The 56325-nt window shown below is 69.4% G+C and carries 53 protein-coding genes; 19 read left to right on the top strand and 34 right to left on the bottom strand.

The window, feature by feature from the left end:
* Positions 1–31: 31 nt before the first annotated feature.
* Together ITP53_RS05405 and ITP53_RS05400 are read left to right on the top strand one after the other, a co-directional pair.
* Positions 32–838, top strand: a complete 807-nt coding sequence (locus ITP53_RS05405) for an alpha/beta fold hydrolase (RefSeq protein ID WP_195894169.1) — start codon at positions 32–34, stop codon at positions 836–838.
* An 86-nt stretch (positions 839–924) separates the two neighbouring features.
* A complete protein-coding gene (locus ITP53_RS05400; RefSeq protein ID WP_195894168.1) occupies positions 925–3918 on the top strand; it encodes an alpha-mannosidase in 2994 nt (997 codons plus the stop codon).
* Here the strand turns inward: ITP53_RS05400 and ITP53_RS05395 are convergent, their stop codons facing one another.
* From ITP53_RS05395 to ITP53_RS05385, 4 genes are read right to left on the bottom strand one after another with little or no spacing between them, the layout of a single operon-like run.
* Complete coding sequence (locus ITP53_RS05395) at positions 3919–4755, bottom strand: carbohydrate ABC transporter permease (RefSeq protein ID WP_195894167.1); 837 nt, start codon at positions 4753–4755, stop codon at positions 3919–3921.
* On the bottom strand, positions 4752–5333 hold the full coding sequence (locus tag ITP53_RS05390) for a carbohydrate ABC transporter permease (RefSeq protein ID WP_328814041.1): 582 nt from the start codon (positions 5331–5333) through the stop codon (positions 4752–4754). Before ITP53_RS05390 ends, ITP53_RS05395 begins: the two co-directional genes overlap by 4 nt.
* Complete coding sequence (locus ITP53_RS55820) at positions 5330–5626, bottom strand: sugar ABC transporter permease (protein WP_207755551.1); 297 nt, start codon at positions 5624–5626, stop codon at positions 5330–5332. The genes ITP53_RS05390 and ITP53_RS55820 overlap by 4 nt, the downstream gene beginning before the upstream one ends.
* Complete coding sequence (locus tag ITP53_RS05385) at positions 5623–6783, bottom strand: extracellular solute-binding protein (protein ID WP_195894166.1); 1161 nt, start codon at positions 6781–6783, stop codon at positions 5623–5625. The genes ITP53_RS55820 and ITP53_RS05385 overlap by 4 nt, the downstream gene beginning before the upstream one ends.
* A gap of 220 nt (positions 6784–7003) precedes the next feature.
* Here ITP53_RS05385 and ITP53_RS05380 point away from each other — a divergent pair, with 220 nt between their 5' ends.
* Positions 7004–7654, top strand: a complete 651-nt coding sequence (locus ITP53_RS05380; RefSeq protein ID WP_328814038.1) for a FadR/GntR family transcriptional regulator — start codon at positions 7004–7006, stop codon at positions 7652–7654.
* On the opposite strand, the gene ITP53_RS05375 is transcribed toward ITP53_RS05380, so the two are convergent.
* Positions 7651–8838: an ROK family transcriptional regulator gene (locus ITP53_RS05375; RefSeq protein WP_195894164.1), complete on the bottom strand. Its 1188-nt coding sequence runs from the start codon at positions 8836–8838 to the stop codon at positions 7651–7653. The two genes, ITP53_RS05380 and ITP53_RS05375, sit on opposite strands and share 4 nt — an antisense overlap.
* Before the next feature lie 86 nt (positions 8839–8924).
* Here ITP53_RS05375 and ITP53_RS05370 point away from each other — a divergent pair, with 86 nt between their 5' ends.
* The 3 genes from ITP53_RS05370 to ITP53_RS05360 are packed head-to-tail and all read left to right on the top strand — an operon-like array spanning position 8925 to position 12009.
* A complete protein-coding gene (locus tag ITP53_RS05370; RefSeq protein WP_195894163.1) occupies positions 8925–10280 on the top strand; it encodes an extracellular solute-binding protein in 1356 nt (451 codons plus the stop codon).
* The gene (locus tag ITP53_RS05365; protein ID WP_195894162.1) at positions 10277–11191 is read left to right on the top strand and encodes a carbohydrate ABC transporter permease; all 915 of its coding nucleotides are present in this window, start codon (positions 10277–10279) and stop codon (positions 11189–11191) included. Before ITP53_RS05370 ends, ITP53_RS05365 begins: the two co-directional genes overlap by 4 nt.
* The gene (locus ITP53_RS05360) at positions 11188–12009 is read left to right on the top strand and encodes a carbohydrate ABC transporter permease (RefSeq protein ID WP_195894161.1); all 822 of its coding nucleotides are present in this window, start codon (positions 11188–11190) and stop codon (positions 12007–12009) included. Before ITP53_RS05365 ends, ITP53_RS05360 begins: the two co-directional genes overlap by 4 nt.
* A 4-nt stretch (positions 12010–12013) precedes the next feature.
* Here the strand turns inward: ITP53_RS05360 and ITP53_RS05355 are convergent, their stop codons facing one another.
* Positions 12014–12595: an HD domain-containing protein gene (locus ITP53_RS05355; protein WP_195894160.1), complete on the bottom strand. Its 582-nt coding sequence runs from the start codon at positions 12593–12595 to the stop codon at positions 12014–12016.
* 173 nt (positions 12596–12768) lie between these two features.
* Here ITP53_RS05355 and ITP53_RS05350 point away from each other — a divergent pair, with 173 nt between their 5' ends.
* The gene (locus tag ITP53_RS05350; protein WP_195894159.1) at positions 12769–13374 is read left to right on the top strand and encodes a VOC family protein; all 606 of its coding nucleotides are present in this window, start codon (positions 12769–12771) and stop codon (positions 13372–13374) included.
* A 58-nt stretch (positions 13375–13432) separates the two neighbouring features.
* Here the strand turns inward: ITP53_RS05350 and ITP53_RS05345 are convergent, their stop codons facing one another.
* On the bottom strand, positions 13433–15097 hold the full coding sequence (locus ITP53_RS05345; protein ID WP_195894158.1) for an endo-1,4-beta-xylanase: 1665 nt from the start codon (positions 15095–15097) through the stop codon (positions 13433–13435).
* Positions 15098–15389: 292 nt separating this feature from the next.
* Here ITP53_RS05345 and ITP53_RS05340 point away from each other — a divergent pair, with 292 nt between their 5' ends.
* The 4 genes from ITP53_RS05340 (at position 15390) to ITP53_RS05325 (ending at position 19595) form a co-directional block, all read left to right on the top strand.
* Entirely contained in the window at positions 15390–17051 is a 1662-nt protein-coding gene (locus ITP53_RS05340; RefSeq protein WP_195894157.1) for a class I adenylate-forming enzyme family protein, read from the top strand.
* A 349-nt stretch (positions 17052–17400) separates the two neighbouring features.
* On the top strand, positions 17401–17808 hold the full coding sequence (locus ITP53_RS05335) for a hypothetical protein (RefSeq protein ID WP_195894156.1): 408 nt from the start codon (positions 17401–17403) through the stop codon (positions 17806–17808).
* 31 nt (positions 17809–17839) lie between these two features.
* On the top strand, positions 17840–18199 hold the full coding sequence (locus tag ITP53_RS05330) for a nuclear transport factor 2 family protein (protein ID WP_236050473.1): 360 nt from the start codon (positions 17840–17842) through the stop codon (positions 18197–18199).
* A gap of 91 nt (positions 18200–18290) precedes the next feature.
* A complete protein-coding gene (locus tag ITP53_RS05325) occupies positions 18291–19595 on the top strand; it encodes an MFS transporter (protein ID WP_328814033.1) in 1305 nt (434 codons plus the stop codon).
* A gap of 86 nt (positions 19596–19681) precedes the next feature.
* On the opposite strand, the gene ITP53_RS05320 is transcribed toward ITP53_RS05325, so the two are convergent.
* Together ITP53_RS05320 and ITP53_RS05315 are read right to left on the bottom strand one after the other, a co-directional pair.
* Positions 19682–20428, bottom strand: a complete 747-nt coding sequence (locus tag ITP53_RS05320; protein ID WP_195894154.1) for a metallophosphoesterase family protein — start codon at positions 20426–20428, stop codon at positions 19682–19684.
* A 60-nt stretch (positions 20429–20488) separates the two neighbouring features.
* Positions 20489–20722, bottom strand: coding sequence for a hypothetical protein (locus ITP53_RS05315; RefSeq protein ID WP_195894153.1), 234 nt, complete (start codon positions 20720–20722; stop codon positions 20489–20491).
* A 99-nt stretch (positions 20723–20821) separates the two neighbouring features.
* On the opposite strand from ITP53_RS05315, the gene ITP53_RS05310 reads away from it, so the two are divergent.
* Entirely contained in the window at positions 20822–21430 is a 609-nt protein-coding gene (locus ITP53_RS05310) for a Uma2 family endonuclease (protein ID WP_407941215.1), read from the top strand.
* A 94-nt stretch (positions 21431–21524) separates the two neighbouring features.
* A complete protein-coding gene (locus ITP53_RS05305) occupies positions 21525–22214 on the top strand; it encodes a Uma2 family endonuclease (protein ID WP_328814030.1) in 690 nt (229 codons plus the stop codon).
* Positions 22215–22257: 43 nt separating this feature from the next.
* Here the strand turns inward: ITP53_RS05305 and ITP53_RS05300 are convergent, their stop codons facing one another.
* From ITP53_RS05300 to infC, 7 genes are all read right to left on the bottom strand, one after another.
* Positions 22258–24813: a phenylalanine--tRNA ligase subunit beta gene (locus tag ITP53_RS05300; protein WP_195894152.1), complete on the bottom strand. Its 2556-nt coding sequence runs from the start codon at positions 24811–24813 to the stop codon at positions 22258–22260.
* On the bottom strand, positions 24813–25853 hold the full coding sequence (gene pheS / locus ITP53_RS05295) for a phenylalanine--tRNA ligase subunit alpha (RefSeq protein WP_236050478.1): 1041 nt from the start codon (positions 25851–25853) through the stop codon (positions 24813–24815). Before pheS ends, ITP53_RS05300 begins: the two co-directional genes overlap by 1 nt.
* A gap of 130 nt (positions 25854–25983) precedes the next feature.
* Positions 25984–27075, bottom strand: coding sequence for a sensor histidine kinase (locus tag ITP53_RS05290; protein WP_195894150.1), 1092 nt, complete (start codon positions 27073–27075; stop codon positions 25984–25986).
* A 50-nt stretch (positions 27076–27125) separates the two neighbouring features.
* Entirely contained in the window at positions 27126–27929 is an 804-nt protein-coding gene (locus ITP53_RS05285; protein WP_195894149.1) for a TrmH family RNA methyltransferase, read from the bottom strand.
* A 72-nt stretch (positions 27930–28001) separates the two neighbouring features.
* A complete protein-coding gene (gene rplT, locus ITP53_RS05280; protein WP_195894148.1) occupies positions 28002–28385 on the bottom strand; it encodes a 50S ribosomal protein L20 in 384 nt (127 codons plus the stop codon).
* A 24-nt stretch (positions 28386–28409) separates the two neighbouring features.
* The gene (gene rpmI, locus ITP53_RS05275; RefSeq protein WP_195894147.1) at positions 28410–28604 is read right to left on the bottom strand and encodes a 50S ribosomal protein L35; all 195 of its coding nucleotides are present in this window, start codon (positions 28602–28604) and stop codon (positions 28410–28412) included.
* A 118-nt stretch (positions 28605–28722) separates the two neighbouring features.
* Entirely contained in the window at positions 28723–29292 is a 570-nt protein-coding gene (infC, locus tag ITP53_RS05270; protein ID WP_328814054.1) for a translation initiation factor IF-3, read from the bottom strand.
* A 346-nt stretch (positions 29293–29638) separates the two neighbouring features.
* Between infC and ITP53_RS05265 the strand changes: the two genes are divergently transcribed.
* Entirely contained in the window at positions 29639–29920 is a 282-nt protein-coding gene (locus tag ITP53_RS05265) for a type II toxin-antitoxin system Phd/YefM family antitoxin (RefSeq protein WP_195894146.1), read from the top strand.
* Positions 29917–30336 carry a type II toxin-antitoxin system VapC family toxin gene (locus ITP53_RS05260; protein ID WP_195894145.1) on the top strand — a complete coding sequence of 140 codons (420 nt, stop codon included), beginning with the start codon at positions 29917–29919 and terminating at the stop codon, positions 30334–30336. Before ITP53_RS05265 ends, ITP53_RS05260 begins: the two co-directional genes overlap by 4 nt.
* Here the strand turns inward: ITP53_RS05260 and ITP53_RS05255 are convergent.
* The 9 genes from ITP53_RS05255 to ITP53_RS05215 form a co-directional block, all read right to left on the bottom strand.
* Positions 30308–31171, bottom strand: a complete 864-nt coding sequence (locus tag ITP53_RS05255; RefSeq protein ID WP_195894144.1) for a shikimate dehydrogenase — start codon at positions 31169–31171, stop codon at positions 30308–30310. The two genes, ITP53_RS05260 and ITP53_RS05255, sit on opposite strands and share 29 nt — an antisense overlap.
* A 376-nt stretch (positions 31172–31547) precedes the next feature.
* Complete coding sequence (gene mltG, locus ITP53_RS05250; RefSeq protein ID WP_195894143.1) at positions 31548–32705, bottom strand: endolytic transglycosylase MltG; 1158 nt, start codon at positions 32703–32705, stop codon at positions 31548–31550.
* A gap of 211 nt (positions 32706–32916) precedes the next feature.
* Positions 32917–34203, bottom strand: coding sequence for an endolytic transglycosylase MltG (mltG, locus tag ITP53_RS05245; protein ID WP_195894142.1), 1287 nt, complete (start codon positions 34201–34203; stop codon positions 32917–32919).
* A complete protein-coding gene (gene ruvX, locus ITP53_RS05240) occupies positions 34200–34679 on the bottom strand; it encodes a Holliday junction resolvase RuvX (protein WP_195894141.1) in 480 nt (159 codons plus the stop codon). Before ruvX ends, mltG (ITP53_RS05245) begins: the two co-directional genes overlap by 4 nt.
* A gap of 10 nt (positions 34680–34689) precedes the next feature.
* Entirely contained in the window at positions 34690–37365 is a 2676-nt protein-coding gene (gene alaS / locus ITP53_RS05235) for an alanine--tRNA ligase (RefSeq protein WP_195894140.1), read from the bottom strand.
* A gap of 21 nt (positions 37366–37386) precedes the next feature.
* On the bottom strand, positions 37387–37617 hold the full coding sequence (locus tag ITP53_RS05230) for a hypothetical protein (RefSeq protein WP_195894139.1): 231 nt from the start codon (positions 37615–37617) through the stop codon (positions 37387–37389).
* On the bottom strand, positions 37614–37988 hold the full coding sequence (locus tag ITP53_RS05225) for a DUF948 domain-containing protein (RefSeq protein WP_195894138.1): 375 nt from the start codon (positions 37986–37988) through the stop codon (positions 37614–37616). Before ITP53_RS05225 ends, ITP53_RS05230 begins: the two co-directional genes overlap by 4 nt.
* A gap of 246 nt (positions 37989–38234) precedes the next feature.
* Positions 38235–39536 (bottom strand): replication-associated recombination protein A, encoded by a 1302-nt coding sequence (locus ITP53_RS05220; RefSeq protein WP_195894137.1) that lies wholly within the window; start codon positions 39534–39536, stop codon positions 38235–38237.
* 207 nt (positions 39537–39743) lie between these two features.
* Positions 39744–40223: a DUF2231 domain-containing protein gene (locus ITP53_RS05215; protein ID WP_195894136.1), complete on the bottom strand. Its 480-nt coding sequence runs from the start codon at positions 40221–40223 to the stop codon at positions 39744–39746.
* Between the two features lie 168 nt (positions 40224–40391).
* On the opposite strand from ITP53_RS05215, the gene ITP53_RS05210 reads away from it, so the two are divergent.
* Positions 40392–41288, top strand: a complete 897-nt coding sequence (locus tag ITP53_RS05210; protein ID WP_195894135.1) for a peptidylprolyl isomerase — start codon at positions 40392–40394, stop codon at positions 41286–41288.
* A gap of 81 nt (positions 41289–41369) precedes the next feature.
* On the opposite strand, the gene aspS is transcribed toward ITP53_RS05210, so the two are convergent.
* From aspS to ITP53_RS05195, 3 genes are all read right to left on the bottom strand, one after another.
* Entirely contained in the window at positions 41370–43100 is a 1731-nt protein-coding gene (gene aspS, locus ITP53_RS05205; protein ID WP_195894134.1) for an aspartate--tRNA ligase, read from the bottom strand.
* A gap of 257 nt (positions 43101–43357) precedes the next feature.
* Complete coding sequence (gene hisS, locus ITP53_RS05200) at positions 43358–44617, bottom strand: histidine--tRNA ligase (RefSeq protein WP_195894133.1); 1260 nt, start codon at positions 44615–44617, stop codon at positions 43358–43360.
* Positions 44617–45297 (bottom strand): MBL fold metallo-hydrolase, encoded by a 681-nt coding sequence (locus ITP53_RS05195; protein ID WP_195894132.1) that lies wholly within the window; start codon positions 45295–45297, stop codon positions 44617–44619. The genes hisS and ITP53_RS05195 overlap by 1 nt, the downstream gene beginning before the upstream one ends.
* A 138-nt stretch (positions 45298–45435) precedes the next feature.
* Here ITP53_RS05195 and ITP53_RS05190 point away from each other — a divergent pair, with 138 nt between their 5' ends.
* From ITP53_RS05190 to ITP53_RS57040, 3 genes are all read left to right on the top strand, one after another.
* Positions 45436–46305, top strand: coding sequence for a peptidylprolyl isomerase (locus ITP53_RS05190; protein WP_328814021.1), 870 nt, complete (start codon positions 45436–45438; stop codon positions 46303–46305).
* Between the two features lie 62 nt (positions 46306–46367).
* The gene (locus tag ITP53_RS05185; protein ID WP_195894130.1) at positions 46368–47597 is read left to right on the top strand and encodes a DUF349 domain-containing protein; all 1230 of its coding nucleotides are present in this window, start codon (positions 46368–46370) and stop codon (positions 47595–47597) included.
* A gap of 71 nt (positions 47598–47668) precedes the next feature.
* Positions 47669–48757 (top strand): cupin domain-containing protein, encoded by a 1089-nt coding sequence (locus ITP53_RS57040; protein ID WP_236050471.1) that lies wholly within the window; start codon positions 47669–47671, stop codon positions 48755–48757.
* Between the two features lies 1 nt (position 48758).
* Here the strand turns inward: ITP53_RS57040 and ITP53_RS05175 are convergent, their stop codons facing one another.
* The 6 genes from ITP53_RS05175 to ruvB form a co-directional block, all read right to left on the bottom strand.
* A complete protein-coding gene (locus ITP53_RS05175; RefSeq protein ID WP_195894129.1) occupies positions 48759–50951 on the bottom strand; it encodes a RelA/SpoT family protein in 2193 nt (730 codons plus the stop codon).
* Positions 50952–51142: 191 nt separating this feature from the next.
* Entirely contained in the window at positions 51143–51661 is a 519-nt protein-coding gene (locus tag ITP53_RS05170; protein WP_195894128.1) for an adenine phosphoribosyltransferase, read from the bottom strand.
* Between the two features lie 160 nt (positions 51662–51821).
* Positions 51822–52808 (bottom strand): protein translocase subunit SecF, encoded by a 987-nt coding sequence (gene secF, locus ITP53_RS05165; RefSeq protein ID WP_195894127.1) that lies wholly within the window; start codon positions 52806–52808, stop codon positions 51822–51824.
* Between the two features lies 1 nt (position 52809).
* Positions 52810–54600 carry a protein translocase subunit SecD gene (gene secD / locus ITP53_RS05160; protein ID WP_328814016.1) on the bottom strand — a complete coding sequence of 597 codons (1791 nt, stop codon included), beginning with the start codon at positions 54598–54600 and terminating at the stop codon, positions 52810–52812.
* A gap of 43 nt (positions 54601–54643) precedes the next feature.
* On the bottom strand, positions 54644–55009 hold the full coding sequence (yajC, locus tag ITP53_RS05155; RefSeq protein WP_195894126.1) for a preprotein translocase subunit YajC: 366 nt from the start codon (positions 55007–55009) through the stop codon (positions 54644–54646).
* Between the two features lie 214 nt (positions 55010–55223).
* Positions 55224–56255 carry a Holliday junction branch migration DNA helicase RuvB gene (gene ruvB, locus ITP53_RS05150; RefSeq protein ID WP_195894125.1) on the bottom strand — a complete coding sequence of 344 codons (1032 nt, stop codon included), beginning with the start codon at positions 56253–56255 and terminating at the stop codon, positions 55224–55226.
* Positions 56256–56325: the final 70 nt, after the last annotated feature.

Below are 56325 nucleotides of genomic sequence, written 5' to 3'. Positions count from 1 at the left end.
CCGCCGCGCGCCGTCCTAGATTGAGCGCACCATGGACACCGGAACGCTCGACGTCCCAGGCGCGCGCCTCTCCTTCGAAGTGCGCGGCCGCGGACCAGCCCTGCTGACGATCCTCGGCGGCGGCGCCGACGCGGCGATGGCCGCCCCGCTGGCCGACGCCCTCGCCGGCCGCTACACGGTCATCACCTACGACCGCCGCGCCTCGGTCCGCAGCCCCCTCACCGGCCCGCTGGCGGAGCAGCGGATCGAGGAGCACGCCGACGACGCCCGCCGCCTGCTCGGCGAACTGGGCGCGGACCCCGCGTACGTGTTCGCCACCCACTCCGGCGCCCTGATCGCGCTGGACCTGCTGGCCCGCCACCCGGAGCGGGTGCGGCGGCTGGTCGCGCACGAGCCACCCGCGTTCGACCTGCTTCCAGACGCGGGCCGCTGGCGGCGGCTGGAGCAGGAGGTGGTGCGGATCCACCGGAGCGACGGGATCGGGCCCGCCCTGCACAGGCTCGGCGCCGAGACCGGCGTGACAGCGGCGCCTGAGCCCGACCCGAACCTGCCGCCGTGGCTGCGCGACATGCTGGCCAGGATGGCCGTCAACATGGAGACGAGCCTGCTCTACGAGCTGCGCTCCTTCTGCAGATACGTCCCCGACGCCGAGGCGCTGCGCGGTGCCCCGTTGGTCCTGGCCAGTGGCATGCTGACGAAAGGCGGGCCGATGCACCGCTGCACGGTGGCCGTCGCGGAGCACCTCGGCGTGACACCGGTGGAGCTGCCCGGCGACTACGTGGGCTACCTCAGGAGCCCGGCCGAGTTCGCGGCCGCCCTGCACGACCTGCTGACCTGACTGGGCCGGAGGTAGCAGATCGCGGCCGCGTTGCCTAACGTGCTAAAGGCTGATGTTCCGTCACCTTCGTTGCTTGGAGTTCCTTGATGCATGACGACCGCAACCTGGTCGAGGCCCGTCTCCGGCGCGTGCTGGACGAGCGCATCCGCCCGGCCGTCTACCCCGAGTCCGTGCCGCTGGAGGTGGCCGTCTGGCACGCGCCCGGCGAGCCCGTGCCGGTCGCCGAGGGGCTGGCCGCCACGCCGCGGCCCATCGCGGCGGGCGAGGCGTGGGGCGCGCCGTGGGGCACGAGCTGGTTCACGGTCACCGGGACGGTGCCGGGACGGTGGGCGGGCAGGACCGTCGAGGCCCTGCTCGACCTGGGCTTCAAGGAGGCGTCCCCGGGCTTCCAGTGCGAGGGGCTGGTCTACCGCCCCGACGGCTCCCCGGTGAAGGGGCTCAACCCGCGCAACCAGTGGGTACGCGTCGGCTCCCCCGCAGCGGGCGGCGAGCGGGTCCGCCTGCACATCGAGGCCGCCTCCAACCCCGTCATCCTGGGCCGCCCCGCCTTCCAGCCGACGCCCCTGGGCGACAAGGAGACGGCCGGCACCGACCCCTTGTACCGGCTGGCGCGCATGGACCTGGCCGTGTTCGACGAGACCGTGTGGCAGCTCGTGATGGACCTGGAGGTGCTCGGCGAGCTGATGCTTGAGCTGCCCGTGGAGGGCGCCCGCCGCTGGGAGCTGCTGCGGGCGCTGAGCCGGGCGCTGGACGCCGTGGACCTGCAGGACGTGAACGGCACGGCGGCCGCCGCCCGGGCCGAGCTGACCGGCGTGCTGTCGTCCCCCGCCGTGCCGTCGGCGCACCGGATCAGCGCGGTCGGCCACGCGCACATCGACTCGGCCTGGTTGTGGCCGCTGCGCGAGACCGTGCGCAAGGTGGCCCGCACCGCCGCCAACATGACGGCCCTGCTGGAGGACGAGCCGGACTTCGTCTTCGCGATGTCGCAGGCCCAGCAGTGGGCGTGGGTCAAGGAGCACCGGCCCGAGGTGTGGGCGCGGGTCACCAAGGCGGTGGCCGGCGGCAGGTTCGTCCCTTCGGGCGGCATGTGGGTGGAGTCCGACACGAACATGCCCGGCTCCGAGGCGATGGCCAGGCAGTTCGTGCACGGCAAGCGGTTCTTCATCGACGAGTTCGGCATCGACAACGAGGAGGTGTGGCTGCCGGACACGTTCGGGTTCGCGGCCGGGCTGCCGCAGATCATCAAGGCGGCGGGGTCGAAGCGGCTGCTCACGCAGAAGATCTCGTGGAGCCAGACGAACACGTTCCCGCACCACACGTTCCTGTGGGAGGGCATCGACGGGACGCGGATCTTCACGCACTTCCCGCCTGTGGACACCTACAACTGCTCGATGCAGGGCCGCGAGATCGCGCACGCGGCCCGCAACTTCAAGGACAAGGGCCGCGCGCGGCATTCACTGGCGCCGACGGGCTGGGGCGACGGAGGCGGGGGGACGACGCGGGAGATGGTCGCCAAGGCGGCCAGGCTGCGTGACCTGGAGGGCTCGGCCGCCGTCACGTGGGAGCCGCCGGCCGCCTTCTTCGCCAAGGCGGAGGCGGAATACCCGAATCCGCCGGTCTGGGCCGGTGAGCTCTACCTGGAGCTGCACCGGGCCACGCTCACCAGCCAGGCCAAGACCAAGCAGGGCAACCGCCGCAGCGAGTCACTGCTGCGGGAGGCCGAGCTGTGGTCGGCGACGGCGGCGGTCCGCGCCGGCGTGCCCTATCCGTACGAGCGGCTGGACCGGCTCTGGAAGACCGTGCTGCTGCACCAGTTCCACGACATCCTGCCCGGCTCGTCGATCTCCTGGGTGCACCGCGAGGCGCGCAGGACGTACGCGGCGGTGGCGGAGGAGCTGAACGCCGTCATCGACACGGCCCAGCGCGCCCTGGCCGGCGCTCCCGGCGCGGGCACGCTGGTCTTCAACGGCGCCCCGCACACCCGCCACGGGGTCCGGGCCGGCGCCGCCGCGAGCGCCACGCCGGACGCGCCGGCCACCGCGCGCCCCCGTGACGAGGGCGGCTACGTGCTGGAGAACGACCTGCTCAGCGTGGCGATCGACGGCCGCGGACTGATCGTCTCCGCCTACGACCGCGCGGCCGGCAGGGAGACGATCCCGCCCGGCCAGGCGGCCGGACTGCTGCAACTCCACCCCGACTTCCCCAACAAGTGGGACGCGTGGGACGTGGACGAGTTCTACCGCAACACCGTCACCGACCTGACCGAGGCCGACGACGTGAGCCTCGACGGCTCCTCCGTGCGCGTCACGCGCTCGTTCGGGTCGTCGTCCGTGGCCCAGGTGCTCACGCTCGCCGGCGGCCGGCTCGACCTCGACACCGAGGTCGACTGGCACGAGACGGAGAAGTTCCTCAAGCTGGCGTTCCCGCTCGACGTGCACGCCGACAGGTACGCCTCGGAGAGCCAGTACGGCCACACCTTCCGCCCCACCCACACCAACACGAGCTGGGAGGCCGCCAAGTTCGAGGCGTGCAACCACCGTTTCGTGCACGTGGCCGAGCCCGGCTGGGGCGTCGCGGTGGTCAACGACTCGACCTACGGGCACGACGTCACCCGTACCGTGAGCGAGTCCGGCACGACCACGACGCTGCGCGTCTCCCTGCTGCGCGCCCCGCGCTTCCCCGACCCGGAGACCGACCAGGGTGTGCACCACTTCCGGCACGCGCTCGTGCCGGGCGCGACGATCGGCGACGCGGTCCGCGAGGGCCACTTCATCAACCTCCCCGAGCGCCGTGTCCCCGGCGACGCCGCGGTGGAGCCGCTGGTGACGGTGGACGACGAGGCGGTGGTGGTGACCGCGGTCAAGCTGGCCGACGACGAGAGCGGCGACGTGATCGCACGCTTCCACGAGTCCCGTGGCGGCCGCGCCCGCGCCACGCTGACGCCGCGCTTCCCCGTCGCCGAGGTCGTCACCACGGACCTGCTCGAACGCCCCACGGGAGAGCCGCGGCGCCAGGGAGGCGCGGTGTCCCTGACGCTGCGGCCGTTCGAGCTGGTCACGCTGCGCATGAAGCGGGCTTAGCTACTCCCGCACGCTCCCTTCCGTGAGTCCGGCGCGCCAGAACCGCTGCAGCGCGCCGGACAGCACGATCAGCGGGATCACCGACACCAGCGCGCCCACCACGGTGAGCGTCTGCAGGATCGGCTGCCGGTCGGCGAAGCCCTGCCAGCTCGTCAGTCCCAGCGTGATCGGGTAGAGCTCGTTGTCGGACAGCATCACCAGGGGCAGGAAGTAGTTGTTCCAGATCGCCACGAACTGGAACAGGAAGATCGTCACCAGCGCCGGCGACATGATCCGCAGCACGATCTTCATGAAGATCCGCCACTCCCCCGCGCCGTCCGACCTGGCCGCGTCGAGCACGTCGTCAGGCACGGTGGCGGCGTACACCCTGGACAGGTAGACGCCGAACGGGCTCACCAGGCTCGGCAGCAGGACCGCCCAGTAGGTGTTGGCCAGCCCCAGCTTCGACATCAGCAGGAAGAGCGGCAGGCCCAGTGCCGTCATGGGCAGCAGCACGCCGGCCAGGACGACGTTGAACAGCGCCTCCCGCCCCCGGAACTCGCACTTGGCCAGCGCGTAACCGGCGCACGCCGAGATGAACGTGGCCCCGAGCGCGCCCACCCCTGCGTAGAGCACCGAGTTGAGCATCCACCGCCCGAAGATGCCGTCGCCGAACGTGACGAGATCCGACAGATTCGTGAACAGCTGCGGATTGGCGAACCACAGCGGCGCCGAGTTGATCAGATCGCCGGTGCTCTTGGTGCCCGCCACGATCAGCCAGTAGAGCGGCATCAGGAAGTACGCCGCCAGCACGGCGAGCAGCACCGTGACCAGCCACCGCGTTCTGACGGTCCTCATCGGCGTCCCCTCTGCACGAGCCGCAGGAACCCGAACGACAGCACGGAGATCACCAGCGCCAGGATGATCGACTCGGCCGCGGCCAGGCTCAGGTTGTTGCTGTTGAACGCCTCCTTGAACGCGGTCAGCGTCGGCGTGTACGTGCTCGAGATCCCGGTCGACAGCAGGTGGAGCACCTGCGGCTCATTGAACAGCTGCAGCGACCCGATGATCGTGAACACCGTGATCAGCACGAGCGCCGGCCTGATCAGCGGCAGCTGCACGTTGCGCGCGATCGTCCACCTGCTGGCCCCGTCCATCCTGGCGGCCTCGTAGAGCACCTGCGGGATCGACTGCAACTGCGCCACCACGATCAGCATGTTGTAGCCGATGAACTGCCACAGCACGATGTTCATGATCGACCAGAAGACCGTGCCCGGCCCCAGCAGGTCCGCCTCGGCGCCCAGGGCGGTGAACACCGGGGTGAACGGCGAGGTGCCGGGCGCGTACAGGAAGCCCCACATGATCGAGGCGATCACGCCTGGGATGCCGTACGGCAGGAAGAACGCGGTCCGGAAGAACCTCGGCCACCGCGTCACCCGGCTTCGAGCACCAGCGCGAGGATGGTCGACATGACCACCATCAGCGGGACCATGATCAGCGCGAACAGCAGGATCCGCCCGATGCTGCCCATGTAGTCGGCGTCGGACAGCGCGGTGCCGTAGTTGGCCAGCCCGGCGAACTCCGAGCGCGTGCCGTGCAGCCCGAGCAGTCCGGACCGCTGCACCGTGGTGAAGCTCTGCACCAGGGCGTGTCCGATCGGCGCCACGAAGAACGCGGCGAACAGCACCAGGAACGGGGCGAGGAACACCGCCGCGGCACGCTTGCTCATTCGGCCCTCAACCCCTTCGTCCTGATCTGCTCAACCGTCCGCGTCTCCGCGGCCTTGAGCGCGTCCACCAGCGTGCCCCCGCCGCCGAGCGCCTGCTCGAAGCGGTCGCTGAGAATCTTCACCGTGTCGTCGAACGTCGGCCACCACACCCAGCCGGGCGGCACCTGGTTGGAGGAGTCGGTGAAGAGCTGCGCCGTCCGCTGCCCGCCCAGGAACTCCGACGGCTGGGTGAGCTGCGGGTTGGACATGCCGGAGATGGCCGCGGGCCAGCCGTAGCCGCTCTTGATCAGCATCCCCACGCTGCGCGGGTCACGGTTGATCCACAGCGCGAACTCCACCGCCTCCTCGGGATGCTCGCAGCCGCGCAGCACCGACGTGGCCGAGCCGCCGTTGGTGGACGACGCCTTGCCACCGGGCTCCCACTGCGGCAGCGGCGCGGCCCGCCACTTGCCCGTCGATGCGGGGGCGTTGGCCGCCATGATCGCCTCGCCCCACTGCGCGACGGGGAACGCCACCAGGCGGCCGTCGTTGAGGTCCTTGTACCAGCTCGGCGTGAACAGGGGTGCCACCTTGACCAGGTCGTCCTTGATCATGTCGTGCCAGAACTGGGCGACCTTGGCCGAGGCCGGGCTGGTCAGCTCGGCGCGCCAGACGTCGCCCTTTACGTTCATCCACGGCGTGCCCGCCTGCCAGGCGAGGCTGATGAACTGCGCGGCGTCGTTCGCGGCGAACGTCGCGATGTACGCGTTCGGATCGGCCTGCCGGATCTTGACCGCCGCCTCGCGATATTCCTGCCAGGTCGTGGGAACCTTGATGTCCCACTTCTTGAGCAGATCATCCCGGTAGTAGAGCGCCATGGGCCCGGTCGCCTGCGGCACCGCGTAGGTGCCGCCCTCGAACGTCACCAGGTCCCAGGTGCCCTGCTGGAAGTCCGCCCGGTCGGCCTGTGTGAGATAGGGGTTCAGGTCGGCGAGCTCGCTGTTCAGCAGGAAGGATGGCAACTCCTGGAACTCCATCTGAGCCAGGCAGGGGGCGTCTCCGGACATGACAGCGGCGTGCATCTTGCCATATCCGCCCACGTTTCCGGGCGGGATGTTGTCGAGCTTGATCTGGATGTCCTTGTGGGTCCGGTTGAACAGGTCGACCGCCTGATCCATACCGGGGACCCAGGCCCAGAACGTCAGCCGGACGGGTTGTGGCCCCGCTCCGCTTCCGCAGGCGCTGAGTAGCAACGTCACCACCGCGGCCAGGCCGAGGAGGGGGGCCCTCAGACGATGTGGCCGTATTTTCATAAAATATGATTTATCACTATCAGTAGACGGATGGAAGGGGAGGCGCCGCATGAGCTATCCGAGGCGAGGGATGCATGGTGAAGTTGTGGAAGACCTCGGACGACGTATTGTGAGCGGCGATCCCGAGGCCACCCGGCACCTCGACCCCGCCGAGTTGGGCCGCCGTTATCAGGTCAGTCATACCGTGGTCAGGGAGGCGCTCAAAACCCTCGCCGCCAAGGGTCTGGTGGACGCCCGGCCCAAGCGGGGCACGTTCGTCCGGCCGCGGGGCGAGTGGTCGCTGCTGGATCCCGACGTGCTGCGCTGGCGCTTCGAGGAGCGAGGTGACGCGGACATGCTGCGCGACCTGGCCGAGGTACGGGCCGTGGTGGAGCCGGCCGGCGCCCGGTTCGCGGCGGCGCGGCGTACGGACGAGGACGTGGCGGCTCTTGAGGCGGCGCTGCGCGAGATGGCGGCCACCGTGGCCGACCCCGTCGCGCACACCGAGGCGGACGTCACCTTCCACCGCGCGCTGCTCGCCGCCTCCCGCAACGAGTTGCTGGAATGCCTGGAGGTGGTCATCGCCGCGGCGTTGTCCGCGCGGGACCGCCTGGTGCATTCGAGCGGCGAACGCCCGGGGTTCGCCGCCACGCACCGAGCGGTCCTCGACGCGGTGCGGCAGGGCGATCCGGACGCGGCGGAGAAGGCCATGCGGGACCTCCTGGCCCAGGCGGGGCGGGATGAGGCCGGTCTCTAGCCGCTGAGCAGGGCCCCCAGGCGGGGCGCGTACGTGGCGTGGAAGACCAGCGTGGCGGCGCCGATGGCGGCGGCGTCGGCCGCGATCGGCGAGGTCTCCACCCGCACCGCGTGCAGCCGCCTGGCCAGCGACCTGCTCGACACGGCCCGCGCGATCACCTCGCGGTAGATCTCCCCGACGTCCCTGAGCGCGGGCCCGCCGAGTACGAGCAGGTCGATGTCCAGCATGTTCACCACGCTCACCGCGGCGTCGGCCAGCCGCCCGGCCACCCGTTCGATCACCGCGCGGGCCACGGGCTCCCCGCACGCGGCCGCCGCGCAGATGGCGGCGTGGCCGGCCGGCCCTCCGGGGCTCACGTCGCTCATCGCCGCCTCGATCGCGCTCGGGCAGCAGACGGCCTCCACGCATCCCCGGTTACCGCAGTAGCACGCGGGCCCGTCGGGCTCGACCGTGATGTGCCCGAACTCGGCGGCATTCAACGACCGCCCCCGATACACCTGGTTATCCAGAAATATCCCCCCGCCGATCCCGGTCCCCAGGTACAGGTACGCGAAACTCGGCGTGGACCGCGCGATCCCCGCCCACCGTTCCCCGATGGCCGCGGCCGTCGCGTCGTTGTCCACGGTCACCGGGAATTGGGTGTGCTCGCGCAGCAGGCTCCTGATCGGCACCTGGTCCCAGCCGGGCAGCCGCGGCGGCGAGACCATCACCCCATCCGCGTCCAGCGGCCCGGGGCAGGCCAGCCCGACCCCCAGCACCTTCTCGTCCGGCACCCCCGCGGCCTTGAGCATCCGCCGCGCGGCCCTGGCCATCTGCTTGACGACGGTGTCGGGCGGCAGCCCCGCCCGCACCGGCAGGTGCAGCCGCGTGACCGGGCGCCCCGCCAGGTCGGCGAGCACACACGAGATCTCGCCGGGATCGAAGTGCACGCCGACGGCGTATCCGGCGCGCGCGTCGACCCGCAGGATCCTGCGCGGCTTGCCCCCGCTCGACGGCTCGGACCCGTCCTCGACGACCAGCCCGTCCTCCAGCAACCTGCGGACGATCACCGACACGGTCTGCGCGGTCAGGCGGGTGCGGGCGGCGATCTGCACCCGGCTGATCCCGTCCGAGGCCTGGATGGCCTCCAGCACCACGGCGCGGTTGTAGCTGCCGACCTTGGGCAGGTTCGTGCCCAGTTGCATGTCAGCAATGTCACCACAGAGTGTTGACTTAGTAAATCAAAAAGATTTACCTTCGCGGCATCCCACGGAAGGACGGGGAGGCCGTGATGAAACGGACGCTGGCCGGTTCACTCCTGCTGCTGACAGCCGTCGCAGGCTGCGGCGCCGACACCGCGCAGGATCCCTCCGGCGGCAAGGAGCTCGAAGTCCTCTACAGAGTCGAGCGGACGTGGCCGCATCTGGAGAAGATGCTCACGAACGCGAAACAGCAGTACGAAACCGCCCACCCCGGCGTCACGATCAAGCTGACCCCGGTCCAGGGCAACTCCGAGGCCTACTACACGAAGCTGGCGCTGCTGAACCGGTCCCCCGACTCGGCTCCCGACCTCTACTACCACGACACGTTCCAGGTCAACGCGGACGTCGCGGCGGGCAAGCTGGCCCCGCTCGACGACTACCTGACCAAGTGGCCCGACTGGAACACCCAGTTCCCCGACTCGGTCAAGGAGGCTGCCAAGGGCGGGGACGGCAAGATCTACGGCGTCCCGATCAGCACGGACACCCGCGGCCTCTGGTACCACAAGGACGTCTTCGCCAAGGCCGGCCTCCCCGTCCCGTGGGAGCCGAAGACCTGGAACGACGTCCTGACCGCCGCCCGTACGATCAAGCAGAAGCTGCCCGACGTCATCCCGTTCAGCATGTACTCCACGAAGATCCACGGCGAGGCGTCGACCATGCAGGGCTTCGAGATGCTCCTGTACGGCACCCCCGGCGGCACCCTCTACGACGACACGCAGCAGAAGTGGGTGGCCGGCGGCAAGAACTTCACCGACGCCCTGACCTTCGTCAACACCGTCTACCGTGAGGACCTCGGCCCCAGGCAGGCCGACGCGCACAACGCCAAGCTCGCCGACAAGGTCAACCTCGAGTGGTTCCCCGCCGCCCGGATCGGCATCTCGCTCGACGGCGCGTGGACCGCCGCGGCCTGGAAGCCGACCAGCACCAAACCGTGGCCGGAGTGGCAGGACAAGGTCGGCTGGACGGCCATGCCGACGCAGAACGGCGAGGAGCCGGGCGCGGTCAGCATGTCGGGCGGCTGGGTGATCGCAATGAGCGCCTACACGAAGAACAAGCAGGAGGCGTTCGACTTCATCGCGGTGGCCACCAACAAGGAGAACTCGATGACGTACTCGGTCGGAACCGGCGACCTCGCGCCCCGCAAGGACGTGGCCGCCGACCCGAAGTACAGCGCCGGCAACCCGAGCGTCAAGTTCTTCACCGACCTGGCCGCGGTCACCCGTTACCGACCGGCCTACGAGGCGTACCCGAAGGTGTCCGCCCAGGTCCAGGAGGCCATGGAGGCGGTCACGACGGGAGCGCGGACGCCTGAGGAGGCGACGGCGGCGTACGTGCAGGCCCTGCCCACGGCCGTGGGAGGCGCCGACAAGGTCCTGGCCCGATGACGGTCGCCACCGCGCCTGCCCCGCCCGTGACGCGCCCGCCTTCCCGCGGCCCGGCACGGCGCGGGGCGCTGCGCTGGCTCATCCCCCTGGGCCCCGCGCTCGTCCTGCTCGTCCTGTTCCTCGCCGGCCCCATCCTGTGGAGCCTCTACATCGCCTTCACCAACGAGACCCTGACCGGCTCGGCCTCGGTGAACTCGCAGTTCGTCGGCTTCGGCAACTTCGTCAGGCTCTTCGGCGACCCGAACTTCCTCAACTCCTTCCTCCTCACCTTCGTCTTCGTCATCGGCTCGGCCGTCATCGGCCAGAACACCCTCGGCCTGATCATCGCCCTGCTCCAGCGCGGCCGCGGCCGCGTCACCCGCAGCGTGGTCAACGGGATCGTCATCGCCGCCTGGGTGGTGCCCGAGGTGGTTGCGGCCGCCTGCTGGTTCTCCTTCCTGGCCGAGGAGGGCACCCTGAACGTGGTGCTCGGCATCTCCCAGGAATGGCTCTACACGGCCCCGATGGTGGCCGTCATCCTGGCCAATATCTGGCGCGGCACGGCCTTCTCGATGCTGGTGTACTCGGCGGCCCTCTCCGAGGTGCCCGCCGACCTGGTGGAGGCCGCCGCGGTGGACGGGGCAGGACCGGTCCGCCGCCTCGCGCACATCACGCTCCCGCTGATCCGCCGCTCGATCATGGCCAACCTCATGCTGATCACCCTGCAGACGCTGGCCAGTTTCGGCCTCATCTACGCCCTGACCGGCGGCGGCCCTGGCACGGCCAGCCAGACGACCCCGCTCTACATGTACGAGCAGGCGTTCCGCTACTTCGAGATCGGCTACGGCTCCGCGATCGCGCTGGTCATGCTGGTGATCGGCGCGCTGTTCTCGCTGATCTACCTGCGCCTGATCAAGGTGGAGGACGCATGACCAGAATGGCCGTCAGAGGAGCCGCGGGCCTCGCGCTCATCGTCATCGCGCTGGCCTTCCTCGGCCCGTTCGTGTGGGTCCTGATCGCCTCGGTCCAGCCGGAGGCGACGCTCGACGCCTCGCCCAGGTCGGAGTTCTCCCTGGACAACTTCAGAGCGGTCCTGACCTGGGAGACCATCATCCTGCCCCTGATCAACTCCATCGTGATCTCCGGCACCACGGCGCTCCTGACGGTCTTCGTGGCGGGCCTGGCCGCCTACCCCCTGTCGCGTTACCAGCTTCGCTACCGCCGCCACTTCATGCTGAGCCTGCTCTTCACCACCGGCCTGCCGGTGACGGCGATCCTGGTCCCGGTCTACGCGATGTTCTTCCGGTTCAACCTGTACGGCTCGGTGCCGGCGATGGTGTTGTTCCTGACCGCGAGTTCGCTGCCGTTCTCGATCTGGATGATGAAGAACTTCATGGACGGGGTGCCGGTGAGCCTGGAGGAGGCGGCCTGGGTGGACGGCGCGGGCTGGATCCGCTCCCTGACCGCCGTGGTCGGCCCGTTGATGGCCCCCGGCATAGCCGTGGTGGCGATCTTCGTGTTCGTGGGCCAGTGGGGCAACTTCTTCGCCCCGTTCGTCCTGCTGGACACCCCGGAGAAGCAGCCCGCGGCGGTCACGATCTACACGTTCTTCTCTCAGTACGGTCAGGTCGCCTACGGCCAGCTCGCCGCCTTCTCCATCCTGTACACGGCCCCCGCGGTGGTCCTTTATGTGGCCGTGAACAAGTATCTGGCCGGCTCCTTCAACTTCGCCGGCTCGGTGAAGGGCTGACCGGTCACCCCTCGTCGCCGTTGAGCACCTTGGTCACCCACTCCAGCGACCCCGTGGTGAGCACGTCGTCGGCGATGCGCTTGGCGGACTTGGTCTTGAGCGCGGAGAGCGAGCTGTCGATCCACGGCTGCACGTTCTGGTGCCCCTGCTCGCGGTATTCGACGGCCTGGATCAGGCACTCCAGCTTGTCCGCGTCCCTGGCGCAGACGGATTCGAGGGTGGTGTTGCGCTCGTACTCGCCGACGGCCTCGCCCATCATCCGCCCGACGGGCTCAGGCAGGCCGCGCGTCTGGTCGGCGGTCACCTGCTCGTTGGGCGTGGCCTGGAGATAGCGCTTGCCGACGTAGGGAATGTCGGTGACGCGGCTCTCCTGCGTGTCGTGGAACAGGCTCATGAACGCCGCCCGCTCCGGATTACCGCCCTCCAGCACGGTGATCACACTCGCCAGGACCGCGGCACGGAACGAATGGTCGGCGATGCTCTCCGGATCGCGTACTCCCGCCACCAGCCATCCTGTGCGCTTATAACGCTTGAGCAGCCCGAACTCATAGAGCAAGCCCGCGAGTCCGGCCAGGTCGTCCGTCACGAGAGATCCCTTCTTCGACCATCAGCGGAAACGAGTTCGCTCAGCGTAACCCGAGCGACACTCCCCGCAGTCCGAACCACACCAGGTCCGGCTCCGGGAACGAGACCGTACCCAGCCTGACGAGGAGGAAGCCCGGGGTTAACGTAGATAGTTGAAAGGCGTACTGTTGCGGCATGGCTGCCAATCCAGAAACGGTGCACTGGCGCGGTGTGCACCACCTAGCCCTGGTGACCGCGGACATGGACGCCACCGTGCGCTTCTGGCACGGTGTGCTCGACGCCCGCCTGGTCACGACGCTCGCCATCCCCGCGTTCAAGCACTACTTCTTCGAGGTGGCGCCGGGCAACACCGTCGCCTTCTTCGAATACACCGACCAGCCGCTCGACAGCTTCGCCAAGCCCGCCGGCGTGCCGTACGCGCGGGCCGCGCAGTTCGACCACCTGTCGTTGCACCTGCCGGACGAGGACGCGCTCAACCGGCTGCGCGACCGGCTCAAGGCCCACGACTGCGAGGTGACCGACGTCATCGACCACGGATTCCTGCGGTCGATCTACTTCAGCGACCCGAACGGGATCGCGCTGGAGGCGTCCTGGTGGACCGTCGACCCGACCGGCAGGCCGGTGGACTACTCCGATGAACGCCTCTTCGCCGACCCCGACCCGGTCCCCGCCGTCCGCGAGTTGCGCGAGGACGGCCGGCTCCACCACACGGTCGCCACCCGCCTCGTCGACGGCATCGTCGAGGACCTCCGCCGCGAGGGGATCACCCTGGATCCGTGACCCGCCGATGAGCGGCGAAAATCCCCTGGGTCACGAGGACCCAGGGGATCGGGGGAGGTCAGGCGCAGGTGTACCCGGAGGGCGTCTGCGTGTTCCCGCTCGGCCGGCTGACCTGGAAGCCGAAGCTGGTGCTGGCGTTCGCGGCCAGGGTGCCGTTGTAGCCCGCGTTCCTTGCGGTGACGGTCTGCCCGCTGACGGTCACGGCGGCGTTCCACGAGCCGGTCAGCGTGTGCCCGGCGGGCAGGGTGAAGGTGACGGTCCAGCCGCTGATGCTGGAGGTGCCGGTGTTGGTGACGGTCACGGGCTGCACGACGTACCCGCCGCTCCACTGGGTCTGTACGGTGCCCGCGGCGCCGCACCCACCGCTGCCACCGGGGCCGCTCAAGGTGGTGAAGGTGACCAGCGGCGAGTTGGCGGACAGGTTCCCCGCACCGTCACGTGCCCGCACGTACACCTGGTACTGGGTGGAGGGGCTCAGCCCGGTCAGCGCGATCGAGTTGGTGGTGCTCTGCCCGAGCTGGGTGTCCGTCGCGCCCTGTTCCCTGTACACGTTGTAGCCGGCCAGCCCGCTGCCGCCGGTGTCCGTCGAGGCGGTCCACGTCAGGGAGGCCGCGTTCGAGGTGACGTTGCTCGACGACGGCGTTCCCGGCGCACTCGGTGCCGTGGTGTCGCTGCTGCTTCCGCCCGCCAGCGCGTCGTGCACGGCGGTGTAGGACGGCTTGCGCTGGTAGTTCTCGTCGTAGATCAGCGCGGCACCCTCACCGGAGAACGTGTCGGGCACCCACGAGTACCTGTCGGTGAAGCCCCAGATCGTCACGCCCGCGCAGGCGGTGACGGCCATGCAGGCGTTCACGACGTTGCGGTAGTAGGTGGCCTGGGTGGTGTCCTTGGAGGAGCTCCTGGGCATCTGCATGCGCACGTCGAGCTCGGTGACCCGGACCTGGACGCCGAGGGCGGCGAAGCGCTCCATGTTCTGCTGCAGGTCGTTCGGGAAGCCGTACTGGATGGCGAGGTGGCCCTGGAAGCCCACGCAGTCGATCGGCACACCCTGACCGCGCAGCCTGGACACCAGGTTGTACATCGCGGTGCTCTTGGAGTTGATCCCCTCGACGTTGTAGTCGTTGATGCAGAGCCGGGCGTTGGAGTCCGCCGCGCGCGCGGCGCGGAAGGCGTCGGCGATGAAGCTCTCGCCGAGCGTGTTGTACCAGAACGAGGAGCGCATGTTCCCGTTGTCGTCGAAGACCTCGTTCACCACGTCCCACGACACCACGGCGGGGTTGTCGGCATAGCGGCCGACGACCGTGCTGATGTGGGTCTGCATCGCCGTGCGCATCGCGGTCGCGCTGAGGCTCTGCACCCAGCCGGGCGTCTGGCTGTGCCACACGAGCGTGTGGCCGTGGACCTGCTGGTTGTTCTGGGTGGCGAAGTTGACGATGGCGTCGGCGCCGGAGAACGTGAACTGCCCCTGGCTGGGCTGGGTCGACTCCCACTTCATCGCGTTCTCGGCCGTGACCTGGTTGAACTCGGTGGAGGCTATGTTGCGGTACGAGGTCTCATTGGACAACGGGCCGGTGGCGAGCGCCGTACCGATGAACTTGCCCCGGCTGGCCGCGTGCGTACGCAGGGGCCCGGAGGCCTCGGCCGCGGTCGCGGGCAGGAGGAAGGTGACGAGTATCCCCACCAGGGTGAGGGCTCTGACGAGTGAGGACGAATGCACGGACATCTACCTCCGGAGGCAGGCACTCGGTTCCGAAAGTTTTCGACCCGGGTCGGATCGCACCGCAGACGGTATTTACATGCAAGGGGACAATCAATGGCGGCTTCAAGCCGGGCGCAAAAGGGCAGCTCGGAGGCAGAAACTATCGGCTAGAAAATGAAACTTTCACAACGGCTTGCCCGGATCGAGCTCCTCCATCGGGCTCGGCAGCGCCTGTTTCGCCTGCTCTAGCGCGACGTACCTACCGGTCGGTACTGTGATTTATCCGGAATAATCGTCCACTGCGGGAGTTCTGCGCATGTCCCTTTCGCACGCTCAGGTCCAGGCCCAGATCACCGGACCAGGCCAGCTGTTCGAGGTAGAGGAGATCGGCGACACCGGCGTGCGCACATGGAAGCACGCACCCGCCCACTTCCGCGCCCTGCTGGAGATGAGCAGATTCCACGGCGACAAGGTCTTCCTCGTGTATGAGGACGAGCACCTCACGTTCGAGGACCACTTCCGCCGCGCCGCCACCCTCGCCGGCCGCCTGGTCGAGGAGTACGGCGTGCGCAAGGGCGACCGCGTCGCCGTGGCCATGCGCAACTACCCGGAATGGGTCGTCTCCTTCTCGGCCGCGCTGGCGGCTGGGGCCATCGCCGTACCTCTCAACGCCTGGTGGACGGAGGCCGAGCTGGCCTACGGCGTGCGCGACTCCGGCGCGAAGGTGCTGATCGCGGACGGCGAGCGAGCCGAGCGGCTGGCCTCGACGGGCGTGCCGCTGATCGTCACCAGGGGCGAGGCGCCGGAGGGTGCGCGCAGGTTCGAGGACGTGCTCGGCGAGGTCGTCGCCGACGTGAAGCTTCCCGACGTCGAGCTGTCCCCCGAGGACCCGGCCACGATCTTCTACACCTCCGGCACCACCGGGAGCCCCAAGGGCGCGCTGGGCAGCCACCGCAACCTCGGCCAGTCGCCGATGACCGTCTCCTACGGGTTCATGCGCGCGGCCACGATGTCGGGCAAGGACCCGGCGGCGGCGGCGAGCGTACGCCGCGTGACGCTGCTGACCGTGCCGCTGTTCCACGTCACAGGCTGCTTCTCCGGCCTGACGACCACGATGTTCAGCGGCGGCGGCCTGGTGCTCATGTACAAGTGGGACCCCGAGCAGGCGCTGCGCCTGATCGAGCGCGAGAAGATCAGCACGATGATCGGCGTGCCGACGAACGCCTGGCAGCTCATGTCCCACCCCGACTTCGGCAAGTACGACCTGTCGTCCCTGACCGCCCTGGGCTACGGCGGCGCCCCCGCCCCGCCCAAGCTGCTGGAGCGCATCACCGAGAACCTCCCCAACCGCGCCCCCTCCAACGGCTACGGCATGACCGAGACGACCGCCCTGGCCATCGGCAACGGCGGCGCCGACTACCAGGCCAAGCCCGACAGCATCGGCCTGCCGTCGGCCGTGGTCGACTTGCGCGTGGTGGACCCGATGGGTCACGAGCTGCCGCCCGGCGAGGTGGGCGAGCTGTGCCTGCGCGGCCCGAACGTCATCATGGGCTACTGGAACAAACCGGAGGCGACGGCGCAGACGTTCGTCGGCGGCTGGCTGCACACCGGCGACCTGGCCAAGATCGACGACGAGGGTTTCGTCTACATCGTGGACCGGGCCAAGGACATGGTCATCAGGGGCGGCGAGAACGTCTACTGCGCCGAGGTGGAGGCGGCCCTGTTCGAGCACCCGGCGGTGGACGACGCCGCGGTGATCGGCGTGCCGCACGAGGAGCTGGGCGAGGAGGTCGGCGCGGTGATCCGGCCGGCGCCCGGCGCGTCGATCACGGCCGAGGAGCTGCGGTCGTTCCTGACGGGCAGGATCGCCAAGTTCAAGATCCCCGTACACGTCTGGTTGCGTGAGGGCGAGCTGCCGCGCAACCCCGGCGGCAAGATCCTCAAGACGCACCTGCGCCGGGAGATCCTTGGGACCTGACGCACCCGGCGGCACGCGCGCTCCGTCCCCCGGGGAGCCGCTACCGTTTCGGTAAGATCGCCGCCTTCATCGCGGCAGGTCATATGGCCGCCGTCGCCGCACCCGCCGTCATGGCGCTTGGTCACCGGCGACGGCGCCCTCACGTCACGGCTCGTCACACACGACGGGTTCATGGAGACGCTGCCCCTCCTGTGATGGCGGGGCGAGCCGACCGGCCGGAGCCCCCTTTTCCACCCGCGCCACCGCAGGTCGAGGACCGAACGCCGGAGCGCATTACCTGGCGCGTAATCGCGGCCCCTATGCCGTTCCTGACATCTTTCACCTGTCGGAACGAACGAAGGAGCCCGATATGACCGCCTTGACCGTCACCGCCGACCGGATGAAGTTCCTGCGCCTCGCTCTGGCCGCCGACGCCGTCGTCACCGGCGTCAACGGGCTGGTCTACCTGGCCTTCGCCGGGCCCGTGAGCACCCTGCTCGGCCCGGACGCCGGCCTGCTGCGCGGCATCGGAGTCTTCCTCCTCGTGTACGGCATCGCCGTCGGCCTCCTGGCCACCCGCCGCCGGATCAGCCCGGCCGGAACCAAGGCCGTGATCGCCCTGAACATCGTCTGGACCCTGGGCTGCATCGCGGCCGTCGTCACCGGCGCGACGGACTTCAGCACGATCGGCGCGATCTGGACCATCGCCCAGGCCCTGGTGGTCGGCGTCTTCGCCGAACTCCAGATCACCGGCCTGCGCAAGATCCACACCAACTGACCCGGCACCAACCGACCCGAAGGAGATGACCATGACCGAGCACCTGCTCGACCGCTACCTCGCCGCCTGGAACGAGACCGACCCCGACGCCCGCGCCAAGGCGGTGGCCGGCCTCTGGACCGAGGACAGCTCCTACACCGACCCGCTGGCCGATGTCACCGGCCACGCCGCGATCGCGGCCACGATCGAGGGCGCGCAGGCCATGTTCCCCGGTCTCGTGTTCACGGCCGGCGACGTGTACGACGCCCACCACCACATCGCCAGGTTCACCTGGAACCTGGGCCCGGCCGGCGGGGAGCCGGTCGCCGCCGGATACGACATGGTGGAACTGGCCGAGGACGGCAGAATCCGCAAGGTACTCGGCTTCCTGGACCTCGCACCCAGCGCCTGACCCCCTCAGAAGGCCCCGGACACCTCTCCGGGGCCTTCTTCCGTGTAAAGCATTTGCCCTGCCCAGGCCTGATGTCAGACAATCTGAACTCGTGCCCGATCGAGTGAAAAGCCTCTTCCGCCACGTTTCGCTGGACCTGAGTCCGCTGCGCGATTCGCGCGACTATCGTCTGCTCTTCGGGTCCGGCGTCATCACGATGTTCGGCACGTTGATCTCGATGGTGGCGATTCCGTACCAGATGAAGGAGCTGACGGGCTCCTTCCTGGCGGTCGGGCTGGTGAGCCTGGCGGAGTTCGTGCCGATGGTGGTGTGCGGGCTGTGGGGCGGCGCAATCGCCGACGCCCTCGACCGTCGCAAGATCATCGTACTGAGCGAGCTGGGCCTCCTGGTGACCTCGGCGGCACTCATGATCAACGCGATGCTGCCGAACCCCCAGGTCTGGGTCCTGTACGTGATGGGCGCCATCTCCACCGGCATCGCCTCCCTGCAACGCCCCAGCCTGGAGGCGGTGATCCAGCAGGTGGTCAAGCACGACCAGCAGGGCGCGGCGGCGGTGCTGTCCAGCCTGCGCTGGAACTTCGGCGCCATCGTGGCCCCGGCGCTGGGCGGTCTGCTGGTGACGGTGTTCGGCGCGGCGCTCGCGTACGGCGTCGACACGGTGACCTTCGTCCTGTCGCTGGTCCTGCTGTGGCGGATCAGGTCGCTGCCGGCGGCCGAGGACGCCGCCCCCGCGTCGCTGGAGTCGCTGGTCGAGGGCGTGCGGTACGCGGTGGGCCGCAAGGATCTGATGGGCACGTACCTGGTGGACATCGCCGCGATGGTGTTCGCGATGGCGACGGCGTTGTTCCCGTTCCTGGCCGATGAGCTGCGGGCGCCGCAGGCGCTGGGACTGCTCTACTCGGCCGCCGCGGTGGGCGCCCTGATCGCCTCGATCACAGGCCGCTGGGCGGCCCGCGTACAGCGCCAGGGGCTCGGCGTGATCATCGCGGCCGCACTCTGGGGCGTGGCGGTCGCCTCGACCGCGCTGGCTCCCAACGTCTGGGTGGTGTTCGTCTGCATCGCCCTCGCGGGCGCCGCCGACATGATCAGCGGAATCTTCCGCATGACCATGTGGAACCAGACGATCCCGCCGGAGCTCCGCGGGCGCCTGGCCGGCATCGAGCTCCTCTCGTACGCCAGCGGCCCGATGCTCGGCAACACCAGGGCCAGCCTCATGGCCGACCTCGGCGGCACCCGCTTCTCCCTCGGCGCCGGCGGCCTCCTGTGCGTCGGCGCGGTGCTGGCACTGAGCGCCGCGCTCCCGAAGTTCCGCGGCTACGACGCCAGAACGGACGAACACGCCCTGGCCGAGAAGGCCCGCAGAGAAGCAGCCGCCACCCAGGAAGCCACCGCCTGACCGCACGACCCGAAAGCCACCGCCTGACCGCACGGCCCAGGAACCCGCCGCCTGACCGCAGGAAACCCGCGTGGGGGAGCGTCCGCCTAACCGGGCCGCCGCTCGGCCTTGGCGAACACCCGCAACGCCTCGGCATCGGAGTAGACGCTGGTCACGTATTCACCCACCCACTCCTCGATCCCGTCGAACCCGCTCCCGGCGATCAGCCGTTCCCCCACCCGAGCGGCATCGAGCGGCGTCGTCCGCAGGGTGACCGCCCCGCTCTCCCCGTCGAGCAGCGCCCACTGCGCCCCGTATCGCCCATAGGGCATCCCGATCGACCCGGGATTCACCACCAGGACGCCGTCGACGAGCCGTACGAACGGCATGTGGGTGTTGCCCAGCACCACGGTGCCGGCGCTCTCCCCGGCCAGCACCTCACCCCACCGCTCCAGCGAACTGTCCACGAGGATCATCTCCTCGTCACTGCGCGGCGTGGCGTGCACGAACAACGCCGTCCCCAACCGCCCCAGATCGAGCACCTGCCGATGAGGCAGGGCGGCCAGCAACTCGACCTGATCGGCCCGCAACCGCTCCCCCGCCCACCGCGAGATCGCATAGGGGGAGCCCTGGCCCGCCGCCACCTCCACCAGCTCCCGGTCGGCGTTCCCGTTGACCCACAGCGCCCGCTCCCCCAGCGAGACCAGCACGTCTAGCGTCTCGACCGGCATCGGCCCAGCCGCCAGGTCCCCGGTGAGCACGATCAGATCAGCGGCGACCACGTCCGGCTCGGCCAGCACGGCTTCGAGCGCGGGCAACACTCCATGAACATCGGACAGCACGGCTACACGCATACCAGCCACTCTGTCCGAGCCCGGATCCCACGGGAACGATGTTCGCGCCGGACGAAATCCTCAGTGCCGCTCCCGCCACCCGTCGTGACGCGCTACCAGCTCATCCACCTTGCCCAGCGCCCTCTTCTCCAGCCCTTCGACGACGACCAGCCACTGGGCGTCCTCCGCGTCGTCCTCCCCGGCAAGCGTCTCCCGCACCACCCGCGGCACCCCAAGCGAGGGAAACCACTCCCCCAACGTCTCCGCGACCTCCTCCGCGTCATCCCTCTCGCCGAACACCAGCAGCTGCGTCATAACCTCTATTGTTCCGCCTCCGCCATACCCGGGGATTCGTACACGGGCGTGTATGGCCGTTCACCTAGCGTGAGAACAATAGATTGGTAGCGTTGGACCGTGACTGCCGAAGCGGTGATCCTTGAGATGACGCCTCATCCCTCGCTCCCTGACTGGGTCTTCCCACCACCAGAGGGCTTCGTCGCAGAAGACCTCGATCACATTCCGGATCTGCCTGCGCACACAGAGTTGATTGATGGAAGCTTGGTCTTCGTGAGCCCCCAAGCCTCCTTCCACATGCGCGTCGTATCGCTTCTCGAGAGTGAGCTGCGCCGTGCGGCCCCGGCGGACCTCCGGGTGCGCAGGGAAATGAGCGTCATCCTCGGCAGGGATCAGCGCCCCGAGCCGGACCTCTGCGTCATCCGTGCCGACGCCGACCAGCACGCCAAGCAGACGTTCTACCGCGCGCAGGAGGTCCTGCTGGTGGTGGAGGTGGTCTCCCCAGAATCCGAAACGCGCGACCGCAAACGGAAGCCCGTCCTCTATGCCGAGGCCGGCATCCCGCACTTCTGGCGCGTGGAAAACCATTCGGACAAAGCGGTCATATACGTATACGAGCTCGACCCCGGCACCGGCTCCTACGCCCGCACCGGCCTCCACCATGACAGGCTGAAGCTCACGGTCCCGTTCGACCTCGACATCGACCTCGCCGAGATCGACCGCATCTGAGGAAACCTCTCCCCCAACGTCTCGGCAACCTCCTCCGCGTCATCCCGCCCACCGAACACCAGCAGCTGATTGTTCCGTCTCGGCCATACTCTGAATGTCGTACGCGAGCGTGTATGGCCGTTCACATGGCGTGAGCACAATAGATTGGTACCGTTGGACCATGACCGTGGCTGCCGAAGCGGTGATCATCAAGATGACGCCCCATCCCTCGCTCCCCGACTGGGTCTTCCCACCACCAGAGGGCTTCGTCGCAGAAGATCTCGATCACATTCCGGATCTGCCTGCGCACACAGAGTTGATTGATGGAAGCTTGGTCTTCGTGAGCCCCCAGCGAGACTTCCACAACATGGTCATCTTCCGGCTGCGCGTCAATCTGGAAGATCTCGTGCCTGCAGGCCATGAAGTGCGCCAGGAGATGAGCGTCAAGCTCGAGGCCCAGCAGCGGCCGGAGCCCGACCTCATCGTCCTGGGTCCCGGGGCGGTCATCGGCCGCGAGATCAGCTGCTTCAAGGCAGAGGACGTCGTGCTCGCCGTCGAAGTGGTCTCGCCGGACTCCGAGGTGCGCGACAGGGAGCGTAAGCCGGTCCTCTACGCGGAGGCGGGGATCCCCCATTACTGGCGGATCGAGGAGATCAACGGCAGGCCGGCCGTCTTCGTCTATGAGATCGACCCCGCCACCAAGTCCTACGCGATCACCGGCATCCATCACGACTGGCTGAAGCTCACGGTCCCCTTCGACATCGACGTCGACCTCAACAAGCTCTACGTCGCCCGAAGCCGATAAGGGGCCGGCACGGCATCCGCCGCACCGGCCCCCATCCTGCGGATCAGGTGCTCCGGAGCTGAGCCCCCACGCGATCGGTCGCCATCGCCACCGCCGCGTCCCTGGCCGCCGTCGTCTCCTCGACCGTCAACGTACGGTCCCCGGCCCGGAACCGCATCGAGTAGGCGAGCGACTTGTTCCCCTCGCCCACCTGCTCCCCCGCGTAGACATCGAACAGCCGGATCGACTCCAGCAGTTCGCCGGCCCCGTCGCGCAGGGCCGCCTCCACGTCGGCCACGGGCGTGAAGTCGGGCACGATCAGCGCGACGTCCTGCGTGGCCACCGGGTAGGCGGACACCGCCGGGGCGTCCACCGGGCCGGGCATGAACAACGCCAGCCGCGACAGCTCCAGCTCCATCGCCGCGGTCCGCGGCGGCAGCCCGTACGCCTCGACGACCCGCGGGTGCAGCTCGCCCGCGTGCCCCACCAGCGTGTCCCCGACGTAGAGCGCCGCGCACCGGCCGGGGTGCCACGGCTCGTGCTGGTCGGCGCTGATGGACAGCTCGACCCGAGCCTCGGCGGCCACCAGCCGGGCGGCCTGCACCGCGTCGGCCCACGACGCCTGGCGCCCGCCACCCCACCAGCCGGACCGCTCGAACTCCCCGGCCAGCACCGCCGCGACCCGCAGCGGCTGGTCGGGCAGCGCCGCCTCGATCGAGGCCAGCTCCTCGGCGGTCGGCCGGCGCTCGACCCCGAGCACCGGCGCCACCTCGGGAGCGCCCTCGCGCGGCCGGTAGACCGGCCCCATCTCGTAGATCGCCACGTCGGCGAAGCCGCGCCCGACGTTGCGTACCAGGGCCTTGAGCAGCCCAGGCAGCAGCGTCGTGCGCATCAGCGGCTCGTCCTCCGACAGCGGGTTGGCGAGCCGCATCGCCCGCCGCCGCGCGTCATCGGCGGGCAGCAGCAGCCGGTCGAAGTCGTCGGCGCTGATGAACGGGTAGTTGAGCACCTCGACGTGGCCGCCCTCGGCCAGCGCCCGGCCGGCCCGTCGGCGCAGCCGCTGCCCCTCGGTGAGCCCGGCACCGGCCGGAGCCAAGGGCAGCACCGACGGCAGACTCTCGTAGCCCTCCAGCCGGATGACCTCTTCGGCCAGGTCGTTGGGGTCGGTGAGGTCGGGACGCCACGACGGCGGCGTCACCGTGATCATGTCGGGGCCCGTGACGGCCAGCCTGGCGGCCAGCGCGCCGCCGGTCACCACGCCGGTCGGGTCGACGCCGCCCCGGCGTACGGCGGGCTCCTCGCCGTCGGTCACGACGCAGCCGACCTGCTCCAGCCGCGCGACCACGGTGTCCTTCGAGTATGTGATCCCGGCCACCGCGCCCGGATAGCCGGACGGGATCGCGATGCGCGCGGGCGACACCTCGACCTCGGCCTGCGTGACCCCGGGCTGCACGGCGGCGCCGCCCAGCTCGGCCAGCAACCGCACGGCCCGCCACGAGGCGACCAGCGGCAGCTCCCTGTCGACGCCTCGCTCGAACCGCTTGGACGCCTCCGACACCAGCCCGTGCCTACGGGACTCGCGGGAGATGCCGGTCGCGGAGAAGTGGGCGGCCTCGATGACGATGTCTGTCGAGTCGCCGGAGATCTCGGTCTCCAGGCCGCCCATCGTGCCGGCCATCGAGATCGGCCCCGACTGGTCGGTGATGAGGATGTCGTCGGGATCGAGCTCACGCACCACGTGGTCGAGCGTCTCCAGCCGCTCGCCGGCCCCGGCCCTGCGTACGACGATCGCGCCGCTCAGCTTGGCCCGGTCGAACGCGTGCAGCGGCTGCCCGAGCTCCAGCATCAGGTAGTTGGTGACGTCGACGGCCAGCGACACGGGACGCATGCCGGCCCGCGTGAGGCGTACGCGCATCCACAGCGGGCTCGTGGCGGCCGGGTCGAAGCCACGCACCTCGCGCAGCACGAACCGGTCGCACGCCGTCGGGTCTGCGATCGAGGCCGGCCACGAGGGCTCGGTCTCCACGGGCAGTTCGACGTCGGCGGGGTCGCGGAAGGCCACCCCGAACGCCGTGGCCGCCTCGCGCGCCACGCCCCTGATCGACAGCGCATAGCCGATGTCGGGTGTGATCTCCAGCTCGATCACCTCGTCGCGCAGCCCGAGCAGCTCGACCACGTCGGTGCCGATCGGGGTGCCGGCGGGCAGCACCATGATGCCGTGGTGGTCGTCGCCGAGACCGAGCTCGCGCTCGGAGCAGATCATGCCCTCGGACATCCGCCCGTACGTCTTGCGCGCCCCGACCTCGAACCCACCGGGCAGCACACCGCCGGGCAGCACGACGGGGACGCGGTCGCCGACGGCGAAGTTGGTGGCGCCGCAGACGATCTCGCGCGGCGTCGCCTCGCCGGTCTCGACCTTGCAGTGCCTGATCGGCTTCTTGAAACCGGTCAGCTCCTCGATCTCGAGCACCTCGCCGACGACGACGTTCTTGACGTCATGGCCGTACGAGCTGATCGACTCGAGCTTGAGCCCGGCCGCGGTGAGCCTGTCGGCCACCTCGTGGGCGGTGACCGCCGGGAGATCGACATACTCCCGCAGCCAGGAAAGCGGGACCTTCATCAGATCTCCATTCCGAACGGGAGCGTGAACCGCACGTCTCCCTCGACCATGTCACGCATGTCCTCGGCGTTGTGCCGGAACATCAGCGTCCGCTCGATGCCCATGCCGAACGCGAACCCGGAGTATCGCGACGGATCGACGCCGCACGCCACGAGCACGCGCGGGTTGACCATGCCGCAGCCGCCCCACTCGATCCAGCCCTCCGACTTGCAGGTGCGGCAGGGCGGGTTGCCGGGGATCGCCGAGGCGCCGCGGCAGACGAAGCACTTGAGGTCCATCTCCGCGGACGGCTCGGTGAACGGGAAGTAGTTGGGCCGGAACCTGGTCGTGATGCCCTTGCCGAACATCACCTCCGCGAACCGGTCGAGCGTCCCCTTGAGGTGGGCCATCGTCAGCCCCTCGTCCACGGCCAGCCCCTCGGTCTGGTGGAAGACCGGGGTGTGGGTCGCGTCGAGCTCGTCGGTGCGGAACGTCTTGCCCGGCGAGATCACGTAGACCGGCAGCTCGCGCTGCAGCAGCGCGCGGATCTGCACCGGCGAGGTCTGCGTGCGCAGCACCATGCCGGACTCCGTGGAGTCCACGAAGAACGTGTCGTGTTCCGAGCGGGCCGGGTGGTCCTTGGCGATGTTGAGGGCGTCGAAGTTGAACCACTCGCCTTCGAGTTCGGGCCCTTCGGCCACCTCGTAACCCATCGCGACGAACGCGTCGGCGACGCGCTCCTGCAGCGTGGTCAGCGGGTGGCGGGCACCGCGCGGCCGCCGGTCCCATGGCAGGGTTACGTCGACGGTCTCCTCGACGAGCACCCGCGCGTCGCGCTGGGCCTCCAGCTCGGCGTGGCGCGCGGCCAGCGCCTCGTTGATCGCCTTGCGGGCGCCGCCGACGCGCTTGCCGGCCTCGGCGCGGGCGGCCGGCGGCAGGGCGCCGATCTCGCGGTTGGCCAGGGCGATGGGCGAGCGGTCGCCCGCGTGCGCCAGCCTGGCCTGCTTGAGTGCGTCGAGGTCGGCGGCCGCCTTGATCGCCGCGATGGCGTCGGCCTCCATGCGGGACACCTCGTCGGCATGCAACGGTGTCACCTCGACGGGGTCGTAGTCAGACAAGAGTGAGCTCCGTATCCAGGGCTTGAGCGAAAAAGAGTCTAGTGGGGCCCGCCCACCGGGGCCGACTCGCTCGCTACGGGGTCGCGAAGTCGGGCGTGCCGGTGGGCACGGTAAATCGGAACTCCGCCCCGCCCTCGGGCGCGCGCTGCACGGTGATCGTGCCGCCGTGCGCCTCGACCAGGCCCTTCACGATGAACAGGCCGAGCCCCGTGCCGCCACGCCTGCGGCTGTTGCCCCCCCGCCAGAACTGCCTGAAGACGCGCGGAGCCAGCTCGGGCTCGATGCCCTCACCCTCATCGCGCACCGACACGGCGACTCCCCATCCGACGGATTCGATGTCAATTGTCACGGTGCCGCGCCCGTGGCGCACCGCGTTTTCCACCAGGTTACCCAGGATCTGGTCGATCTTGTCCTGGTCGAGCCACATCTCGGGCAGGTCGTCGCCCGCGACCAGCCGGTAGCGCTCGTCGGAGTCGCCCGCGGCCACCCGGCCGGCGATCAGCCTGCGCGCCCTGGCGGGGAGGTCGACGACCTGACGGCGCACCTCCAGCCGGCCGGACTCGATCCGCGAGACGTCGAGCAGCTCGGTGATGAGCCTGGTCACCCGGTCTGCGTCGTTGTTGACGGTCTCGAGCATCACGCGCTTCTGCTCGTCGGTGAAGCGCGTCCACTTGGCCAGCAGGGTCGCGGTGAACCCCTTGACGCTGGTCAGCGGCGAGCGCAGCTCGTGGGCCACGGTCGAGACCAGGTCGGCGCGGCTGCGCTCCAGCCGGGAGCGGGCGCCGCCGTCACGCATCGTGATCACGACGCGCTCGACCTCGCCGGCGCGCTCCGGCTCGCGCACGAGCCTGGCCGCGACGTAGAGCTCCTGGCCGCCCGGCAGGTGCAGCGGCCGCTCCGGCACCCTGCTCCGCGTGCACAGCCCGCCCTCGGGGTCGAGCGCCTTCCACCAGTCCCGGCCGTCGTGGTCGCGGAAGGGGAACACGTCGCTCATGTGGCGGCCCACCGCGCGCTCCACGGCGACGCCGGTGAGCCGGGCCGCGGCCCGGTTGGCGGCCAGCACGCAACCGAACCGGTCCGTCATGATGAGGCCGTCGGGAAGATCGTCGATGGCTATCGTGCACGCGGCCGCGACCACTCGCCCGTCGGTGTCTGCGCCGTGCACGACCTCGCCTCCTCCGCCTACAACGCCGACAATAGCGGGTTTCCAACCGCCTAGGACACTCGCTGAGCCCTGGCGGAGGAGTAAAGGCACACCGCCGCGGCGGCGGCCAGGTTCAGGCTTTCCGCCTGTCCATAGATGGGCACTCTCACCACATCATCCGCCTCGGCGAGTATCTCCTCCGGCAGTCCCCAGGCCTCGTTCCCGAAGATCCACGCGGTGGGACCCGACAGATCGACATCGTCGAGCGTGTGCTTGCCCGCGCCGTCGGCCGCCAGCACGCGCATGCCCTGCTCTCTAAGGTGACGCACGACCTCGCTCACCGGTGCACCGATGACGACCGGCAAGTGAAACAGACTGCCCGCGCTGGCGCGTACGCACTTGCCGTTGTACGGGTCCACGGAGGCGTCGGTGAAGACGACCGCGTCCGCCCCGGCGGCGTCGGCGACCCGCATCACGGTGCCGGCGTTGCCCGGATCGCGTACGTGCGCGAGCACCGCGACCAGACTCGGCGCGCCGGTCAGGGCCCGCTCCAGCGGCACGTGTACGAGCGTGCAGACCGCCACCAGCCCCTGCGGGGTCACGGTCTGGGACAGCTCCGACATGACCTCGCCGCTGGCCCGGTGCACGGAGACGCCCTTGAGCGTGGCGTCGGTGATCAGCTCCGGGTGACGCAGCTCGGCCTCGGCCGTGGTGAACAGCTCCAGGGTCACGCCGTCCAGCTTGAGGGCCTCGCGCACCGCCTGCGGCCCCTCGGCCAGGAACCTGCGGTCCTGCTCCCTGAAGGCCCGTTTGGTGAGCCGCCTCGCGGTCTTCACCCGCGGCGACCTCACGTTGGTCAGCTCGGACCCGGCCATCCTCGTCCCCCTGTGGTGCATACAGCAAAGGGCCCACCGTCATCGGTGGGCCCTCGGTCAAGGCAAAGTGCTTCAGCTCGCGGCCGGAGCGTTCACGTTCGCCGGGAGCGCCTTCTTGGCGGCCTCGACGAGCGTGGCGAAGGTCTGGCTGTCGTTGACCGCGAGGTCGGCCAGGATCTTGCGGTCGACCTCGATGTTGGCCAGACGCAGACCCTGGATCAGGCGGTTGTAGGTCATGCCGTTCTGGCGGGCGGCGGCGTTGATCCGCTGGATCCACAGACGGCGGAACGCACCCTTACGGTCCTTGCGGTCCCGGTAGGCGTACGTCATCGAGTGGAGCATCTGCTCCTTGGCCTTGCGGTACAGCCGCGACCGCTGGCCACGGTAACCGCTCGCCCTCGCGAGGACGACCTTGCGCTTCTTCTTGGCGTTGAGCGCCCGCTTCACGCGTGCCATGTTCTATCTCCCCGGGGGTTCGCGCTACTTGGCGAGCAGCTTCTTGATCTTCTTTGAGTCTGCGTCGGAAAGGACGACCTCGTTCTTGAGACGGCGCGTCAGCGTGGACGACTTCCACTCGTTGTAGTGCGCGCGGTTGGCACGGCGGCGCTTGATCTTGCCGGAGCCGGTGACCCGGAACCGCTTCTTCGCACCGCTGTGCGTCTTCATCTTCGGCATGTCGCCGTCTCTCCTCGTTTCGGTCGTGCCGATGGCCGGGCCGGTGCTGGCCGGCCCGGTCGGCGTCTTCGTCTGCCGGTGGCCGCTGGGGTCCTGTAAGGCTAACCCCAACCGCGGGTCACGCTTCCTGTTCGGAAGGCTCCTCGCCGCCACGCTGTGCCTTGGCGGCGGCCTTTTCGGCCTTGGCCTCGGCCTTCTTCTTGTGCGGACCGATCACCATGATCATGTTACGGCCGTCCTGCTTGGCGTGCGACTCCACGAAGCCGAGCTCCTGGACGTCGTCCGCGAGCCGCTGCAGCAGCCGGAACCCGAGTTCGGGCCGGGACTGCTCGCGTCCACGGAACATGATCGTGACTTTGACCTTGTCCCCCGCCTTGAGGAACCGCACCACGTGACCCTTCTTGGTCTCGTAGTCGTGCGGGTCGATCTTCGGCCGGAGCTTGATCTCCTTGATGATCGTGTGCGCCTGATTCTTGCGCGCCTCGCGCGCCTTCATCGCGGACTCGTACTTGAACTTGCCGTAGTCCATGAGCTTGCACACGGGCGGTCGAGCCGTGGCCGCGACCTCGACGAGGTCGAGGTCGGCCTCTTGGGCGAGCTTCAGCGCGTCGTGAATGGAGACGATGCCGACCTGCTCGCCGTTCGGGCCCACGAGGCGAACCTCGGGAACTCGGATACGCTCGTTGATGCGGGGCTCAGTGCTGATGGGGCCTCCTAGGTTTGCGATCCCTACGTGCTCGTCGTGCCGGGAGCATCGCGCCTGAACGCGAAAAGCCCCGCACGTCGCGCATGCGGGGCCACTGAGCTCTGTGGCTTTCGTGGCCTCGAGCTCCCCGGAGTAGTCCGGCGTGATCCTGGACCCGGCCACCTTTCGGCGACTCAGGTGGGAGGAGACCTCCGCTTGCGCGTCCAGCAAGGCATGCCGGACCGATCAGAGAGCTACATTACCACAACCACGAAGCTTCCTCGAATCATCCCCGCTGGCCAAGGTCCCTCCGATAAACTTCTGTCCAGAATAGACAGAAGGAGGGCGTATGACCGTAGAACAGGTTGAAGAGAGCAAATGGCAACTACAGGAAGCGAAACAGCGATTCAGCGAAGTGGTTCGGCGGGCCCACGACGAGGGACCGCAGATCGTCACCAGGCACGGGCATGATGTGGCGGTGATCCTCGACATGGAGGAATACCGTCAGCTCAAGGGCCGGCAGCCCGACTTCAAGGAGTTCCTGCTCTCGGGCCCTGACCTGAGCGAGCTCGACCTCACCCGCGACAAGAGCACCGAGACGCGGGACATCGGCTTCGAGGCCGGGGAGTGAGCTACGTTCTCGACACCAACGTCGTGTCGGAGATGACCAAGCGCACCAGGGACGACGGCGTGCAGGCGTGGCTCGACACCATCTCCGGGCCCAATCTTTACGTGAGCGTCATGGTGTTCGGCGAGATCCGCAAGGGCGTCGAGCTGCTACGACGCCGCGACCCCATGCGGGCAGGCGGCTACGAGTCCTGGCTGGATCGTCTCCATCACGAGTTCCGGACGAGGGTCCTGCCCGTCACCGCCGCCGTGGCCGAGGAATGGGGGCGGATGCAGGCCATGCGGCCGCTCCCGATCGTCGACGGCCTCATCGCCGCCACCGCCCGCGCGCACGACTCGATTCTCGTGACCCGCAACGTGAAGGACTTCACGGGGCTCGACGTGAAAACGATCAACCCGTTCGACTGGCCGAGCGCCTGAGGATCTCGGCCTCTCCAGCCGCCCGCATGGCCTCCACCGGCACATCCGTCCGTCCGGTCATCAGCTCCACCTGACGCACCGCCTGGTGCAGCAGCATCTCGAACCCTCCGACCACGGTGCCGCCCGCGGCCAGGACGGCCGCCGCCGCGCTGGTCGGCCAGGGCGAGTAGATGACGTCGAAGAGCGCCGGCGCCTGGGCGAGGCGGTCGGCGAAGGCGTCGGCCGCCCCACCGGGCAGCGTGGACACCACCAGGTCCACGCGTGTCAGCGCCTCGAGTTCGTCGAACGTCTCCACCGCCAGTGCCATGCCCAGCCGTTCGGCCACCTCGGCCGTCTCCCCCGCCCGGCTGGGATCGCGCACCAGCAGCGTCGCCGAGAACAGCCCGAGGTCGCGCAGCGCGGCCAGCGCGGAGGCGGCCGTGGCCCCGCCGCCCAGCACGGCGGCCGACCGCGGCGCCGGCACCCCGGCCTCGGCCAGCGCCTGCTCGATGCCGTAGACGTCGGTGTTGTAGCCGTGGCGCAGCCCGTCGCGGAACACCACGGTGTTGGCCCCGCCGACCTCGACGGCCGGCTCGGAGACGGTGTCGAGCAGCGGGAGCACGGCGCGCTTGAGCGGCATGGTCAGTGACAGTCCCGCCCACGCCCGGTCGTCATCGCCGCCGGGAGCCTGCCCGCGCACGGGCGCCAACTCCGCCAGCAGTCCCGGCAGTCGCGCCTCGTCGCACTCGAACGCCTCGTAACTCCACCCGTCGAGCCTCATCGCCTGGTAGGCGGCCCGGTGCAGGTAGGGCGAGAGCGAATGAGCGATGGGCGACCCCATCACCGCAGCCCGCATCCGCACTCCTTCCAAACAGCAAGACCCTATCGCCAACCCCGGCAACTATCCGACCCCGCCCGATAGGGGCGTGTCCGCCGCCGCCCGATGGACGCGCGTCCAACCTCGGCCAGTCGGGACGGCTGTCCCGGCCCATAGGGGCGGCGTGTCCGGCTCCGGCTGACGATCGATGGGGGCGGGCGCGGCCGACGGACCGCACCACCCGGACGGCCCACGGTGCGCGCGTCGCGGCGGGACGGCCCGCCGCCGGAGGAGCGTCCCTTGGACAGGCGGTTCCCCGCGGCGGCGGGAGGTGCCCGCCGTGCTCCGCCGTAAAACTGAGAAAAGGGTCGGGCACGCACCGGCCGGACCACCGAAGGGGGACCGGCCTGGACAGTCACCCGCCGTTGGCGCGGTACTCGTTCAGGAGCACCTGGAATTCCGCTTCGGTGGTGGCGAACTTCGTGACGTTGCTCTTCGGGTCGGTGGCGACGAAGTAGAGCCAGTCGCCCTTGGCCGGGTTGAGCGCGGCCTCGATGGCGTGGTCGCCCGGGTTGGAGATCGGGCCGGGCGGCAGGCCGTCGAACTTGTACGTGTTGTACTTGGAGTCGCTCTCCAGGTCCGCGTTCGTGGCCGCGGTGCCGTACGTGCCCAGGCCGTAGAAGACCGTGCTGTCCATCCTGAGCCTCATGGGCGGCTTGTGGTCGAGCCGGTTGTAGATGACGCGGGCGATCTTCGGCATGTCCTCGTACCGACCGCCCTCAGCCTGCACGATGCTGGCGATGACCATGATCTCGTGCGGCGTGCGGCCGAGATCCTTGGCGCCGCCCTGGAGGTCCGCGCTCTCCGCCGTCTGGTTGAACCGCTTGACCATCGCCGCCAGCATCTCCGCCGGGGTGGTCTTGGGCTGGAACTCGTACGTGGCCGGGAAGGCGTAGCCCTCCAGCTTGTTCCTGGCGTAGGACGGCAGGTCGAACTCGCCGACGTCCTTGGCCGCCGCGGTGAACTCCTCGACGGGCTTGCCTGTCTCCTCCGCGAGCGTGGACAAGGTGACGGACAGACGCAGGCCCTCCTTGATCGTCACCTTGGCGAGCAGCCGGCTCTCGGGGTTGAGCATCGTCACCGCGTTGGCCGCCGACATCTGCTTGCGCATCTTGTACTCGCCGGGCTGCAGTGAGGCGCTCTTGCCGGCGTTGCCGATGGCGTTGGTGAACGCTCTGGCGCTGGCCACGACCCCCTGCCGCTCCAGCTCCAGTGCCACGTCCGAGGCGCTCTGGCCGTCCTTGATCTCGATGACGACCTCGCCCTTGCCCTGACCGGTGAAGTCGTCAGGGACGAGTGCGTCGTTGAGCCAGTGGTAGCCGTAGTAGCCGCCGCTGCCGATGATGCCCGCCAGGATGATGAAGGCGAGCAGCGGCGCCACGAATCCGCCCCGGTTGCGGCGCCTGCGCCGCCTGCGGCCGCTGCCGCGTTTACCGGAGCCTCGGGTGCGGCGCCGCGTCTGACCTTCGTCGTCCTCGGCGCCGAGCAGGGTGTTCAGATCGAGATCGTTCATAGGTTCGCTGGCCAATCTCCCGGTACGGCCGGCCAGGCGTCAAGCGAATGCGCCCAACCGGCTGGAGTTACCGAGCGGAACTGGGGGATCCGCCGGACATGCTCCGATGGCCAGCGGAGATCACTCTGGGTAGCCATGCTAGGGGACGGAAAGAGAGCGCGTGCCCCGTTTTGGGGCTTTTGCGCGGGGACAGGCGTGGTCCCGTCGAACATCAGCTCGTCCCGAGGTTCTTGTTCAACTCTTCCCGGTATCTCACGAACTCGCTCTCTTTGTTGGTGAATTTGGTGATTCTATGCGCCGGATCCGTCGTTACAAACCAATGCCAATCCCCCTCTGCGGGGTTCAAGGCCGCCATCAGCGCCTTCTCGCCGGGATTGGCGATAGGCCCTGGCGGCAGCCCTTTGTGGCGATAGGTGTTGTACGGTGAGTCAACCTTTGTGTCGCTCTCCGTAACCCTCAGGGTCCGGCGGTTCTGTGCGTACAAGACGGTACTGTCGATCTCCAGCGGAGTGCCCCGCTGAAGCCGGTTGTAGATGACTCTGGCGATCTTCGGATAGTCGCCGTCGGTGCCGCCCTCGGCCTGGATCATGCTGGCGACGGTGACGGCCTCCAGCGGGGTCAGACGCACCCGCGCGGCCTGTTCCTTCAGGTCCATCTGCCGGGCCGCGGCGCCGAAGCGCTCCACCATCGCCGCGAGCACGTCCACGGCCGTGTCCCCCGGCTCGATCTCGTACGTCGCCGGGAACAGGAAGCCTTCGAGGCCCCGGGCGTAGTCAGGCAGGCCGACGAGGGCCTTGTCGACGTTCTGGAGCTCCTTGAGCGGCAGCGCGGCCTGCATGGCGAGGCGTGCCAGCACCTCGCTCACGCGCATGCCCTCGGGCACGGTGACCCGCCGTACGACCTTGGACGCGGGCTTGAGCAGCAGGTCGAGCGCCGCCGCGGCCGCCATGCCCTTGCGCAGCCGGTAGTGGCCCGGCCGCAGCCGGTCGGCCACCGCCCGGTCCTCCGTCGCCCGTACGAACGACCGCGCGCTCGCCACCACCCCCGCGTCGGCCAGCGTGAAGCCGATGGCCTCCGCGCTCGAACCGGGCGCGATCCTGACCGTCACGGCGCCGCTCCCGGTCCCTTCGTAGTCCTCAGGACTGATGTACGGCCTGAGCACCGCGAACACCCCGGCCCCGAGAGCCAGCAGCGAGATGGCCAGACCACCGGTCAGCAGCGCGGCCTTGCGCACCGCCCGCCGCGCGGGCACAGGAACGACCTCCGCCCGCCCATCGACCGGCTCCGCTCCGAGCTCACCCGCTGCGGCCGGCTCTCCATCGACCGGCTCCGCCTCGGACTCACCCGCAGGCTCTCCTTCTGGCTCACCGGGTGCGGCGCGTTCCGAAGCGGAGTGTGCCGTGCCGGGTGATTCCGACGCCGGGTCGGGTGCGTCGTCGGCGGCACCGAACGGGATCACGTCACCGACGTCGTCCTCGTCTTCGGACGGGCGGCTCATGAGGCAGGTCCGTCGGCCGCTGGGGGCGGTTCGACGGGCCTGCCTGGTGGTCTGTCCGTGACGCGCTCCGAGTCGAGCGCGTCCTGCAGCAGCACGACCGCCGCCGCCTGGTCGATGACGCCCCGCTGCTTCTTGCCCTTCATGCCGCTGGCCCGCAGCCCCTGCTGGGCGGCGACCGTGGTCAGCCGCTCGTCGAAGAGCCGCACCGGGGTCGGGGCGAGCCGGGCGGCCAGGCGGACGGCGAATTCACGCGCCAGCGTGGCCGCCTGCCCCTCGCGCCCGGACAGCGAGGTGGGCAACCCGACCACGACCTCGATCGCCTCGTGCTCGGCGACGATCGCGGCGATCCGGGCGAGGTCGCCCTTGCCCCGCCGAACGGTCTCGACGGGCGTGGCCAGCAGCCCGGAAGGGTCGCTGCGGGCCACGCCGACACGTACGGAGCCGACGTCCACACCGATCCGTGAACCGAACCTCATGTCAGCCGAGCTACCCTGCGATCTTTTCTGCGATGGTCTCCTCGACGAGGCGAAGCGCGTCGCCGATCGCCTCCGGTCGTGTGCCGCCGCCTTGCGCGACATCGTCCTTGCCGCCACCGCCACCCCCAAGCGCCTTGGCGGCGACGCCGACCAGTTGCCCGGCCCTGAGCCCCCGCTCGCGCCCCGCCTCGTTGACCGCGGCAACCACCACCGGCCGGTCGGAGGGGACGCCGGCGATCACGATGACCACCGGCCGGTCGGCCGGGAACCTGCCGCGCACATCAAGCGCGAGCTTACGCAGGTCGTCGGCACCAGTGCCATCAGGCGCGCGGTGTGTCACGACAGCGGCTCCCCGCAGGTCGCGAGCCTGGGCCGCCAGATCGCCGGCCACCTGGAGCACCTGGGCGGAGCGAACCTTCTCCAGCTCCTTCTCCGCCGTGCGCAGCCGGGTGACGATGCCCTCGATGCGCTCGGGCAGCTCCTCGCGGCGCGCCTTGAGCTGCTCGGTGAGCTGGGCGACCAGCACGCTCTCGCGGGCCAGGAAGCGGAAGGCGTCGATGCCGACGAGCGCCTCGACGCGGCGCACGCCCGCGCCGACCGACTGCTCGCCCAGCACCTTGACCAGGCCGAGCTGGCCGGAGCTGTGGACGTGGGTGCCGCCGCACAGCTCGCGGGAGTAGTCGCCGATCTCGACCACGCGGACCTCGTCGCCGTACTTCTCCCCGAACATCGCCAGCGCGCCCATCGCCCTGGCCTCCACCTGCGTGGTGTAGAAGGCGTTGACCTTGAGGTCGTTGATGAGCACGGCGTTGACCTCGTCCTCGACGTCGCGCAGCACGCTCGGCGGCACCGCGCCGGCCGCGGTGAAGTCGAAGCGGAAACGGCCGGGCGAGTTTTCCGAGCCGGCCTGCGCCGCCGTCTCGCCGAGCGCGTTCTTGAAGCCGCGGTGGACGAGGTGGGTGGCGCTGTGGCTGCGCGAGATCGCGCGCCGGCGCTCGAGGTCGATCTCCGCCTGCGCCTCGTCGCCGACCCTGAGCTCGCCGGTGCGGATCTTGCCGCGGTGCACGACCAGCCCGGCCAGCGGCGACTGCACGTCGAGCACGTCGACCTCGGCGCCGCTGGTCCTGATCACGCCCTGGTCGGCGAGCTGACCGCCGCCCTCGGCGTAGAACGGGGTGCGCCCGAGCACGACCTCCACGGTGGAGCCCGCGCCCGCCGCGGGGACGGACACGCCGTCCACGAGGATGCCCACGACGCTCGTGCCGGCCTCGGTCTGGTCGTAGCCGAGGAACTCGACCTTGCCCGCCGCCTCCAGCAACTGCCCGAAGACGGAGATGTCGGCGTTGCCGGTCTTCTTCAGGGCCGCGTCGGCCTTGGCCGCCTGCTTCTGCTCCTTCATCAGTCGGCGGAAGCCCTCTTCGTCGACCTTGAGCCCGTGCTCGGCCGCCATCTCCAGGGTGAGGTCGATCGGGAAGCCGTAGGTGTCGTGCAGCTTGAACGCCTGGTCACCGGGGATCATGGAGGCGGACTTGCGCTTGGTCTCCTCGACCGCCACGTCGAAGATCGCGGTGCCGGTGCGGAGCGTGCCGAGGAACGACGCCTCCTCCGCGTCGACGATCCCGTGGATCTGCGGCGCGTCCGCCTTGAGCTGCGGATACTGCTCGCCCATCACATTGATCGCGACGTCGGTCAGCTCGTGCATGTAGCGCTCGTCGCCGGAGCCGAGCAGGCGCAGGTTGCGTACGGTCCTGCGCAGGATGCGGCGCAGGACGTAGCCGCGGCCCTCGTTGCCTGGCATGACGCCGTCGGCGACCAGCATGGTGCCGGTGCGGACGTGGTCGGCGATGACCCGCAGGCTGACGTCGGCGCGGTGGTCGCGCCCGTAGCGGGTCTTGGTGAGCTCCGCCGCCTTGTCGAGGATCTTGTACGTGGTGTCGATCTCGTAGAGGTTGTCGACGCCCTGCAGGATCGTCGCCATGCGCTCCAGGCCCATGCCGGTGTCGATGTTCTTGGCCGGCAGCTCGCCCGCCACGTCGAAGTCGACCTTGGAGCGGACCGCGCTGAGCTGGTACTGCATGAAGACGAGGTTCCAGACCTCGAGGTAGCGGTCCTCGTCGGCGACGGGCCCGCCCTCCTTGCCGTATTCGGGGCCGCGGTCGTAGTAGATCTCCGAGCACGGGCCGCCCGGCCCGGCCACGCCCATGTGCCAGTAGTTGTCCTCCAGGCCGCGGCGCTGGATGCGCTCCTCGGGCAGGCCGACGCGGTTGCGCCAGAGGTCGTAGGCCTCGTCGTCGTCGAGGTAGACGGTCGCCCACAGCCGGTCCTCGGGGAAGCCGAAGCCGCCGTCGGACTCGGACCTGGTGAGCAACTCCCACGCGAACGGGATCACCTCGGCCTTGAAGTAGTCACCGAAGGAGAAGTTGCCGAGCATCTGGAAGAACGTGGCGTGCCGCGTGGTCTTGCCGACCTCTTCGATGTCGGGGGTCCGCACACACTTCTGCGCGGTGGCCAGCCGGGACGCCGGAGGCTTGCGCTGCCCCAGGAAGTACGGCTTGAACGGCACCATACCGGCAGGAACCAGGAGAAGCGTGGGGTCCTCAGCGATCAGGCTGGCCGAGGGCACGACCTTGTGCCCACGCTCCTCGAAGAAGCGCAGGAAGCGGCGGGCGATCTCTGCCGACTCCATGGTGGCCATCCTTTGCTTTAGTCAGTTGTCGTCTTCAGCGTTGCCGAGCCCGAAGCGTGCTCGCAACTCCGTTTCGCGCTCGGCGGCCTCGCCGAGCGCGTCGTGCGTAAAGTCTCTCACCTGCCGGAGCACCCCCGCCGCGCCGAGTGCGGTCCTGCGGGCGAGGTGGTCGGGGTGGAGCGCCTGCAGCCTGCGCATCACCCAGAAGGTCAGGAACGCGCCGAGCGACAGGTAGAACAGCCGCCTGATCATCTGGGCCGCCCCACCTTGGGCGGCCTGCGCGACTCGATGGCGCGCCGCACGCCGTAGCCGAGCGACGACACCTTGATCAGCGGGCCGGTGAAGATGGTCTGCGTCACGGCGCTGAGCTTGGCCGCGTGCGCGCTGACCTGCTTGACATCCTTGGCGATGGCCTCGACGGCGACCAACTGCCTGTTGGTCTCGTTGACCGTGACGCTCACGTCGTCGAGCAGTGGCGTCAGGCGGTCGGTCAGGTCGGAGACCGCCTTGCTGGTCTCGGTGAGCAGCCGGGCGAGCTTGACGAGCACCATGGCGAGAACGCAGACCAGGACTATCCAGCCCGTGGCGGCGATCAGCCCGGCGACCTCTCCAGCGGTAAGCATCCGCTCATCTCCCTCGTACCTGGGCCGGAACGGCATGACCCTATCGCGTTCGAACGACAACGTTAGTGGCGAAGCCGCCCGCGGCCGGGCAGCCACGTCGGCGTCCGGCACTTCCATGCCCGCCCGCACGAGCCGGGGACCGTCCGCGAACCCGGCTCCCACCAGCCGATCCCCGGCCGTGGTTGCCCGGCTCGATGAGCACCCCTGCCCCGGCTGGGCGTCCGCGTTCCCCGCCCGGGTGGGACGTCAGGAGCCCCGCAGGAATTCCCGGATCTTGGCCCAGCGGTCGGCCACCGGGGCCTCGGCGCCGTGCCGGGTGGGCTCGTAGTAGCGCCGATCGCGGATCTGCTCGGGCGCGTAGTCCTGGCGCACCAGCCCGTGGTCGAAGTCGTGGGGGTATTTGTAGCCGTCGCCGTGGCCGAGCTTGGCCGCCCCGGGGTAGTGGGCGTCGCGCAGGTGGCCGGGCACCTGGCCGATGAGGCCGCGCCGCACGTCGCCGATCGCCGCGCCGATGGCCTTGACGACGGCGTTGGACTTGGGCGCCATGGCGCAGTGGATGACCGCGTGCGCCAGGTTGATCTGCCCCTCTGGCAGGCCGATGAGCTGCACGGCCTGCGCGGCGGCCACGGCCGTCTGCAGGCAGGTGGGGTCGGCCAGGCCGACGTCCTCGGAGGCGAAGATGACGATGCGGCGGGCGATGAAGCGCGGGTCCTCCCCCGCTTCGATCATGCGGGCCAGGTAGTGCAGCGCGGCGTCGGCGTCGGATCCGCGCATCGACTTGATGAACGCGCTGATCACGTCGTAGTGCTGGTCGCCCTGCCGGTCATAACGTACGGCGGCCTTGTCGACGGCCTTTTCCACAACCTCGACGGCGATGTCGTCGGACAGAAGTGCGGCAGCCTCCAGGTAGGTCAGCGACCTGCGCGCGTCGCCGCCAGCGAGGCGTACGAGTTGCTCCAGGGCCTCGGGGGCCAGCGTGGCGCGCCCGTCCAGGCCGCGCGGGTCGGACACGGCGCGTTCCAGCACCGCGCGCACGTCGTCGTCCGACAGGGACTCCAGCGTGAGCAGCAGCGAGCGCGACAGCAGCGGCGAGATGACCGAGAAGAACGGGTTTTCCGTGGTGGCGCCGATGAACGTGACCCAGCGATTCTCCACGGCTGGCAGCAGGGCGTCCTGCTGGGCCTTGTTGAAGCGGTGCACCTCGTCGACGAACAGCACGGTCTGGCGGCCGGTCATGCCCAGCTCGCGCCGGGCGTTGTCGATGGCCGCCCGCACGTCCTTCACCCCCGCCGAGACGGCGGAGATCTCGACGAACCGGCGTTTGGTGACGTTGGAGACGACGTAGGCGAGCGTGGTCTTGCCGGTGCCCGGTGGGCCCCACAGGAACAGCGACATGGGCGCCTCGCTCTCGACCAGGCGCCGCAGCGGCGTGCCAGGACCGAGCAGGTGCCGCTGACCGATCACCTCGTCGAGCGTGCGCGGGCGCATCCGCACCGCGAGGGGCTGCGGGGTGGCCTCTTCAGCCGCCGAATCGAACAGGCTCTCCACAACGCGAGATTACACGGTGGCCCGCGTCCAGATGCCCGCCGCGGATAACCGGCTGTGCGCCTACGGTGGGCCGCGTCCAGCGGATCACCGCAGGCAGCGGACCGTGCGCCTACGGTGGGCCGCGTCCAGCGGATCACCGCAGGCAGCGGACCGTGCGCCTACGGTGGGCCGCGTCCAGCGGATCACCGCAGGCAGCGGACTGTGCGCCTACGACCATACGGCTCGCGCGCCGGAGTCCCCCGCGCGGAAGACGTAGTAGCCGGCCACCGCGGCCAGCACCACCGTCAAGCCGGACAGGACCAGCGAGGCGGGGCGGCCGAACCTGTCGCGCCCGATCGAGTCGCGGGCCGGGTGGGTGGCGTACACGAGCAGCAGGGCCGCCACGGCCAGCCCGATCACCGACAGCAGCAGCGGGTTGGCGAAGCTCTGGTGCGTGGTGATGCGGGCCGCGAGCTGGCCGTCCGCCGTGGCGAAGCGGGCCGCTCTGAGGCTCTCGCCGCTCTGCCTGGCCGCGAAGACCGCCGCCGGCCCGGCCAGGGAGAGCAGGACCACGGCCCAGGACACGTACGTACGCCAGCGCGGCACCACCGCGTAGACCGCCGACACCGCCACGAGCAGGGGGGTGAGCACGACGGCGAAGTGGATGATCAGGGGATGGGCGGGCAGGCCCAGGATCTCGTCGAACATGAGTCGCTCCTTAGTGCTCATTTCAACTACGTGTGGCAGCACCATATGGTTCGCGACCGTCGTCGCCACTCTGACCAGATTTCGTCACTTACGCACGGCACATTCCAGGGCCGGTAGCATTCGCGGAGTTGTTTGGTCATGTGTCGGCAAAGATGAGGGAGATACGCGGTGAGCGGCGACGACCGCAAGAGTGAGCTGGCGCGGGAGCACAAGGAGCGGCAGGAGCGGCGCGCGGCGGAACAGCCCGCCAAGTCGAGGCGGAACACCTTCATCGGCGCGGGCGTGGCCGTCGTCGTGGTCGCCGGCGGCATCTTCGCCGCGACGACCTTGGTCAACAAGGATCCCGGCACTGCCTCGGCGCAGAGCAGCCCGTCCGCCAGCGCCAGTGCCAGTGCCAGCCCGACCGAGTCCGCGCAGCCGTCGGCCACGCCGACCACGCCGGCGGCCCCGGTGAACTGCACCTACAAGCGTGAGACGTCGGTGCCGAACAAGTTCGTCGGGTTGCCGGGCAAGAAGCCCAACATGAAGCTGAAGAAGATGACGATCTCCACCAACCACGGCGAGGTCGTCGTCGACCTGATGACCGACGCGGCGCCGTGCTCGATCAACTCGCTCAGCTTCCTGGCGAAGAAGAAGTTCTACAACGACATGAAGTGCCACCGCCTGGTCACCCCCGACGTGGCCGGCGTGCACATGCTGCAGTGCGGCGACCCGCAGGCCAAGGCCGACGGCAAGAACCCGACCGACGGCCAGGGCACCGCCGGGTACGTCTACCCCGACGAGAACATCGACATCCCGCTCGGCAAGGGCGTGGTGTTCATGACCCAGCCGGGTGACGCCGCCGGGCAGAACAACAGCCAGTTCGCCTTCTCCCTGTCGGACGAGAACACCCAGATCGGCGCGGGCTACTCGGTCGTCGGCATGGTCAGCGAGGGCATGGACATGCTGGTCGGGCTGGCGAGCAGCGGCGAGGACCTGATCATCAACGACGCCGACATCACCGGCGACGGCGGCACCACCGCCCCCAAGAACCCGGTGATCATCAAGAAGATCACCTTCTCCTGATCCCCCGGACATGAGTGCGGCAGGCGTCCCTCTCGGACGCCTGCCGCACTTGTTTCATGCTGTTTCAGGCCTTTTCTGACCTTACGGCTTGGGCGCCGCGTCGACGCCCGCCTCCTTGCGCTGGTCGGTGGTGATCGGCGTGGGCGCGCCCGTGAGCGGGTCGAAGCCGGAGGCCGTCTTCGGGAACGCGATCACGTCACGGATCGACTCGCCGCCCGACAGCAGCATGCAGATCCGGTCCCAGCCGTAGGCGATGCCGCCGTGCGGCGGAGGACCGTACTTGAATGCCTCCAGCAGGAAGCCGAACTTGCTCTCCGCCTCCTCCTTGGAGATGCCGAGCACGTCGAACACGCGCTGCTGCATCTCGGCCCGGTGGATACGGATGGAGCCGCCGCCGATCTCCATGCCGTTGCAGACCATGTCGTACGCGTAAGCCAGCGCCTCACCGGGGTGGTCCTGGAAGTTGTCGGCCCACTCCGGCTTCGGCCCGGTGAACGGGTGGTGCACGGCCGTCCAGCCGCCCTCCCCGTCCTCCTCGAACATGGGCGCGTCCACGACCCACAGGAACGACCACTTCGACTCGTCGATGAGCCCGCAGCGCCGCCCGATCTCCAGCCTGGCCGCGCCGAGCAGTTCGCGCGAGGCGTGCCTGGCGCCGGCGGCGAAGAACACCGCGTCGCCCGGCCCGGCCCCGACCTTGCCTGCCAGCCCCGCGATCTCCTCGGCCGACAGGTTCTTGGCGACCGGGCCGCCGAGCGTGCCGTCCTCCTGGACCAGCACGTACGCCAGCCCCTTGGCGCCGCGCGAGCGGGCCCACTCCTGCCAGCCGTCGAGCTCCTTGCGGGTCTGCGAGGCCCCGCCCGGCATCACCACGGCGCCCACGTAGTCGGCCTGGAAGACGCGGAACGAGGTGTCCGCGAAGTAGCCGGTCATCTCGACCAGCTCCTGGCCGAAGCGCAGGTCCGGCTTGTCGGAGCCGTAGAGTGCCATCGCGTCGGCGTACGTCATGCGCGGCAGCGGCGTCGTCAGCTCGTGGCCGGCGATCTCCCTCCACAGCCGGCCGATCAGCTTCTCGCCGACCTCGATGACGTCCTCCTGGTCCACGAAGGACATCTCGACGTCGATCTGGGTGAACTCCGGCTGCCTGTCGGCCCGCAGGTCCTCGTCGCGGTAGCACTTGGCCAGCTGGTAGTAGCGTTCCAGGCCTGCGACCTGCAGGAGCTGCTTGAACAGCTGGGGCGACTGCGGCAGGGCGTACCAGCTGCCCGGCTGGAGGCGCACGGGGACGAGGAAGTCGCGCGCGCCCTCGGGCGTGGAGCGGGTCAGGGTCGGCGTCTCGACGTAGACGAAGCCCAGCTCGTTCATCACCTCGTTGGCCAGGTAGGTGGCCTTGGAGCGGGTGCGCACGGCGTGGGCCACCTGCTGGCGGCGGATGTCGAGGTAGCGGTACTTGAGCCGCGCCTCCTCCGACACCCCCACGTTGCCCTCGATCGGGAACGGCAGCGGCGCCGCCTCGCTCAGCACCTCCACCCGATCGGCCACGACCTCGATGGCGCCGGTGGGCAGGTCGGGGTTCTCGTTGCCCTCGGGGCGCACCCTCACCTGGCCGACGACCTGCACGCAGTATTCGGCGCGCAGGTCGTGGGCGTGGTCCTCCTCGCGGAAGACCACCTGCGCCGAGCCGGAGGCGTCACGCAGGTCGATGAAGACCACGCCGCCGTGATCACGGCGGCGGGCCACCCATCCTGCGAGCGTCACCTGCTGCCCGGCATGCTCCTTCCGGAGCGACCCGGCGGTATGCGTGCGGATCACTGAACTTTCCCTTCAAACGGATGGCGGAAGGGCGGTGGCGACCCGGCACGTGCTGACTCGCGGATCACCGAACCTTCCCTTCAAACGGATGGCGGAAGGGCGGCGACGACCCGGCACGTGCTGACTCGCGGATCACCGAACCTTCCCTTCAAACGGATGGCGGAAGGGCGGCGACGACCCGGCACGTGCTGACTCGCGGATCACCGAACCTTCCCTTCAAACGGATGGCGGAAGAACGGCGGGGGACGTGGTGCCGGTCACCGCACTCTTCCCTTCAAGACATCGACCACCTGGGCCAGCGGCACCTCGGTCTGCTCAGCGGTGCTGAGGTCCTTCACCTGCACGGCCTCGGCCGCGAGGTCACGCTCGCCCAGGATCAGCGCGTACGCGGCGCCCGAGCGGTCGGCGCCCTTCATCGCACCTTTGAGCCCCTTGCCGCCGAACGCCATGTCGGCGCTGACCCCCGCCTGGCGCAGCTCGTCGATGAGCAGGAACATCCGGCGGCGGGCGTCGTCACCCAGCGGGACACCGTACACCTGGACGCGGCTCTGTGCCGCGTCGTCAAGCAGGCCCTCGGCCTCCATGGCCAGGATGGCGCGGTCGACGCCGAGCGCCCACCCGACGCTGGGCAGCGGCGGGCCGTCGAGCATCTCGCTGAGCCCGTCGTAGCGCCCGCCGCCTCCCACCGCGGACTGCGACCCGAGCCCGTCGTGCACGTACTCGAACGTGGTGCGCGTGTAGTAGTCGAGCCCGCGCACCAGCCTCGGGTCGTCCTCGAACGCGATCCCGCGGGCGCTCAGCAGCGCGCGGACCTCCTCGTGGTATGCCTTGCAGGCCGCGCACAGGTGATCGACCACCAGCGGCGCGCCCTCCAGCTGGGCCCGCACCTCGGGCCGCTTGTCGTCGAGCACCCGCAGCGGGTTGATGTCGACTCTGGCCCTGGTGTCCGCGTCGAGGTCGAGCCCGCGCAGGAACTCCTGCAGCGACGCCCGGTAGGCGGGACGGCAGGACTTGTCGCCGAGCGAGTTGAGCAGCAACGTGACGTTCTTGAGGCCCAGCGAGGCGAAGCCCCGGGCGCCGAGCAGGATCAGCTCGGCGTCGAGCGCCGGATCCTCGGACCCGAGCGCCTCGGCGCCGACCTGCCAGAAGTGGCGGTAGCGGCCCTTCTGCGCGCGCTCGTAGCGGAACTGACTTCCCGAATACCACAGCTTCACCGGGAGCTGGCCGGTGTGCAGGTTGTGCTGCAGCACGGCGCGCACCACCGAGGCCGTGCCCTCGGGGCGCAGCGTCAGGGAGCGGCCCGCCTTGTCGGGGAAGGTGTACATCTCCTTGGAGACGATGTCGGTCGACTCGCCTACGCCCCTGGCGAACAGCTGGGTGTCCTCGAAGACGGGTGTCTCGATGTAGCCGTAGCCCGCCCGGCGCAGCGGCGCGGCCAGCGCCTCGCGTACGGCCAGCACCCGCTCGGAGCGGGGTGGCAGCCAGTCGAAGGTGCCCTTCGGTGCTTGGAAGCTCATTAGATCCCTCGTGTGGGACCGGCGTGCGGTGCGGCTTCCTTCAAGTATGGGTTGGTAGCACGCTCGCGGCCGATCGTTGTCTGTGGTCCGTGGCCCGGCAAGACGACCGTATCGTCAGGCAGCGGCAGACACTTGGTAGCCAGGCTGCGCAGAATCGTCGGGTAGTCGCCCCCGGGAAGATCAGAGCGTCCGATGGAGCCGGCGAACAACAGGTCCCCTGCCAACATGACCCCGTCGCCGGGCGACCTGAAGGACACCGACCCCCTGGTATGGCCGGGCGTGTGGTCGACGACGAGCTCCAGGCCGGCGAGCTTCAGCACGGCGCCGTCGGACAGCTCGCGCACGTCGTCGGGCTCGCTCAGGGTCAGCCCGCCGAACAGCTGGGCGCTCGTGTCGGACCAGCCCGCGGCGGGGTCGCTCAGCAGGTGGCGGTCCTCCGGGTGGATCCACGCGGGGACGTCACGCGCGCCGCAGACGGGGGCCACCGACCAGACGTGATCGAGGTGGCCGTGGGTGAGCAGGACCGCGACCGGCTTGAGCCGGTGCTCGCGCACCAGCTCCTCGACGCCCTCGGTGGCGTCCTGACCTGGGTCGACGATGACACACTCCTCGCCGGCGGCAGGCGCGACAACGTAACAATTGGTCTGGAAGGCCCCTGCGGGGAAGCCGGCGATGAGCATCTGCCTCAGGTGATCTCGTCGAAAAGCCAATGGGAATGTAACCGAAGGGTACCGGTGCGGGTCGCCGGGCTGCGAATCATTACCCATTGGCCGATACGATTCGCCCACCTCAGTTGATTGACTATGGGAGGCAAAGCGGTGTCCACGGGGAAGGACCGGCAGAAGCAGCTGGCGCGCGAGCACTACGAGCGGCAGATGCAGCGCCGGCTCGAGCGCGAGCAGAAGACCAAGCGTACGGCGATCATCGGCTCGACCGTGGGCGTGGTGATCGTGGTCGGCGGCATCGTGACCGCGATCGCGCTGCTGGGCGGCGGCGACGCGCAGACCGACGCCGCGGCCTCGCCCACGGCGTCGGCGCAGGACACGGCCTCGGCGCCGCCGAGCACGGGGCCGAAGCCGTACGACGCGGCGACGGGCACCTGTGACTACGTCGCCGACACGTCGGGCGGTCAGGTCAAGGACGTCGGCATGCCGCCGAAGAAGGCCGAGACCAAGCCGGCGAAGAAGACGATGACGTTCGAGACGAACCTGGGCGACATCGTGGTCGAACTCGACAACGCCAAGGCGCCCTGCACGACCAACTCACTGGAGCACCTGGCGAAGAAGAAGTACTACGACGGCAGCAAGTGCCACCGGCTCGGCAGCGCGCAGTTCCCGATGCTGCAGTGCGGCGACCCGACGGCCAAGGCCGACGGCAAGAGCCAGGACGGCTCCGGCGGCCCCGGCTACGTGATGGCCGAGGAGAACCTCGAGGGAGCGAAGTACACGCGCGGCGTGATGGCGATGGCCAAGACCTCCGCGCCGGGCAGCACGGGCAGTCAGTTCTTCCTCGTTTACGGGGACATCGGACTCACCCCCGATTACACACCGGTGGGTACGATCACCAAGGGGCTCGACATCCTGGACAAGGTGAACAAAGCGGGCGTCATCGCCGACATGGGAGACGGGACGGGAGCACCAAAGCAAACCGTCGAAATCAAAGACGTGACAATCGCCGGCAAGAGCTGACGTAATACAAACTAGGGACGAAGTAGTCCCGAAGGGTCTGATGGATAGTGCGGGAGGACACGGTGAGCACCGACCCGTGGGGCCGGGTAGACGACGACGGCACCGTCTACGTGCGTACGGCTGAGGGAGAGCGGGCCGTCGGCTCCTGGCAGGCCGGCGAGCCCGAAGAGGCACTGGCCTACTTCCATCGCAAGTACGACGAGCTGGCCGGCCAGGTGCAGTTGCTCGAGCAGCGGCTCAAGGGCACCGACCTGGCTCCCGCGCAGGCCGAGGCGAGCATCGCCAAGCTGCGCGAAGCCGTGGCCGACGCCCACGCCATCGGCGACCTGGCCGCGCTGACGGCCAGGCTCGACGGCCTCACCGAGCTGGTGGGCCGGCGCCGCGAGGAGGTCAAGGCCGCCCGCGAACAGGCACGAGCCGAGGCCAGGGCGGTCAAGGAGCGCATCGTCGCCGAGGCCGAACGCATCGCGGACGAGACCACCCACTGGAAGTCGGGCGGTGAGCGGCTGCGCCAGCTCGTCGAGGAGTGGAAGGCCGCCGACCGCATCGACCGGGTGACCGAGGCCGCGCTGTGGAAGCGGCTGTCTTCCGCGCGCACGGCGTTCGCCAAGCGGCGCAAGCAGTACTTCGCGGGGCTCGACGAGCAGCGCGAGGGCGTGCGAGCGGCCAAGGAGCGGATCGTGGCCGAGGCCGAGGCGATCGCCGGCTCGACGGACTGGGGCACCACCGCGGCGATCTACCGTGAGCTCATGCAGCAGTGGAAGACCGCGGGGCGCGCCTCGCGCGAGGCCGAGGATGAGCTGTGGGCCCGCTTCAAGGCCGCCCAGGACCAGTTCTTCCAGGCCCGCTCCGCGGTGTTCGCCGAGCGGGACGCCTCGCTCGCGGCCAACGCGGAGGTCAAGGAGGAGCTGCTGGCCGACGCCGAGAAGATCCTTCCCGTCACCGACGTACGCACGGCCAGGGGCGCGCTGCGGCACATCCTGGAGCGGTGGGAGGCCGCGGGTCCGGTGCCGCGCGAGCAGCGCGACCGCCTCGAAGGCGGGCTGCGCAAGGTCGACGAGGCCGTCCGCAAGGCCGAGGACGCCGAGTGGAAGCGCTCCAACCCCGAGGCCAGGGCGCGCGCGCAGAGCGCGGTCGACCAGCTCCGCACCTCGATCGAGCAGCTGGAGAAGCGCCTGGTCAAGGCGCAGGCGGCCGGGCGCGCCAAGGACATCAAGGAGACCGAGGAGGCGCTCGTCGCCCGCCGCTCGTGGCTGGAGGAGGCCGAGCGCACGCTCACCGAGTTCAGCTGACCCGCCGCCGGAGCGGCCGCACGTGGTCAATCGGGCCGCGGGCGGCCGGGCCGGAGATCTAGGCTGGCGGCATGGATCCCGTCAGCGCCGCGCGTGCCCTCGTCGATGAGATGTTCCCCGGAGCTCTCTACGCCTTCGTCGGCGGTAGCGTGCTCACCGAGCGCCGCACCAGCACCTCGGACCTCGACGTCGTGGTGGTGCTCGACGGCCTGGCCGTCCCCTACCGCGAGTCGCTGCGCTGGCGCGAGTGGCCCGTCGAGCTGCTCGTGCACAGCGAGGTCAGCCTGGAGGCGTACCTGGACAAGGACTTCGGCAGGCGGCGGCCGGTCCTGGCGCGCATCTGCGCGGAGGGCGCGGTGCTGACCGACAGGACCGGCGGCCGGGCCAGCGACCTGCAGAGCGCGCTGGGCGAGCGCCTGGCGGCCGGCCCTGAGGGCCTGACAGGCACGCAGGCGGAGCGGGCGAGATACGTATTGTCGGACCTGCTCGACGACCTGTCGGGGGCGACGGACCCGGGCGAGCAGGCGTTCATCCGCTGGGAGATCGTGCAGGCGGCGGCCACGACGGCGCTCGGCGTGGGGCGGTGGTGGCAGGGCAGCGGCAAGTGGCTGCTGCGCGAGTTGCGCGCGCACGACCCGAAGCTGGCAGGAGAGCTGCTCGCCGCCCAGGACGACCCGGTGCGTCTGGCGGCCGTCGCCTCGGATGTGCTGGAGCGGGCCGGAGGGCGCCTCTGGGAGGGTTACCGCACGGAGGGCGACCCTTTTCACCGGCCGCTGGCTCACGTGGGCTCAGGAGGACTCTCAGGCGAAACGGCGCAGAGCTCCGGCATGCGCAGGCTGGCCGCGATCAGCGGCGCCACGGCGGGCTCCCAGCGGCTGTGGATGGGCCAGACGCACGTCTCCCCCGCCACCCGCTCGTCCGACCACCACCACGGGGCTTCCGAGACGGCCATCTACGTCGTCAGCGGCACCCCGTCGTTCGTCTTCCTGGAGGACGGGCGGGAGTCGCGGATCGACGCGGGACCCGGCGACTACGTCTACGTCCCGCCCTACGTGCCGCACCGCGAGGAGAACCCCGACCCGTCCGTCGAGGCGGTCGTGGTGATCGCGCGCAGCACGCAGGAGGCCATCGTGGTCAACCTCCCGAGCCTGGCCGGGTAGCTCAGCCGCTCGCGCCGCTCACCCGGTAGACGTCGAAGACGCCCTGGATGCTGCGCACGGCCTTGAGCACGTGGCCCAGGTGCTTGGGGTCGCCCATCTCGAACGTGAACTTGCTGACCGCCACCCGGTCCCGCGAGGTCGTGACCGAGGCGCTCAGGATGTTGACGTGCTGGTCGGAGAGGGTCCGGGTGACGTCGGAGAGCAGCCGCGGCCGGTCCAGCGCCTCCACCTGGATCGCCACCAGGAACACGCTGTCGTCGCTCGGCGACCAGCTCACGTCCACGAGCCGGTCCGGCTGCGTCTTGAGCTGCTGGACGTTGGTGCAGTCTGCGCGGTGCACGGACACGCCGTGGCCCCGGGTGACGAACCCGACGATCTCGTCGCCGGGAACGGGGGTGCAGCACTTCGACAAGCGTACCCACACGTCGGCGTCGCCCGCCACGACCACGCCGGCGCCGCCCCCGCCGCGGGGCCGGCCGCGCAGCCGCGTGGGCAGCGACGTCTCGGCGATGTCCTCCTCGGCGCTGTCGACGCCGCCGATGGAGGCCACGAGCTTCTGCACGACGGCCTGGGCGGCGACATGGCCCTCCCCCACGGCCGCGTAGAGCGCGGACACGTCGGGGTAGCGCAGGTCGCGAGCCAGGGCCAGGAGCGCCTCGCCGGACATCAGGCGCTGCAGCGGCAGCCCCTGCTTGCGCATGGCGCGGCCGATGGCCTCCTTGCCCGCCTCGATCGCGGTCTCGCGGCGCTCCTTGGAGAACCACTGCCTGATCTTGTTACGGGCCCGGCCCGACTTGACGAACTTCAGCCAGTCGCGCGACGGCCCCGCGTCCGGCGACTTGGAGGTGAAGATCTCCACCGTGTCGCCGTTGCCGAGCCGTGACTCCAGTGGCACCAGCCGGCCGTTGACCCGGGCGCCGATGCAGCGGTGGCCCACCTCGGTGTGCACCGCGTAGGCGAAGTCGACCGGCGTGGCCCCCTCGGGCAGCGCGATGACCTGCCCCTTCGGGGTGAACACGTAGACCTCGGACACCGACAGGTCGAACCTCAGCGACTCCAGGAACTCACCGGGGTCCGAGGTCTCCTTCTGCCAGTCGAGGAGCTGACGCAGCCAGGCCATGTCGCTGCCCGGCTTGACCTTGCCTGTGGGGCCGGGGGTGCCGACCTCCTCTTTGTACTTCCAGTGCGCGGCCACGCCGTATTCGGCCCTGTGGTGCATCGCGTGGGTACGGATCTGCAGCTCCACCGGCTTGCCCTCGGGACCGATCACCGTCGTGTGCAGCGACTGGTACATGTTGAACTTGGGCATCGCGATGTAGTCCTTGAACCGGCCGGGCACCGGATTCCACCGCGCGTGGATGGTGCCGAGCGCCGCGTAGCAGTCGCGTACGCTGTCGACCAGCACGCGGATGCCCACCAGGTCGTAGATGTCGTCGAACGCCACGTCCCGCGCGATCATCTTCTGGTAGACCGAGTAGTAGTGCTTCGGCCGGCCCTTGACCACGGCGCGGATCTTGGCCTCGCGCAGGTCGCCGGAGACCTTCTCGATGACCTCCTGCAGGAACAGGTCGCGGCGCGGCGCCCGCTCCGACACCATGCGCGCGATCTCGTCGTAGCGCTTGGGATAGAGCATGGCGAACGCGAGGTCCTCGAGCTCCCACTTGATCGTGTTCATGCCCAGGCGGTGGGCCAGCGGGGCGAAGATCTCCAGCGTCTCGCGCGACTTCTGGTGGCGCTTGTGCTCAGGCAGGTAGCGCATGGTGCGCATGTTGTGCAGCCGGTCGGCCAGCTTGATGATCAGCACGCGGATGTCGCGCGACATGGCGACGACCATCTTGCGCACCGTCTCGGCCTGCGCGGCGTCCCCGAACTTCACCTTGTCCAGCTTGGTCACGCCGTCGACCAGGGAGGCGATGGTCTCGCCGAAGTCGCCGCGCAGCTCGTCGAGGCTGTAGGCGGTGTCCTCGACCGTGTCGTGGAGCAGGGCCGCGCACAGCGTCTCGTCGTCCGTGCCGAGCTCGGCCAGGATCGTCGCCACGGCGAGCGGATGGGTGATGTACGGGTCGCCGGACTTCCGCTTCTGGTCACGGTGGTGATAGGCGGCCACGTCGTATGCACGCTCGATGACGCGCAGGTCCGCCTTGGGATGGGTGGCCCGGACGGTCCGGAACAACGGCTCCAGCACCGGGTTCATGGCCCCACCCCCAAACCGCCTGCGACGCACCGCCGGCACGCCGGACGGCTCGGCACTGCCTGCTGCGTCGGTTACGTCGGGCACGACCGCATCACGGGGCACACAGACTCCTCACGCAATTGCTCCTCACGTTCGAGTCCAGATCCCACCAGTGTATCCAGGCGTCCAACCTGGGCAGTCGCGGGCCGGACTCAGACGATCACGAGGGAGTGCAGCTCCACTCCCTCGACCCGGTCCCGGCCCTTCAGGAAGCCCAGTTCCATGAGCACCGCGATGGCGACGACCCGGGCTCCGGCCCGCTGCACGAGGTCCACGGTCGCCTTCGCCGTGCCGCCGGTGGCCAGCACGTCGTCGACGATGAGGACACGGTCGCCGGGCGCGAACGCGTCACGGTGGACCTCGATGGTCGCGGAGCCGTACTCCAGATCGTAGGACTCTTCCAGGGTTTCGGCGGGCAGTTTTCCCTTCTTCCGCACCGGCACGAACCCGGCCGCCGCCCGATACGCCACCGGTGCGGCGAGGATGAAGCCGCGCGCCTCGATCCCCACGATCTTGTCCACCTGGTGCAGCCCGGCCAGTTCGTCCACCACGGCCGCCATCGTGACCGGGTCGGCGAGGAGCGGCGTGATGTCCTTGAACAGGACTCCCGGCTTGGGGTAGTCGGGCACGTCCCTGATCTTGTCCAGGATCATCTTGCTCAGCTCGGTCATGGGGTTTTCCCTCGCATTCTCCACCGGCGATCTGCCGCGCTCCATGATGGTGCATCCCGCCGCCACTCCGGACAACACAGCACGTGCTTGAGGGCGCACGACGACGCCCCCGGCCCGCGTGATCGCGGTGCCGGGGGCGTCGTCGTGATGGGCGCGCCGCCTACCCCTTGGCTACGGCCGCGCTTTTGGAACCCTTCTTGCCACCACCCGTGGAGGCCAGCCGCCTGGCGATGGCCTGGTACTTCGGCTCCCGCTCCTTGAGCGTCACCAGCAGCGGCGTCGCCACGCAGATCGACGAGTACGTGCCCACGATCATGCCCACGAACAGGGCCAGCGACAGGTCCTTCAGCGTGCCCGCGCCGAGCAGCGTGGTGCCGATGAACAGGATCGCCGCCACCGGCAGGATCGCGACCAGCGAGGTGTTCAGCGACCGGATCAGCGTGTGGTTGAGCGCGTTGTTGGCCGCCATCGAGTACGTCTGCTTGGACGTGTGCCCCAGCTTGGACGTGACTTCCTTGATCATGTCGAACACCACGACCGCGTCGTAGAGCGAGTAACCGAGGATGGTCAGGAAGCCCAGCAGCGTCGCGGGCGTGACCTCGAAGCCCGACCAGGCGTAGATGCCGGCCGTGATGACGAGGTCGTGCACGAGCGCGACGATGGCCGCGAGCGCCATCTTCGGCTCGAACGCCATCGACAGATACAAGATGATCGCCAGCATGAACACGCCCAGGCCGATCCAGGCCTTCTGGGAGACCTCACCGCCCCAGGACGCGCCGATCGACTGAATGTCGACCTGGTCGGCGGGGACGTTGTAGTCCTTGGCGATCGCGGTCTGCACCTGGTTCATGGTGCCTTCCGAGAGGGTCTCGGTGGTGACCCGCCACCGGTCGCCGGCCGTCTGCACGATCGGCTGGTGCACGCCCTCGTCCTGGAAGGTCTCCCGGACCTGCTCGATGCCGGCGCTCGGCGCCGCGAACGAGAAGACCGAACCGCCCTTGAACTCCACGCCCAGGTTGAGCCCGTTGAACAGCAGGCCGGCCAGCGACACGACCAGCAGCAGGCCGGACAGGCTGTACCAGAGCCGCCACTTGCCGACGAAGTCGACGTCGATCTCGCCCCGATAGAGGCGACGCCCCAATCCCATCTCAGGCCTCCTGCGGAGTGGTCGTGCGGCCGCCCGAGCCGGCCTCGCTCATACGCTCGGCGTCGAGCCCGGACAGCGGGTGCCCCTTGGCGAAGAACCTCACCCTCGCCAGCATGGCGATGAACGGCTTCGTGAACAGGAACACCACCACGACGTCGATCAGCGTGGTCAGGCCCATCGCGAACGCGAACCCGGCCACACCGCCCACCGCCAGGAAGTACAGCACGATCGCGGCGATGAACATGACGGCGTCGGCGATCAGGATCGTGCGCCGGGCACGGACCCAGGCCACCTCGACGGCCGCGCGGAGCGACCGCCGCCCTTCCTTCATCTCATCACGTATGCGTTCGAAGTACACGATGAAGGAGTCGGCGGTGATGCCGATCGAGACCACCAGGCCGATGATGTGCGGCAGCGACAACCGGAAGCCGGCGTTGTGCCCGAGCACGACCACGGACGTGTAGGTGATGACCGTGGCGACCACGAGGCTCAGCACCGCCACGATGCCCAGGCCCCGGTAGTAGAACAAGCTGTACAGGACCACGAGCGCGAGGCCGATGACGCCCGAGATCAGGCCGCCCTGGAGCTGGTCCTGGCCCAGCGTCGAGGAGACGGTCTCGATCGAGCTGCGGTTGAACTTCAGCGGCAGCGCGCCGTACTTGAGCTGGTCGGCCAGGTTGGTGGCGCTGATCTGGTCGAAACCGCCGGTGATCTCGGCCCGGCCGCCGGGGATCGGGCTGATGATGTTGGGCGCGGTGATGACGACGCCGTCGAGCACGACCGCGACCTTGTTGCGCGGCTCCGGCGAGTTGTACGCGGTGGTGGTGAGCTTGCTCCACTCGCCCGCGCCCTTGCTCTTGAAGTCGAGCTGGACGACCCACTCGGTGGTGCCCTGCTGGACGCCCGCGGAGGCCGTGTTGATGTCGGTGCCGACGACCTTGGCGACGTCGAGGACGTACTTGAAGCTGCCGTCGGTCTCACAGCCGGCGAACTGCTTGTTGGGGTCGTCCTGGACGCCCTGACCGCGGTTCTTCGGGTCGGCGCAGTCGAGCTTGTTGTACTGGGCCAGCACCGCGGGGTCGATGCCCTCGGTGTTGACGCCGGCGTTGGGGTCCTGCTGCGGCGGAGGGCTGGTTTCGCCGGTCGGCGTCGGCGTGGACTTGGCGTCCTGTCCCTTCTTGGCGTCCTGGTCCTTCTTGCCGTCCTGCTGTCCGCCGTCCTGAGTGGCCGAGGGCGACGGCGCGGGCGAGGCCGCGGTCAGCGCCGACGACAGCGCCTTACCCGTGGGGGACGCGCTCGGGGCCGGCGTGGTGGCCGACTGCGAGCTGGACGGCTTGGCCGAGCCCGTGGCGGAGGCCGAGGGCGAGGCGCTCGGCGTCGGCGCGTTGGTGGCCATTTCCTGCGGGATCTGCGTGGGCTCCATCGCGAGAACCTGGCGGAAGCGCAGCTCCGCGGTGGTGGCGACCAGCTTGACTGCCTCGCTCTGCCCCACGCCCGGAATGGAGATGATGATGTTGTCGCCGGACTTGGCGACCTCCGCGTCGGAGATGCCGGTGCCGTTGACCCGGTCGCGGATGATGTTGACCGCGCGGTCGAGGATCTCCTCAGGCGGCGCCGCGTTGTTCTGAGTCACGGGCGACAGAGTCACCGTCGTGCCGCCGGCGAGGTCGAGCCCCAGCTTGGGCGTGTACGCCTGCTGCAGGAACATCGTCCCGCCCAGGGCGAGGATGAGCGCCAGCAGCACCAGGAGCGTACGCCCCGGTCGGCTGTGGCGGCTGGTCGGTCGGGCCACTGGTCGTCAGTTCTTTCGGATAGAGGTTGGGCGCAGAGCTTGGTCAGGACTGCTTGGAGCTGGAGCCCTGGTCGCCGTTGTGATCCACGGTGGCCTCGGACTCCTTGTCGCCCTCTTCGTCTTCCCCGGCGGCAGGGGCGTCGCCGGGCGTGACGACGCGGCCGATCGCGGCCTTCACCCAGCGGGTTTCGATCCCTGGCGCGACCTCGAGGACCACGTCCTCATTCTCCACCGCGACCACGGTGCCGAACAGACCCGTCGTGGTCATGACCCGCGCGCCGGGCGCCAGGGAGTTCTGCATTTTGACCGCCTCTTGCTGACGCTTGCGCTGAGGGCGAATCAGCAGGAAGTAGAACACCACCACCAGCAGAATCAGCGGCAGGATACTACCCAGTTGTCCCATGTCCATAAGGGGCGACCTTCCAATTGTCGTACAAGACGTTGACACCGGCCTCGCGCCGGAAATTCCGTGCGTTGCGTCCGGGGCCGCGCCGCTCAGCCCGTCAGCCTACACAGCCAGCCAAGCCACGGAGTGTAGGCGCTTGTTGCGAAACGCGGCAACGAGGCAGCGTTTCGGCGCGCGGGGAAGTTCCCATTTTGAAACGGTTGCAACCGTTCTGTGATCAGGTGAAAAGTGTCGCTCCGAACGCATCTGGGGGCGGGGTCAAGCCGAGGTGGCTCCACGCGGCCGCGGTCGCGACCCGGCCGCGCGGGGTCCTGGCCAGCAGACCCTGGCGGACAAGGAACGGCTCGGCCACCACTTCGACCGTCTCCGGCTCCTCGCCCACGGCCACCGCCAGCGTGGAAAGCCCCACCGGGCCGCCGCCGAACTTCTTCAGCAGCACACCCAGCACCGCCCGGTCGAGCCGGTCAAGCCCTTCGGCGTCGACTTCGTAGAGGTTGAGCGCCGCCGAGGCGATGTCCCGGTTGACCACGCCATCGGCACGGACGTCGGCGAAGTCGCGTACGCGCCTCAGCAGCCGGTTCGCGATGCGGGGCGTGCCGCGCGAGCGCCTGGCGATCTCGTGTGCGCCCTCGCCGGGCAGCGTGACGCCGAGTAGTTTGGCGGAGCGGTTGAGCACCTGCTCCAGCTCGCCCACCTCGTAGAAGTCCATGTGCGCGGTGAAGCCGAACCGGTCGCGCAGCGGCGCGGGCAGCAGCCCGGCCCGAGTGGTGGCGCCGACCAGCGTGAACGGGGCGATGTCGAGCGGGATGGCGGTGGCTCCCGGACCCTTGCCGACGACGATGTCGACCCTGAAGTCCTCCATGGCGAGGTAGAGCATCTCCTCGGCGGGCCTGGCCATCCGGTGGATCTCGTCGATGAACAGCACCTCGCCCTCGGCCAGCGTCGACAGGATGGACGCGAGGTCCCCGGCCCGCTCCAGCGCGGGGCCCGAGGTGATCCGGAGCGGCGCGTTCAGCTCGGCCGCGATGATCATGGCCAGGGTCGTCTTGCCCAGCCCCGGGGACCCGTTCATGAGGACGTGGTCAGGGGGCCGCTGCCGGCGCAGGGCGCTTTCGAGTACGAGGGACAGCTGCTCTCGCACGCGGCCCTGGCCGATGAACTCGCTCAGCCTCTTGGGCCGGAGCGCCGCCTCGATCTGCAGCTCATCGCCCTCGGCTGCGGCCGACACCAACTCCCGCTCAGCTCCCAAGCCGCCCACACCTCCCCGAACGCGACCCGAACCCGGCCGTCACAACACACCCGCCCCCCACCCTAGGCCC

The organism is Nonomuraea cypriaca, assembly GCF_015645445.1.
GTDB lineage: Bacteria > Actinomycetota > Actinomycetes > Streptosporangiales > Streptosporangiaceae > Nonomuraea > Nonomuraea cypriaca.
Note: the sequence above shows the minus strand (reverse complement) of the source record. Positions and strands in the feature narration are given on the sequence as shown.

Excerpts from the sequence above, each read along its gene's own strand:
- ITP53_RS05315 (WP_195894153.1), bottom strand. The coding sequence starts at position 20,722 with ATGACGCAGCTGCTGGTGTTCGGCGAGAGGGATGACGCGGAGGAGGTC.
- ITP53_RS05395 (WP_195894167.1), bottom strand. The coding sequence starts at position 4,755 with ATGAGGACCGTCAGAACGCGGTGGCTGGTCACGGTGCTGCTCGCCGTG.
- hisS (WP_195894133.1), bottom strand. The coding sequence starts at position 44,617 with ATGAGCTTCCAAGCACCGAAGGGCACCTTCGACTGGCTGCCACCCCGC.
- ITP53_RS05195 (WP_195894132.1), bottom strand. The coding sequence starts at position 45,297 with ATGCTCATCGCCGGCTTCCCCGCAGGGGCCTTCCAGACCAATTGTTAC.
- yajC (WP_195894126.1), bottom strand. The coding sequence starts at position 55,009 with ATGGACATGGGACAACTGGGTAGTATCCTGCCGCTGATTCTGCTGGTG.
- ITP53_RS05305 (WP_328814030.1), top strand. The coding sequence starts at position 21,525 with ATGTCGTACGCGAGCGTGTATGGCCGTTCACATGGCGTGAGCACAATA.
- ITP53_RS05215 (WP_195894136.1), bottom strand. The coding sequence starts at position 40,223 with ATGTTCGACGAGATCCTGGGCCTGCCCGCCCATCCCCTGATCATCCAC.
- ITP53_RS05300 (WP_195894152.1), bottom strand. The coding sequence starts at position 24,813 with ATGAAGGTCCCGCTTTCCTGGCTGCGGGAGTATGTCGATCTCCCGGCG.
- ITP53_RS05385 (WP_195894166.1), bottom strand. The coding sequence starts at position 6,783 with ATGGATCAGGCGGTCGACCTGTTCAACCGGACCCACAAGGACATCCAG.
- ITP53_RS05330 (WP_236050473.1), top strand. The coding sequence starts at position 17,840 with ATGACCGAGCACCTGCTCGACCGCTACCTCGCCGCCTGGAACGAGACC.
- ITP53_RS05230 (WP_195894139.1), bottom strand. The coding sequence starts at position 37,617 with ATGATCAGGCGGCTGTTCTACCTGTCGCTCGGCGCGTTCCTGACCTTC.
- ITP53_RS05265 (WP_195894146.1), top strand. The coding sequence starts at position 29,639 with ATGACCGTAGAACAGGTTGAAGAGAGCAAATGGCAACTACAGGAAGCG.
- ITP53_RS05360 (WP_195894161.1), top strand. The coding sequence starts at position 11,188 with ATGACCAGAATGGCCGTCAGAGGAGCCGCGGGCCTCGCGCTCATCGTC.
- ITP53_RS05225 (WP_195894138.1), bottom strand. The coding sequence starts at position 37,988 with ATGCTTACCGCTGGAGAGGTCGCCGGGCTGATCGCCGCCACGGGCTGG.
- secF (WP_195894127.1), bottom strand. The coding sequence starts at position 52,808 with ATGGGATTGGGGCGTCGCCTCTATCGGGGCGAGATCGACGTCGACTTC.
- rpmI (WP_195894147.1), bottom strand. The coding sequence starts at position 28,604 with ATGCCGAAGATGAAGACGCACAGCGGTGCGAAGAAGCGGTTCCGGGTC.
- ITP53_RS05365 (WP_195894162.1), top strand. The coding sequence starts at position 10,277 with ATGACGGTCGCCACCGCGCCTGCCCCGCCCGTGACGCGCCCGCCTTCC.
- pheS (WP_236050478.1), bottom strand. The coding sequence starts at position 25,853 with ATGGAGGCCGACGCCATCGCGGCGATCAAGGCGGCCGCCGACCTCGAC.
- mltG (WP_195894143.1), bottom strand. The coding sequence starts at position 32,705 with ATGAACGATCTCGATCTGAACACCCTGCTCGGCGCCGAGGACGACGAA.
- ruvX (WP_195894141.1), bottom strand. The coding sequence starts at position 34,679 with ATGAGGTTCGGTTCACGGATCGGTGTGGACGTCGGCTCCGTACGTGTC.
- alaS (WP_195894140.1), bottom strand. The coding sequence starts at position 37,365 with ATGGAGTCGGCAGAGATCGCCCGCCGCTTCCTGCGCTTCTTCGAGGAG.
- ITP53_RS05400 (WP_195894168.1), top strand. The coding sequence starts at position 925 with ATGCATGACGACCGCAACCTGGTCGAGGCCCGTCTCCGGCGCGTGCTG.
- ITP53_RS05340 (WP_195894157.1), top strand. The coding sequence starts at position 15,390 with ATGTCCCTTTCGCACGCTCAGGTCCAGGCCCAGATCACCGGACCAGGC.
- ITP53_RS05320 (WP_195894154.1), bottom strand. The coding sequence starts at position 20,428 with ATGCGTGTAGCCGTGCTGTCCGATGTTCATGGAGTGTTGCCCGCGCTC.
- mltG (WP_195894142.1), bottom strand. The coding sequence starts at position 34,203 with ATGAGCCGCCCGTCCGAAGACGAGGACGACGTCGGTGACGTGATCCCG.
- ITP53_RS57040 (WP_236050471.1), top strand. The coding sequence starts at position 47,669 with ATGGATCCCGTCAGCGCCGCGCGTGCCCTCGTCGATGAGATGTTCCCC.
- ITP53_RS05405 (WP_195894169.1), top strand. The coding sequence starts at position 32 with ATGGACACCGGAACGCTCGACGTCCCAGGCGCGCGCCTCTCCTTCGAA.
- ITP53_RS55820 (WP_207755551.1), bottom strand. The coding sequence starts at position 5,626 with ATGAGCAAGCGTGCCGCGGCGGTGTTCCTCGCCCCGTTCCTGGTGCTG.
- rplT (WP_195894148.1), bottom strand. The coding sequence starts at position 28,385 with ATGGCACGCGTGAAGCGGGCGCTCAACGCCAAGAAGAAGCGCAAGGTC.
- ITP53_RS05175 (WP_195894129.1), bottom strand. The coding sequence starts at position 50,951 with ATGAACCCGGTGCTGGAGCCGTTGTTCCGGACCGTCCGGGCCACCCAT.
- ITP53_RS05255 (WP_195894144.1), bottom strand. The coding sequence starts at position 31,171 with ATGCGGGCTGCGGTGATGGGGTCGCCCATCGCTCATTCGCTCTCGCCC.
- ITP53_RS05170 (WP_195894128.1), bottom strand. The coding sequence starts at position 51,661 with ATGACCGAGCTGAGCAAGATGATCCTGGACAAGATCAGGGACGTGCCC.
- ITP53_RS05375 (WP_195894164.1), bottom strand. The coding sequence starts at position 8,838 with ATGCAACTGGGCACGAACCTGCCCAAGGTCGGCAGCTACAACCGCGCC.
- ITP53_RS05285 (WP_195894149.1), bottom strand. The coding sequence starts at position 27,929 with ATGGCCGGGTCCGAGCTGACCAACGTGAGGTCGCCGCGGGTGAAGACC.
- ITP53_RS05350 (WP_195894159.1), top strand. The coding sequence starts at position 12,769 with ATGGCTGCCAATCCAGAAACGGTGCACTGGCGCGGTGTGCACCACCTA.
- ITP53_RS05335 (WP_195894156.1), top strand. The coding sequence starts at position 17,401 with ATGACCGCCTTGACCGTCACCGCCGACCGGATGAAGTTCCTGCGCCTC.
- ITP53_RS05345 (WP_195894158.1), bottom strand. The coding sequence starts at position 15,097 with ATGTCCGTGCATTCGTCCTCACTCGTCAGAGCCCTCACCCTGGTGGGG.
- ITP53_RS05370 (WP_195894163.1), top strand. The coding sequence starts at position 8,925 with ATGAAACGGACGCTGGCCGGTTCACTCCTGCTGCTGACAGCCGTCGCA.